General features: G+C 63.4%; 47 protein-coding genes and 2 tRNA genes (2 of these 49 running past the window's edge). 29 read left to right on the plus strand and 20 right to left on the minus strand.

The window, feature by feature from the left end:
• From Azoinq_RS12650 to Azoinq_RS12665, 4 genes are all read right to left on the minus strand, one after another.
• A protein-coding gene (locus Azoinq_RS12650) for an ABC transporter permease (RefSeq protein WP_232368486.1) crosses the window boundary here: on the minus strand, nt 1-450 show its beginning. It extends 738 nt beyond the left edge of the window; the window shows 450 of its 1,188 coding nt (coding positions 1-450); its start codon is at nt 448-450; its stop codon lies off the left edge, out of view.
• Nucleotides 451-563: 113 nt separating this feature from the next.
• Nucleotides 564-1,487: an ABC transporter ATP-binding protein gene (locus Azoinq_RS12655; RefSeq protein ID WP_216128551.1), complete on the minus strand. Its 924-nt coding sequence runs from the start codon at nt 1,485-1,487 to the stop codon at nt 564-566.
• Complete coding sequence (locus tag Azoinq_RS12660) at nt 1,484-2,476, minus strand: HlyD family secretion protein (RefSeq protein WP_216128549.1); 993 nt, start codon at nt 2,474-2,476, stop codon at nt 1,484-1,486. The genes Azoinq_RS12655 and Azoinq_RS12660 overlap by 4 nt, the downstream gene beginning before the upstream one ends.
• The gene (locus Azoinq_RS12665; protein WP_216128547.1) at nt 2,473-3,012 is read right to left on the minus strand and encodes a TetR/AcrR family transcriptional regulator; all 540 of its coding nucleotides are present in this window, start codon (nt 3,010-3,012) and stop codon (nt 2,473-2,475) included. The genes Azoinq_RS12660 and Azoinq_RS12665 overlap by 4 nt, the downstream gene beginning before the upstream one ends.
• 251 nt (nt 3,013-3,263) lie before the next feature.
• Here Azoinq_RS12665 and Azoinq_RS12670 point away from each other — a divergent pair, with 251 nt between their 5' ends.
• Together Azoinq_RS12670 and Azoinq_RS12675 are read left to right on the plus strand one after the other, a co-directional pair.
• Entirely contained in the window at nt 3,264-4,148 is an 885-nt protein-coding gene (locus Azoinq_RS12670; protein WP_216128545.1) for an HDOD domain-containing protein, read from the plus strand.
• An 81-nt stretch (nt 4,149-4,229) separates the two neighbouring features.
• The gene (locus Azoinq_RS12675) at nt 4,230-4,448 is read left to right on the plus strand and encodes an RNA-binding S4 domain-containing protein (RefSeq protein ID WP_216128543.1); all 219 of its coding nucleotides are present in this window, start codon (nt 4,230-4,232) and stop codon (nt 4,446-4,448) included.
• Between the two features lie 225 nt (nt 4,449-4,673).
• Here Azoinq_RS12675 and Azoinq_RS12680 read toward each other — a convergent pair whose 3' ends face one another.
• From Azoinq_RS12680 to hpnC, 4 genes are all read right to left on the minus strand, one after another.
• Nucleotides 4,674-6,017 (minus strand): EAL and HDOD domain-containing protein, encoded by a 1,344-nt coding sequence (locus tag Azoinq_RS12680; RefSeq protein WP_216128541.1) that lies wholly within the window; start codon nt 6,015-6,017, stop codon nt 4,674-4,676.
• 403 nt (nt 6,018-6,420) lie between these two features.
• Nucleotides 6,421-7,743, minus strand: coding sequence for a hydroxysqualene dehydroxylase HpnE (hpnE, locus tag Azoinq_RS12685; RefSeq protein WP_216128539.1), 1,323 nt, complete (start codon nt 7,741-7,743; stop codon nt 6,421-6,423).
• A gap of 28 nt (nt 7,744-7,771) precedes the next feature.
• A complete protein-coding gene (gene hpnD, locus Azoinq_RS12690; protein ID WP_216128537.1) occupies nt 7,772-8,605 on the minus strand; it encodes a presqualene diphosphate synthase HpnD in 834 nt (277 codons plus the stop codon).
• Complete coding sequence (gene hpnC / locus Azoinq_RS12695; RefSeq protein ID WP_216128535.1) at nt 8,602-9,429, minus strand: squalene synthase HpnC; 828 nt, start codon at nt 9,427-9,429, stop codon at nt 8,602-8,604. Before hpnC ends, hpnD begins: the two co-directional genes overlap by 4 nt.
• A 189-nt stretch (nt 9,430-9,618) precedes the next feature.
• Here hpnC and Azoinq_RS12700 point away from each other — a divergent pair.
• The 9 genes from Azoinq_RS12700 (at nt 9,619) to Azoinq_RS12740 (ending at nt 19,097) form a co-directional block, all read left to right on the plus strand.
• Nucleotides 9,619-9,703 (plus strand) — tRNA-Leu (locus tag Azoinq_RS12700).
• 46 nt (nt 9,704-9,749) lie between these two features.
• Nucleotides 9,750-11,054 carry a trigger factor gene (tig, locus tag Azoinq_RS12705; protein ID WP_216128533.1) on the plus strand — a complete coding sequence of 435 codons (1,305 nt, stop codon included), beginning with the start codon at nt 9,750-9,752 and terminating at the stop codon, nt 11,052-11,054.
• Nucleotides 11,055-11,106: 52 nt separating this feature from the next.
• Entirely contained in the window at nt 11,107-11,748 is a 642-nt protein-coding gene (clpP, locus tag Azoinq_RS12710) for an ATP-dependent Clp endopeptidase proteolytic subunit ClpP (RefSeq protein ID WP_216128531.1), read from the plus strand.
• Nucleotides 11,749-11,764: 16 nt separating this feature from the next.
• Nucleotides 11,765-13,039, plus strand: a complete 1,275-nt coding sequence (gene clpX / locus Azoinq_RS12715) for an ATP-dependent Clp protease ATP-binding subunit ClpX (RefSeq protein WP_216128530.1) — start codon at nt 11,765-11,767, stop codon at nt 13,037-13,039.
• A gap of 89 nt (nt 13,040-13,128) precedes the next feature.
• Nucleotides 13,129-15,546 carry an endopeptidase La gene (gene lon / locus Azoinq_RS12720; RefSeq protein WP_216128528.1) on the plus strand — a complete coding sequence of 806 codons (2,418 nt, stop codon included), beginning with the start codon at nt 13,129-13,131 and terminating at the stop codon, nt 15,544-15,546.
• Nucleotides 15,547-15,702: 156 nt separating this feature from the next.
• Complete coding sequence (locus Azoinq_RS12725) at nt 15,703-15,975, plus strand: HU family DNA-binding protein (protein WP_216128526.1); 273 nt, start codon at nt 15,703-15,705, stop codon at nt 15,973-15,975.
• Between the two features lie 37 nt (nt 15,976-16,012).
• Nucleotides 16,013-16,088: transfer RNA gene (locus Azoinq_RS12730), tRNA-Val, on the plus strand.
• Nucleotides 16,089-16,372: 284 nt separating this feature from the next.
• Nucleotides 16,373-18,283: a SurA N-terminal domain-containing protein gene (locus Azoinq_RS12735; RefSeq protein WP_216128524.1), complete on the plus strand. Its 1,911-nt coding sequence runs from the start codon at nt 16,373-16,375 to the stop codon at nt 18,281-18,283.
• 421 nt (nt 18,284-18,704) lie between these two features.
• A complete protein-coding gene (locus Azoinq_RS12740; RefSeq protein WP_216128522.1) occupies nt 18,705-19,097 on the plus strand; it encodes a hypothetical protein in 393 nt (130 codons plus the stop codon).
• Nucleotides 19,098-19,215: 118 nt separating this feature from the next.
• On the opposite strand, the gene Azoinq_RS12745 is transcribed toward Azoinq_RS12740, so the two are convergent.
• Nucleotides 19,216-19,698, minus strand: a complete 483-nt coding sequence (locus tag Azoinq_RS12745; RefSeq protein WP_232368487.1) for a WbuC family cupin fold metalloprotein — start codon at nt 19,696-19,698, stop codon at nt 19,216-19,218.
• A 298-nt stretch (nt 19,699-19,996) separates the two neighbouring features.
• Here Azoinq_RS12745 and Azoinq_RS12750 point away from each other — a divergent pair, with 298 nt between their 5' ends.
• From Azoinq_RS12750 to Azoinq_RS14975, 3 genes are all read left to right on the plus strand, one after another.
• On the plus strand, nt 19,997-23,638 hold the full coding sequence (locus Azoinq_RS12750; RefSeq protein WP_216128520.1) for an EAL domain-containing protein: 3,642 nt from the start codon (nt 19,997-19,999) through the stop codon (nt 23,636-23,638).
• 102 nt (nt 23,639-23,740) lie between these two features.
• Nucleotides 23,741-24,385, plus strand: coding sequence for an MBL fold metallo-hydrolase (locus Azoinq_RS12755; RefSeq protein ID WP_216128518.1), 645 nt, complete (start codon nt 23,741-23,743; stop codon nt 24,383-24,385).
• A gap of 261 nt (nt 24,386-24,646) precedes the next feature.
• Nucleotides 24,647-25,000, plus strand: coding sequence for a GIY-YIG nuclease family protein (locus Azoinq_RS14975; RefSeq protein ID WP_232368488.1), 354 nt, complete (start codon nt 24,647-24,649; stop codon nt 24,998-25,000).
• Nucleotides 25,001-25,065: 65 nt separating this feature from the next.
• Here Azoinq_RS14975 and Azoinq_RS12765 read toward each other — a convergent pair whose 3' ends face one another.
• The 9 genes from Azoinq_RS12765 to Azoinq_RS12805 all read right to left on the minus strand — a co-directional run bounded on the left by Azoinq_RS12765 (nt 25,066) and on the right by Azoinq_RS12805 (nt 37,589).
• A complete protein-coding gene (locus tag Azoinq_RS12765) occupies nt 25,066-27,600 on the minus strand; it encodes a putative bifunctional diguanylate cyclase/phosphodiesterase (protein WP_216128514.1) in 2,535 nt (844 codons plus the stop codon).
• 102 nt (nt 27,601-27,702) lie between these two features.
• The gene (locus tag Azoinq_RS12770; protein ID WP_216128512.1) at nt 27,703-28,905 is read right to left on the minus strand and encodes an EAL and HDOD domain-containing protein; all 1,203 of its coding nucleotides are present in this window, start codon (nt 28,903-28,905) and stop codon (nt 27,703-27,705) included.
• A 134-nt stretch (nt 28,906-29,039) separates the two neighbouring features.
• On the minus strand, nt 29,040-29,675 hold the full coding sequence (gene mobA, locus Azoinq_RS12775) for a molybdenum cofactor guanylyltransferase MobA (RefSeq protein ID WP_216128510.1): 636 nt from the start codon (nt 29,673-29,675) through the stop codon (nt 29,040-29,042).
• Nucleotides 29,676-29,758: 83 nt separating this feature from the next.
• The gene (gene mgtA / locus Azoinq_RS12780) at nt 29,759-32,518 is read right to left on the minus strand and encodes a magnesium-translocating P-type ATPase (protein ID WP_216128508.1); all 2,760 of its coding nucleotides are present in this window, start codon (nt 32,516-32,518) and stop codon (nt 29,759-29,761) included.
• Between the two features lie 792 nt (nt 32,519-33,310).
• Complete coding sequence (locus Azoinq_RS12785) at nt 33,311-33,811, minus strand: ferritin-like domain-containing protein (RefSeq protein WP_232368489.1); 501 nt, start codon at nt 33,809-33,811, stop codon at nt 33,311-33,313.
• A gap of 145 nt (nt 33,812-33,956) precedes the next feature.
• Nucleotides 33,957-34,259, minus strand: coding sequence for a ferredoxin family protein (locus Azoinq_RS12790; protein WP_216128506.1), 303 nt, complete (start codon nt 34,257-34,259; stop codon nt 33,957-33,959).
• Nucleotides 34,256-35,557 (minus strand): FAD-dependent oxidoreductase, encoded by a 1,302-nt coding sequence (locus tag Azoinq_RS12795; protein ID WP_216128504.1) that lies wholly within the window; start codon nt 35,555-35,557, stop codon nt 34,256-34,258. Before Azoinq_RS12795 ends, Azoinq_RS12790 begins: the two co-directional genes overlap by 4 nt.
• A complete protein-coding gene (locus tag Azoinq_RS12800) occupies nt 35,550-36,710 on the minus strand; it encodes an electron transfer flavoprotein subunit alpha/FixB family protein (RefSeq protein WP_216128502.1) in 1,161 nt (386 codons plus the stop codon). Before Azoinq_RS12800 ends, Azoinq_RS12795 begins: the two co-directional genes overlap by 8 nt.
• 24 nt (nt 36,711-36,734) lie before the next feature.
• Nucleotides 36,735-37,589 (minus strand): electron transfer flavoprotein subunit beta/FixA family protein, encoded by an 855-nt coding sequence (locus tag Azoinq_RS12805; RefSeq protein WP_216128500.1) that lies wholly within the window; start codon nt 37,587-37,589, stop codon nt 36,735-36,737.
• Nucleotides 37,590-37,815: 226 nt separating this feature from the next.
• On the opposite strand from Azoinq_RS12805, the gene Azoinq_RS12810 reads away from it, so the two are divergent.
• The 4 genes from Azoinq_RS12810 (at nt 37,816) to tilS (ending at nt 43,643) form a co-directional block, all read left to right on the plus strand.
• Nucleotides 37,816-39,003 carry an FIST signal transduction protein gene (locus tag Azoinq_RS12810; RefSeq protein WP_232368490.1) on the plus strand — a complete coding sequence of 396 codons (1,188 nt, stop codon included), beginning with the start codon at nt 37,816-37,818 and terminating at the stop codon, nt 39,001-39,003.
• A complete protein-coding gene (locus Azoinq_RS12815; RefSeq protein WP_216128499.1) occupies nt 38,988-41,180 on the plus strand; it encodes a putative bifunctional diguanylate cyclase/phosphodiesterase in 2,193 nt (730 codons plus the stop codon). Before Azoinq_RS12810 ends, Azoinq_RS12815 begins: the two co-directional genes overlap by 16 nt.
• Nucleotides 41,181-41,287: 107 nt before the next feature.
• A complete protein-coding gene (locus tag Azoinq_RS12820) occupies nt 41,288-42,256 on the plus strand; it encodes an acetyl-CoA carboxylase carboxyltransferase subunit alpha (protein WP_216132409.1) in 969 nt (322 codons plus the stop codon).
• Entirely contained in the window at nt 42,225-43,643 is a 1,419-nt protein-coding gene (gene tilS / locus Azoinq_RS12825) for a tRNA lysidine(34) synthetase TilS (RefSeq protein ID WP_216128497.1), read from the plus strand. Before Azoinq_RS12820 ends, tilS begins: the two co-directional genes overlap by 32 nt.
• Nucleotides 43,644-43,803: 160 nt before the next feature.
• Here the strand turns inward: tilS and Azoinq_RS12830 are convergent, their stop codons facing one another.
• On the minus strand, nt 43,804-44,397 hold the full coding sequence (locus Azoinq_RS12830; RefSeq protein WP_216128496.1) for a response regulator transcription factor: 594 nt from the start codon (nt 44,395-44,397) through the stop codon (nt 43,804-43,806).
• The gene (locus Azoinq_RS12835) at nt 44,394-46,310 is read right to left on the minus strand and encodes a PAS domain S-box protein (RefSeq protein WP_232368491.1); all 1,917 of its coding nucleotides are present in this window, start codon (nt 46,308-46,310) and stop codon (nt 44,394-44,396) included. The genes Azoinq_RS12830 and Azoinq_RS12835 overlap by 4 nt, the downstream gene beginning before the upstream one ends.
• 331 nt (nt 46,311-46,641) lie before the next feature.
• Here Azoinq_RS12835 and Azoinq_RS12840 point away from each other — a divergent pair, with 331 nt between their 5' ends.
• The 11 genes from Azoinq_RS12840 to der all read left to right on the plus strand — a co-directional run.
• Nucleotides 46,642-47,982 carry a dicarboxylate/amino acid:cation symporter gene (locus Azoinq_RS12840; protein WP_216128494.1) on the plus strand — a complete coding sequence of 447 codons (1,341 nt, stop codon included), beginning with the start codon at nt 46,642-46,644 and terminating at the stop codon, nt 47,980-47,982.
• 178 nt (nt 47,983-48,160) lie between these two features.
• Entirely contained in the window at nt 48,161-49,138 is a 978-nt protein-coding gene (locus Azoinq_RS12845; protein WP_408627120.1) for a TRAP transporter substrate-binding protein, read from the plus strand.
• A 206-nt stretch (nt 49,139-49,344) separates the two neighbouring features.
• Nucleotides 49,345-49,770 (plus strand): nucleoside-diphosphate kinase, encoded by a 426-nt coding sequence (gene ndk, locus Azoinq_RS12850; RefSeq protein WP_216128493.1) that lies wholly within the window; start codon nt 49,345-49,347, stop codon nt 49,768-49,770.
• 7 nt (nt 49,771-49,777) lie between these two features.
• Nucleotides 49,778-50,881, plus strand: coding sequence for a 23S rRNA (adenine(2503)-C(2))-methyltransferase RlmN (gene rlmN, locus Azoinq_RS12855; RefSeq protein WP_216128492.1), 1,104 nt, complete (start codon nt 49,778-49,780; stop codon nt 50,879-50,881).
• On the plus strand, nt 50,878-51,696 hold the full coding sequence (pilW, locus tag Azoinq_RS12860; protein ID WP_216128491.1) for a type IV pilus biogenesis/stability protein PilW: 819 nt from the start codon (nt 50,878-50,880) through the stop codon (nt 51,694-51,696). The genes rlmN and pilW overlap by 4 nt, the downstream gene beginning before the upstream one ends.
• Nucleotides 51,693-52,607, plus strand: a complete 915-nt coding sequence (locus Azoinq_RS12865; protein WP_216128490.1) for a helix-turn-helix domain-containing protein — start codon at nt 51,693-51,695, stop codon at nt 52,605-52,607. Before pilW ends, Azoinq_RS12865 begins: the two co-directional genes overlap by 4 nt.
• Nucleotides 52,608-52,610: 3 nt before the next feature.
• Nucleotides 52,611-53,849 (plus strand): flavodoxin-dependent (E)-4-hydroxy-3-methylbut-2-enyl-diphosphate synthase, encoded by a 1,239-nt coding sequence (gene ispG / locus Azoinq_RS12870; RefSeq protein ID WP_216128489.1) that lies wholly within the window; start codon nt 52,611-52,613, stop codon nt 53,847-53,849.
• A 55-nt stretch (nt 53,850-53,904) separates the two neighbouring features.
• Nucleotides 53,905-55,203 (plus strand): histidine--tRNA ligase, encoded by a 1,299-nt coding sequence (hisS, locus tag Azoinq_RS12875; protein ID WP_216128488.1) that lies wholly within the window; start codon nt 53,905-53,907, stop codon nt 55,201-55,203.
• On the plus strand, nt 55,203-55,880 hold the full coding sequence (locus Azoinq_RS12880) for a YfgM family protein (RefSeq protein WP_216128487.1): 678 nt from the start codon (nt 55,203-55,205) through the stop codon (nt 55,878-55,880). Before hisS ends, Azoinq_RS12880 begins: the two co-directional genes overlap by 1 nt.
• A complete protein-coding gene (gene bamB / locus Azoinq_RS12885) occupies nt 55,880-57,028 on the plus strand; it encodes an outer membrane protein assembly factor BamB (RefSeq protein ID WP_216128486.1) in 1,149 nt (382 codons plus the stop codon). Before Azoinq_RS12880 ends, bamB begins: the two co-directional genes overlap by 1 nt.
• 19 nt (nt 57,029-57,047) lie before the next feature.
• Nucleotides 57,048-57,296, plus strand: partial view of a ribosome biogenesis GTPase Der gene (gene der, locus Azoinq_RS12890; protein WP_216128485.1) — the 5' portion only. 1,134 nt of this gene lie beyond the right edge of the window; only the first 249 of its 1,383 coding nucleotides appear in the window; its start codon is at nt 57,048-57,050; its stop codon lies off the right edge, out of view.

Genomic DNA, 57,296 nt, shown 5'->3' on the forward strand with positions numbered 1-57,296 from the left:
GGCGCCGCTGGTGGCCATGGGGTCCGTGGCGTCCGCTTCCACCAACAGGGTGGGGGCGGTGCCTCGCACCAGATCCCGGTTGAAATTGGGGGGAAAGGTGACCACGAACTGGACATCCCCCCGGTCCAGCAGGGCTTCCGCCCCGGCGGCGTCCGTGGTGCCGAGCAGGGCGAAGTAGTCGCTGTGGCCCATGGCCGCCAGATAAGCCCGGGAAAAGGGCCCGGGATCGGCCATGACCACGGCGGTGGGCAGGTGTTTGGGGTCCGAATTAATGGCGTAGCCGAAGAGCAGGAGCTGGATCAGGGGAATGCCGATGACCATGCCGAAGGTGAGCCGGTCCCGCTTGAGTTGGATGAATTCCTTGATCAGGATGCCCAGCCAGCGGGAGAAGGAGAAGGCATGGGCGAGACGGGCCAGCCCCTTGGGTGAGGTAGAGGGGGCGGGGCTCATGGACGGGAGTCTCCGGAATAGGCTGCCCCAGGCCCATCAGGGCGGGGCGAAAAGGAAGAACCAAGCAGGACGCCCCTCTCCAGGGAGAAAAAAGCTGCCAGACGATCCATGATCTAGCCCGCCAGGGGGTCGGCCTGACCCGCCATGAGGTGGATGAAGGCGTCTTCCAGGGAGGGGGCCACCGGCTCGGCGGTGAGTCCCTGGGCCTTGGAGTAGGCCAGGAGTTCCGGACCCAGGCGCCCCCCGTCCCGACCGCTGACGTGGAGGGCGGTGCCAAAGCTGGCCACCTGTTCCGCCCCCGGCAGGCGGCGCAGCACTTCCCCGTGCCGGTTGAGCTGGGGACCGGTGACGGACCAGGTGACCAGGCCCTGGCCGGCCACCACTTCCGGGGCCGTGCCCGAGGCCAGCAGGCGGCCATAGGCGATGTAGGCCAGGCGGTGACAGCGTTCCGCTTCGTCCATGTAGTGGGTGGAAACCAGCACCGTAATACCGGCGGCGGAAAGCCGGTGGATTTCTTCCCAGAAGTCCCGCCGGGCCTGGGGATCCACCCCGGCGGTGGGTTCGTCCAGGAGCAGCAGGCGGGGCTGGTGCAGCAGGCAGGCGGCCAGGGCCAGACGCTGTTTCCAGCCCCCGGACAGGGTGCCCGCCAGCTGGCTGGCCCGACCGCTCAGGCCCAGGTCGGCCAGGGCCCGGGCCACCGCTTCCCGGCGCCGGGGCATGCCGAACATGCGGGCGACGAAATTCAGGTTTTCCGCCAGGGTCAGGTCTTCCCAGAGGGAAAAGCGCTGGGTCATGTAGCCCACCTGGCGCTTAATGGCGGCGCTGTCCCGCAGCACGTCCAGGCCCAGGCAGGTGCCCTGGCCGCTGTCCGGGGTGAGGAGGCCGCAGAGCATGCGGATGGAGGTGGTTTTGCCGCTGCCGTTGGGGCCGAGAAAGCCGAAAATTTCCCCTTCCTCCACCCGCAGGGAAAGGTCCTTGACCACGTGACGGGGGCCGAAATGCTTGTTCAGCCCGGTCACGTCGATGACGGAGCTCATGGCTTGGGTCCACCCGCCAGGGTCACGTCGATGGGCTGGCCCGGATGGAGCCCGGCGGCCTGATCCGGCGCCGGAGCAGCTTCCACCCGGAACACCAGCTTTTCCCGGCTGCCCTGGCTGTAGATTACGGGCGGGGTGTATTCGGCCTGGGCGGCGACGAAATCCACCACCCCGGTCACGGGTCGGGCGCAGCCGTCGCACCGGGCTTCCACCCGGGTGCCCGGGGTAAAGCGGGCCAGGGCGGTTTCCGGAACGAAAAAGCGCAGGCGGCGCCGGGTGTCCGGGAGCAGGGCGGCCACGGGCTGGCCCGCCCCCACCCATTCCCCGGGCCGGTAGTAGGTATCGCTGATTTCCCCCGTCACCGGGGCTTGGACGGTTTTCCGGTCCACGGCCCAGCGTTTCTGGGCCGCCTGGGCCGCCGCGGCTGCCCAATCCGCCTGGGCTCCCGCCAGTTCGGCCTGGCGTCCCAGGCTTTGCCGGTAATTGGCCAGTTGCTGCCGGGCCGCCTCCACTTGGGCCGTATCCCGGTCCCGGGCGGCGGTGGCCTCGTCCAGCCGGGCCTGGGAGACGAAGTGCTGGTGGGCCAGGGCCTGTTGCTGGGCGTACTGGGTGCGGGACAGGCGCAGATTGGCCTCCGCTGCCGCCAGCTGGGCTTCTAGGGAGGCGATTTCACTGGCCCGGCGGGGGGCCTGGAGATTGGCCAGCTTTTCCCGGGCCGCCCCGGTTTTGGCCTCCGCCTCCGCCAGGGCTTCCTTGTCCGGGTCCTGGGCAATGGCAAAGACCCGGGTGCCCGGCGTTACCCGGCGGCCCCGGGGAATGTCCAGGGTGGCCAGATAACCGGCCTGGGGCGCTGCCAGATAGAGGTAATCCCCTTCCACATAACCGCTGTAGGTGGCCGTGCCCTGGGGACTACAGGCGGTCAGGAGCAGGGCGCTGGCCAGGGCGGGAAGGGAAAAGGCCGCCGGGCGGAGGCAGAGGGTGGCAATCATGGCTGGAGGGGAGTGCTGAGAAGGGGGAGCAGGGTGCCCAGGGCGGTATCGATGTCCTGGCGGGACTGGTCGCTTTGCTGGGCCAGATTGAGGCAGGCCAGGCCCACCAGGGTGGCGTGGAGCAGCAGGACCCGGGCTGGGGCCGGGGGCTGGCCGTTACGGGAAAGGAGCCCGGTGAGGGTTTGGCGCAGGCGCTGGACAAAGAGGCCCAGGGCTTCCCGCAGGGCCGGGTCCTGGTCAGCGGCTACCATCAGGCCCAGCATCATGCGGATACGGGGCAGATAGGCCAGGGCCTGGCTAAAGTGTTCCAGGGTGGGGGGGAGGTTTTCCAGATGTTGCTGGCTCTGGGCCAGATCCTGGGCAATGGAGTGCTCCGCAATGGCCAGCAGCAACACATTGCGGGTGGGAAAGTAGTAGGTCAGGTGGCTTTGGCTGACCCCGGCCTGGCGGGCAATGCGGGGCTGGGTCAGGGCAGCGATGCCTTGCTCCCGGAGCAGGGTCACCCCCGCTTCGAGGAGCCGTTCTTTGACGGACATGGGGGAGGGCTTCCCGGTACCTGAAAAAAGAATTTGGTAAATCTACCAAATATTTTCCGGGGCCGGAAGGGGCATGGGGCCCCGGGGACGGGGAATGTGAGCAAAAGCTGATATGTCGCCAGGATTAGTGATGGTTTTGATCATTATCAAATCCCGAAAAACGCCTCCCTTTAGAATGGCGAACAAGCGCTAATTTCATGGCCCGATCCATCCCCCAGGGGCGCGGGCCCCACCGTCGGAGGCTTTCCACCATGTTTCAAGAACATCCCGTGGAAGAAATCGGGGCCGGCCAGGTGGCCGACCTGCTCAAAACCATTGCTATTCCCCCTTGTCCCAGTGTGCTCATGGCTCTGTTCTCTGAAGCCCGACAGGACGAGGTGGATTTCATCAAAATCAGCAGTCTCATCAGCGGGGACGTGGGGCTGGCCGCGGCCATGATGAAGACCGCCAATTCCCCCTATTTCGGGTTGCGCCAGAAGGTGCGCAGTGTGCAGCAGGCCACGGCAGTGCTGGGGCTGAAAAATATCCTCAGCGTGGTGTCCGGCCTTTCCCTGCAAAAGGCCCTGACCCCTCCCGGCTTCAATATGGACCGGTTCTGGGAACGCTCCAATCTCCACGCCGTGACCTGCTCCCGGCTGGCCCGGCGCCTGCCCGCCGTGGCGGCGGAAGACGCCTACACCTACGGGCTCTTCCACGATTGCGGCATTCCCCTGCTGATGCAGCGTTTCCCCGAGTACCGCCAGACCCTGGCCCAGGCCAACCAGTCTCCCCGGCCCCTGCCCGAGGTGGAAAACCAGGCCCATGGCACCAATCACGTGGTGGTGGGGGCCATGCTGGGGCACAACTGGCAATTGCCCGAATCCGTGGTCCAGGCCATCCAGTTTCACCATGATCCGGATGTGCTGGATGCCAAGGATGGCCCCTGGTCTCCCGTGGTGCGGCTGCTGGTGGCCCTGTCCCTCCTGGCGGATCACCAGGTGGCCCATTTTCTTGGCTATCCGGACGAAGCGGAATGGCTAGCCCACGGTGTTGCGGCCCTGGACTATCTGGGTTTCGACGAAGAGGAGCTGGACGAAATCCAGCAGGAAGTGGCGGACGACCTGGCGGAAATCCGGGGTTATCGGGGGGAAAACTAGGGCCCGGGCCCCTCTCCCGCCACCCTGGTCAGGGGCCCGGGGAGGGAGGACAATGGCGGCCTTTTTTGGGAGCCTAATGCCATGACGATTCGTTTCCCGGTGCGGGGGAATCACATCCAGCTGGATCAACTGCTGAAGGCCGCTGGCCTGTGCGATTCCGGCGGTGCCGCCCATGCGGCGGTGGAAGCGGGGGAAGTGCTGGTGGATGGGGCGCTGGAACGGCGCAAGCGGGCCAAACTCCATCCCGGTCAGCAGGTGGAATTCGGCGGGCAAACCGTGGAACTGGTGGCCGAAGCCTGAGGGGCCAACTTGGGGGGGCTTGAGCTAGTCCTCCGTTGGGCCCCATTTTTCTGGGGCTTTTAGGCCGGTGTTTTTGCGCCCCTGAGACTCTGGCTGTGTGGGGGCCGGGGATCATCCTGTTTCCTGTTGCTGGTAAGAGGGCTCTCACCTCTGCTAATCCGGCTTTTTCCCCTGGGAGTTTCTTCCCCAGGGCTACCGTCTTTTCTTCCTGCCTGAGCCTTAGATTTAGCCCAGTTGCAGGGCGCTTTCCGCCCAACTCAGGGCCGCCTGGTTCAGGGCATTCAGATCCCCCTCCAATCCCAATTTTTCCGCCCAGCTCCGGGCCTGGGGGCCGAGGCCCCGTTCCAGGGCTAAGGTCAGGGCCAGGTAGGGGGCGTAGGGGCCTTCGCTCCGGAGGAGTACGGACCGTACTTCTTCCGCCAGATGGAGCCGGGCCAGCACCTTGTCCATGGGCTGGTTGAGGAGCACGTCAAAGAGGGAGAGCAGGCCCACCAGGAACAGCTCCTCGCATTCCTGCCGGGGGCGGCGGCCTTCGTCCAAAGTTTCCATGAAACGGGCCCGGGTCAGGGCGATTTCCAGCAGGGCCTCATCCCGATCCCGGGTCTGGCCGGTGCGGAACATGGCCACGGTGAGCCAGCGGTAGAGCCGTTCCCGGCCCAGGACCAAGATGGCCTGCTCCAGGCTGGCTACCGGGGTAACCAGCCCGGCGGCGGGGGAATTGGCCAGGCGCAGCAAATGGAGGGCCACCCCCGGATCTTTCTTTGCCGCCTCCCCCAGGGCGGATAAATCCGCTTCCTGGCGCAGCTGGTTGAGCATTTCGATGAGCACCAGGCGGGATTCGTTGAGCCTTTCCCCCTTTTCTTCCTCATCCGGGGCCGTGGCGAAGGGGCCCAGGCAGTAGGTGAAGCCCAGGGCCCCGCAAAGCCGCCGTTCCGGCCAGGAGGGGACCCCACTGGCGATCAGGGTGAGGTGGGGATGGCGCTGGCCCAGTCCCCGGGCCAGGCGCTCGAACTGGGACAGGGTGTAATTCTCCAGGCTGAGCAGGGCGCCGAAGGCAGCATCCAGCAGGGGCGCCAGCTCCGGGTCCAGACTGAGGCCAGCTAGAGCCACCCGGCGCCCGGCTTCCTTAGCCTGGGTGAGGCTTTGCAGCAGCGCCTCCGGTAGGCGGCCGCTCTGGCGTAAATCCAGAAGATAGAGGGTGTGGGGGCCATCCAGAAGGGCCAGCCGTTCATCGGCCAGGAGGGCGGGGCTGACCGGCACCAGGGCCAAGCGGCGCTGGGCGAAGCCGGGGATGCCCCCATCCACCAGGGTCTGGATCAGATCCCCTGAGACCTCTTCCCCTCCTGCCGTGGTCCTGGCTTGGCTCCGGAAGAGGTAACCGCACAGCCGGTTTTTGCCATCCAGGATTTCTTCCCGGGTAAGCCATTGTTCGGCCTGCTGGCGGCGCACCAGGGCCTCCGGCAGGGGCGCCGGGACGGGCGTGGTTGGGGGCGCCGAAGGGGGCGGCGGAGAAATTTGGGGTGCAGAAGACTGTCCCAAAAAACGGGAAAACAGGGAGCTAAAACTCATGGCGGTCGTGGCGTAAGAACCCCGTCATTCAAAGATGACTTGTGGGGCAAAACTAATTATGACCTTTAGCCTACCCGTTCTCCGTCCCGGTGGACAAGGGATTGGTGCCTATTTTGTACATTTTTACGTCGGGCCCGGACCGGAGGTGGGGATAAACCGCCCTTATGCACATTTCCCTGGAGTAAAGCTGTGGAAAAACTTTGCATAAGTGGTGCAACGGTATGATTTTGTGCGGTGTTTTTTGTCTGCTTAAAAAATAGGCAGGGCGGGAGGCAAGGGGGAGAAAGCCTCGGGGAAAAACCGGCACCACAAGCGCCCCGATGGTGGGGAAAGCCCCCAGGCCCTCTGAACCTCTTGAGGCTACTGAGAAACCTGAGATGCTTGGGTCGCCCGCGCCCCAAACTCAGCCCAGGGCCGCCCGGGCGGCGGCTAGTCCGTTGCGCACCGCCCCTTCCAGGGTGGCCGGGTAGCCATTGTCCACATAGTCTCCGGCGAGGAAAAAGCCGGTCCAGGGCGTGGCGGTGCCAGGCCGTTCCAGGCCGGGGGTGCAGCTGAAGGTGGCCCGGGCTTCCCGCACCAGCTGGTGCCAGTGGGGGGGCGGCAGGGGACGGCCCAGGGCTGTCTGGATTTCCCCGTGGAGGGCGGTAGCCAGCGCCGAAGCGTTGCAGGCTTCCCAAGGGCCGTGGGCGCTGAGAACACAGGCCAGAAGGCCCGGGGTACCGGTCAGGCCCCGATCAAACACCCATTGACCCAGGGGGCCGGCCAGGGCCAGTAGGGGCCAGGGCAGGGCGGTATCCGGGGGATAGGCCAGATAACAGGTGGCGATGGGCTGATAGGTGAGGCCTTGAAGGCTGGCGAGCAGCCTGGTCTGGGCGGGGGAAGTGGTGGGGGCGGCCTGGGGCAGGAGCGGGGCCGCGTGTTGGGGCGCCACCGCTAGAATCACCCGGTCATGGCGTCGGCTTTGCCCCTCCGGTAACTGGAGTTGCCAGCCTTCCGCGACCGGATGAATGGCCTGGATGCGGCAGCCCAGGCGGACTTCCTGACCCCGTTGGCGGAGCCAGTCCAGGGCCGGGTCCGGCAACAGGGCCCCCAGATGGCGGGTGGCTAGCACTAGATCGGTGGCGGCCCGGCCGCCCCCTAGGCTGTCTTGCAGCACCCGGGCGAAGACCTGGGCCGAGGCTCGTTCCGCCGGGGTGTTGAGGGCTGCCAGACAAAGGGGCTGCCAGAAACTGGTTTGCAGGTGGGGAGGCTGGTGCTGCTGGTCCAGCAACTGGGTGACCGGCATATCCTGCTCCAGCCGGTAAGCCTGGCGTTGCAGGTGAGCCATGAAGGTGGCAGCGGCCAGCTTGTCCCGAATACCCAAGCCCCGGGCCGCCATCAGGCCCCAGGCCAGATGCAGAGGGGCGGGGAGGCGGGGCAGGGCGAGGCGGAAATGGGGGGGCTGGGCCAGGACCAGGGGGCGGCGCTCCAGGTGCCGGTCGCCCCCCACCCGGGCCAGCAGCTCCAGGGTTGCCGTGTAGGCCCCCAGCATCAGGTGGGAACCGTTGTCCAGCGCCAATCCCCGGATGTCTGCCCGGCGCGCCCGGCCGCCCGCCAGGGGGGCAGCCTCGTAAAGGCTTACCCTCTGTCCGGCTTGGGTTAATTCCAAGGCGGCGGCCAGACCGGACCAGCCGGCGCCGATAATGGCGACGCTTTTCCCGGCCCCCAGGCTGGGAGGGGCGGACATCGGGTTTGCCTCCATGGCCAGCCCGGGCCTAGCCCTGGAGCCAGGCCTTGAGGGCCAGCCACAGCTTGCGGGGAGGCGGCAGGGAAATGCGGTGGGTGAGCACCAGGCCCGGCTCCTCCGCCACCATCTCCAGCAACTCCCGGTAGATGGCCGCCATCATCAGGCCGGGGCGTTGATTGCGCCGGTCTTCCCCTGGCAGAGCGGCCAGGGCCTGGGCGTAATAGCCCCGGGCCCGGTCAATCTGGAAGGCCATGAGTTGGTCGAAATTTTCGGAACGGCGGGAATGGAGAATGTCCGCGGCGGGCACGTTAAAACGCTGTAGGTCTTCCATGGGCAGGTAGATACGGCCCCGCCGGGCATCATCCCCCACGTCCCGGATAATGTTGGTGAGCTGGAAGGCCAGGCCCAGATCGTGGGCGTACTGGCGAGTCTGGCGATTTTTATAGCCGAAAACTTCCGCCGCCAGCAGACCCACCACGCTGGCTACCCGGTAGCAGTAGAGCTGGAGGGCCTTGAAGTCCGGGTAGCGGGCCTGGTGCAGGTCCATGTCCATGCCGTCCACAATTTCCAACAGCAATTCCTTGGGGAGGGGAAAACGGGGCAGCAGGGCTTGCAGGGCCTGGGCGACCGGGTGCTGGGCTTCCCCGGCATAGAGCCGTTCCAGCTCCTGGCGCCACCAGGTGAGCTTGGCGGCGGCTACCTGGGGGTCCTGGCAGTCGTCCACCACATCGTCCACCTCCCGGCAGAAGGCGTAGAGGGCGGTCATGGCCCGGCGTTTATCCCGGGGCAGAATGCGGAAACTGGCGGTGAAGCTGGAGCCGCTGGCGGCGGTGCGGTCGCGGCAGTATTGATCAGGGGTCATGGGCGGTAAGGGCGCCAGCCCAGGAGGGCGGCGAGGGCAATGAGAAGCCAGTCCGGTAGGGCCAGGGTGGGGCGGTGGTGGAACACATCGCCTTGAACGCGGCGAATTTTACTCAGAATCCGCAGTCCGCCGTGGACCGTGAAGCGGATTTCCCAGCCGAAGCGGCCCGGCAGGCGGCGGCACAGGGCAGCGCCTGCCTCCATCAGTTCCCGGGCCCGGCTGACTTCAAAGTCCATGAGTTGGATGAAGGCTTGGTCTGTCAGCCCCTTGGCCAGGTGCTCCGGGGTCACGGCGTAGCGCTCCATGTCTTCCTGGGGGAGATAAATCCGGCCTTTTTCCCAATCCACTGCCACATCCTGCCAAAAATTGATGAGTTGGAGGGCGGTGCAGATTTTATCGCTGTCCGCCAGATTGGCCGGGGTGGCTCGACCGAACAGGTGGAGCAGGAGGCGGCCCACCGGGTTGGCGGAGCGGCGGCAGTAATCCAGCAGGTCGCTGTAGGTGGAGTAGCACTTCACCGTCACGTCCTGGGCGAAGGCGGAGAGTAAATCCCGGAAAAGGGCCAGGGGTAGGGCATGGACGGCGATGATGGGGGCCAGGGCTTGGAACAGGGGAGTCTGGGGCGTTTTTCCGGCTTCGATCAGGTCCAGTTCCGCCCCGTAGGCGGCCAGGGCCGCCAGACGGGCTTCCGGAGCTTGATCTCCTTCATCCGCCAGATCGTCCGCGCTACGGGCGAAGCGGTAGAGGATTTCCACCGGCTTACGCAGATGGGGGGGCAGCAGCAGGGAGGCGACGGGGAAATTTTCGTAATGATCGACGGGCATGGGGGCCGGAAAAAGCTGGCGCCTTCTGTTGGAAACCGCTTCCGGATAACGGTCCAGGCGCTTGTCATGAAATCAGGGTGGGGCGGGGGATGCCTCCCCCCGGGCCGGGAACCCTGCCAGGGGCTGGCCGGGAGAGGGCATCCGGAGGCTTACAGTATAGGGGCTTCTCGGGTAAAATGCGCCGTTTCAGCGAAAGTGGCGGAATTGGTAGACGCACTGGATTTAGGTTCCAGCGCCGCAAGGCGTGGGGGTTCGAGTCCCCCCTTTCGCACCACCATCGGGTAGCGGCATCCAGCCGCAGTCGTCACTAAGGAAAACGCATGCAAGAAAATACGCAAGCTTCCAGCGCGCTGGAACGCCGCCTGGATTTGTCCGTCGCCATCGCCGATCTGGATAAAGAAACTGACGTGCGCTTAAAGCGCATGTCCAAGAAGGTCAAAATGCCTGGCTTCCGTCCCGGCAAGGTGCCCTTCAACATCCTCAAGCAACAATACGGCGCTGAAGCCCGGCATGAAGCCCTGGCCGAAGCTCTGGACAAGGCCTTTGGCGAAGCCGTGACGGCGCAAAAGCTACGGGTGGCCGGTTATCCCAGCATCGAACCCAAGCAGGCTTCCAGCGAAACCCACATGGAGTTCTCCGCCGTGTTCGAGGTTTACCCGGAAATCACCCTGGGTGACGTGTCCGTCTCCGAAATCGAACGGCCCACCTATACCGTGGGTGCCGCCGAAGTGGACAAGACCCTGGATATTCTGCGCAAGCAACGGGTGAAGTTTGAAAAGGCCGACCGGGCTGCCGCCAAGGGCGACCGGGTGGTGATCGACTTCCTGGGTAAGAAGGACGGGGAAGCTTTCCAAGGCGGACAAGCCAACGATTACCCCTTCGTCCTGGGCGAAGGCATGATGCTGGCTGATTTCGAAACCAATGTGGAAGGCTTGAAGGCTGGCGAAGCCAAGACCTTCGACATGACTTTCCCCGCCGATTACTTCTCCAAGGATCTGGCCGGCCAAGCGGTGCAATTTGAAATCACCGTCAAGGAAGTGCAAGCCCCGGTGCTGCCCGAAGTCAATGAGGAATTCGCCAAGCTGATGGGCATTGGGGACGGTGACGTGGCCAAGATGCGGGCCGAAATCGAAACCAACCTGAGCCGGGAAGTGAAGAAGCGCCTGCAAGCCAAGACCAAGGACCAGGTCATGGAAGCCCTGCTCAAGGTTAATCCGGTGGAAGTGCCCAACGCTTTGGTCAGCGCCGAAGTGGAACGGCTGATGCAAGCTGCCAAGGCCGATATGGAAGCCCGGGGCTTCAAGGGCCAGGATCTGCCGGTGAAGCCCGAATGGTTCACCGAACAGGCCAAGCGCCGCGTGACCCTGGGTCTGGTTCTGTCCGAACTGGTGAAGAGCGAAAATCTCTACGCCACCAAGGAACAGATCAAGGTCCTGGTAGACGAAGCCGCCCAATCCTACGAGAATCCTGAAGAAGTGTCCCGCTGGTACTACGCTCAACCCCAACGCCTGGCCGAAGTGGAAGCCGTGGTGGTGGAAAATAATGTGGTGGATTGGGTGCTCGGCAAGGCGAAGGTGACGGATAAGACCGCCGACTTCGACGAACTGATGAGCCGTCGGGCCTAAAAGATAAAAGTCATTGTCCCAACCTTTTCCTTTTCCAACAGAGGGAGCAGGCATGAAGATTGAAAACGGAAGCCAATGGGCGCCCCAAGGCCTGGGGCTGGTTCCCATGGTGGTCGAACAAAGTGGTCGCGGCGAACGCGCCTACGACATCTATTCACGTCTGCTCAAGGAGCGGGTGGTTTTTCTCGTCGGTCCGGTGACCGACGAGACGGCCAATCTGGTGGTGGCCCAGCTCCTGTTCCTGGAAGCGGAAAATCCGGACAAGGATATTTATCTCTACATCAACTCCCCCGGGGGCGTGGTGACTGCGGGTATGTCCATCTACGACACCATGCAGTTCATCAAGCCAGACGTCTCCACCCTGTGTCTTGGGCAGGCGGCGTCCATGGGGGCGTTTTTGCTGAATGCGGGGGCCAAGGGCAAGCGGTTTGCCCTGCCCAACTCCCGCATCATGATTCACCAGCCTCTGGGCGGATTCCAGGGGCAGGCGTCGGACATTGAAATCCACGCCAAGGAAATCCTCTCCCTGCGGGCTAAGTTGAACAAGTTGATGGCTTTGCATTCCGGCCAATCCGTGGAAAACATCGAAAAGGATACGGACCGGGATAATTTTCTTTCCGCCGATGAGGCGGCAGAATATGGCCTGATCGACAAAGTGCTGTCCAGCCGCCAGGACGTGGCGGAGGCCAAATAAGCGGAGTGCCCCCGAGATGACGGAGAAGAAATCCGGAAGTAGCGAAAAACTGCTCTATTGCTCGTTTTGCGGCAAGAGCCAGCATGAGGTGAAAAAGCTGATTGCCGGTCCTTCCGTGTTCATCTGCGACGAATGCATTGAGCTGTGCAATGACATCATCCGCGACGAAATCGCTGCGGGTGAGGGTGGCCTGAAAGGCACCAAGGAAGACCTGCCCACCCCCAAGGAAATTTGCGCCATCCTGGACCAGTACGTGATCGGTCAGGAACCGGCGAAGAAAATTCTTTCCGTGGCGGTGTACAACCATTACAAGCGTCTGCGCCATCACGGCAAGAGTGATGATGTGGAGCTGGCCAAGAGCAACATTCTGCTCATCGGTCCCACCGGCTCGGGCAAGACCCTGCTGGCCCAGACCATGGCCCGTCTGCTTAACGTACCTTTTGTCATGGCCGATGCCACCACCCTCACCGAAGCCGGTTATGTGGGGGAGGATGTGGAAAACATCATTCAGAAGCTGTTGCAAAAGTGCGATTACGATGTGGAAAAGGCCCAGCAGGGCATTGTCTACATCGACGAAATCGACAAAATTTCTCGCAAGTCCGACAACCCGTCCATTACCCGGGATGTGTCCGGGGAAGGGGTGCAGCAGGCCCTGCTCAAGCTCATTGAGGGGACGGTGGCCTCCGTACCGCCCCAGGGCGGGCGCAAGCATCCCAACCAGGACTTCGTCCAGGTGGATACCACCAATATCCTGTTCGTCTGCGGCGGTGCCTTCGACGGTCTGGAAAAGGTCATCCGCAACCGTTCCCAAAAGGGTGGTATCGGTTTTGGCGCCCAGGTGAAGAGCCAGGACGACAAGAAGGACGTGGGACTGGTGCTGCGGGGGGTGGAGCCGGAAGATTTGATCAAATTCGGCCTCATTCCCGAATTCGTCGGTCGTCTGCCCGTGGTGGCGACCCTGGAAGAGCTGTCGGAAGCGGCCCTGGTGCAAATCCTGATCGAGCCCAAGAACGCCCTGATCAAGCAGTACCAAAAGCTCTTCGCCATGGAAGGAGTGGAACTGGAAGTCCGGCCTGCCGCCCTTTCCGCCATTGCCAAGAAGGCCCTGGAACGGAAGACGGGGGCCCGGGGCCTGCGTTCTATCCTGGAAGGGGTGCTTCTGGACACCATGTATGAACTGCCTGGGATGGAAAATGTCTCCAAGGTAGTGATCGACGAAAACACCATTGCCGGTGATGCCAAGCCGATTCTGATCTACGCTGATCAACCCAAGGTTTCTGGCTCCAACTGATCTGCATTCCCGGGCCGTTTTACGGCCCGGGCTTGAAGAATCCTCCTGCGTCCCCATTTACGGGGCACTGCACTCCTGAAGGCTTCGCCATGTCCCCTATTACCCTTTTGCCGTCCCAGCCGGTGGAATTGCCCCTGTTGCCTCTGCGCGACGTGGTGGTCTTCCCCCACATGGTTATTCCCCTGTTCGTGGGGCGTCCAAAATCCATCAAAGCTCTGGAAACCGCCATGGAAAGCGGCAAGAGCATTCTGCTGGTGGCCCAGAAGTCGGCCGCCAAGGATGATCCCTTGCCCGAGGATTTGTACGACATTGGCTGCATCGCCAATATCCTGCAAATGCTCAAGCTGCCCGACGGTACCGTGAAGGTGCTGGTGGAAGGCACCCAGCGGGCCCATCTGGATGGGGTGGATAACCAACCTGAGCAGTTTTTTGCCACCGCCACCCCGGTGGCCGGGGAAGATGCGCCCAACCACGAGGTGGAGGCCATGCGCCGGGCGGTCATTACCCAGTTTGACCAGTACGTCAAACTGAACAAGAAAATCCCCCCGGAAATCCTGACCTCCATCGCCGGTATCGAAGAAGCGGGCCGGCTGGCAGACACCATTGCCGCCCATCTGCCCCTCAAGTTGGAGCAGAAGCAGGACATTCTGGAAATGTTCGATGTGAAATCCCGCATCGAGCGCCTGCTCACCCAGCTGGAAGCGGAAATTGACATCCTGCAGGTGGAAAAGCGTATCCGTGGCCGGGTTAAACGGCAGATGGAAAAGAGCCAGCGGGAGTACTACCTGAACGAACAGGTCAAGGCTATCCAGAAGGAGCTGGGGGAAGGGGAGGAGTGGGCGGATCTGGAGGAAATGGAAGCCAAGATCAAGTCCGCCGGCCTGACCAAGGAAGCCGCGGCCAAGGTCCAGTCCGAGCTGAAAAAGCTCAAGCTCATGTCCCCCATGTCGGCGGAAGCCACGGTGGTGCGCAACTACATCGAAACCGTGCTGGGCCTGCCCTGGAAAAAGAAAACCCGGGTTTCCAAGGACCTGGCGGAAGCAGAAAAGACCCTGGATAAGGACCACTGGGGCCTGGAAAAGGTTAAGGAACGGATTATCGAATATCTGGCCGTGCAACAGCGGGTGGATAAGCTGAAGGCTCCCATCCTCTGCCTGGTGGGGCCTCCCGGGGTGGGCAAGACCTCCCTGGGCCAGTCCATTGCCAAGGCCACCAACCGCAAGTTCGTGCGCATGAGCCTGGGCGGGGTGCGGGACGAGGCTGAGGTGCGGGGGCACCGGCGCACCTATATCGGTTCCATGCCCGGCAAGATTCTCCAGAACATGACCAAGGTGGGGGTGAAGAATCCCCTGTTCCTCCTGGATGAAGTGGACAAGATGGGCCAGGACTTCCGGGGCGATCCTTCTTCTGCCCTGCTGGAAGTGCTGGACCCGGAACAGAATTCCACCTTTGTGGACCACTATGTGGAAGTGGAATTTGACCTGTCCGAGGTCATGTTCGTTGCTACGGCCAATACCCTGAATATCCCCGCTCCCCTGCTGGATCGGATGGAATTGATCCGTCTTTCCGGCTACACGGAGGATGAAAAGGTCAATATCGCCCAGCGTTATCTGCTCCCCAAGCAGATGAAAAACAACGGTCTGAAGAAGACCGAGCTGGCGGTGGCGGAAAGTGCCCTGCGGGACATCGTGCGCTACTACACCCGGGAAGCCGGGGTGCGGAGCCTGGAGCGGGAAATTTCCAAGATCTGCCGGAAGGTGGTGAAGACCCTGCTGCTGAAGAAAACTACCACCAAGGTGGCGGTTTCTTCCCGCAACCTGGACAAATATCTGGGGGTGCGGCGCTTTACCTACGGCATGGCGGAGAAAGAAAACCAGGTCGGCCAGGTGACCGGTCTGGCCTGGACCGAGGTGGGCGGCGAATTGCTCACCATCGAAACCGTGGCGTTGCCCGGCAAGGGCAAGACCATTACCACCGGTCAGCTGGGTGAGGTGATGCAGGAATCCATCCAGGCGGCCCTGTCCGTGGTGCGTAAGCGCTCCCATGCCCTGGGGATTGAGGACGACTTCTATCAAAAGAACGACATCCACATTCACTTGCCGGAAGGGGCTATTCCCAAGGATGGACCGTCCGCCGGTATCGCCATCAGCACCGCCCTGGTCTCCGTACTGACCGGCATTCCAGTGCGTTGCGACGTGGCCATGACCGGGGAAATCACCCTGCGGGGCGAAGTGCTGCCCATCGGTGGTTTGAAGGAAAAACTCCTGGCTGCGGTCCGGGGGGGCTTGCGCACGGCCTTGATTCCAGAGGAAAACGTTAAGGATTTGGCGGAAATTCCCGATAGCGTGAAAAATCGCATCGAAATAGTACCTGTTCGCTGGATTGATCAGGTGCTGGCCCGCGCCCTTGAACGCGCTCCGGAACCTCTGCCTGATGTGAAAGCAGAAGCAACCCCAGTTGCTCCTGTGGCGGAGGAAAATGCCGGATCGTCCCTGACCACCCATTGATGGGACTGGGGATGCCGGCACTAAACCGCCGGCATCCCCTCAGGCTTTGCCTGATGTTCCGTAAGCCCTTGAAAAACCGCTTGACACCGTAAAAAACCGCTTGCTATAAAAGTGCGTACAGGATTTCCTGTATCTACTTAATGTAAGGGGGCTTACGTGAATAAATCAGAACTGATCGATCAGATTGCCAAATCTGCCGATATTTCCAAAGCTGCGGCCGGGCGTGCGCTGGATGCCACTATCACGGCGGTGAAGGGAACTCTGAAAAAAGGGGGGCTGGTGACCCTGGTGGGCTTTGGTACTTTCTATGTGGGGAAACGGGCGGCCCGTACCGGGCGTAATCCCCGTACCGGCGCTTCCATCAAGATTAAATCTGCCAAGGTGCCTAAGTTCCGGGCTGGTAAAGCGCTGAAGGATGCGGTAAACTAGCCGACTCTTTCGGAGCTGGGTAAGACCCTCCGATGCCGGGTGCTTAGCTCAGTTGGTAGAGCGTCGCCCTTACAAGGCGAATGTCGGGGGTTCGAACCCCTCAGCACCCACCAAGACACGTGGGTTAAAAAGGGGCTTGGAGCGATCCAAGCCCCTTTTTGCATTTCTGCCTAGCCATACCCGTCCCAATTGTTTCCTCCGGGAAGTTTGTACCCCTCATTCCTTGACACCCATGGGGGAAACCCCGAGAATTTTCCAGTTTTACCGGACCGCCCGGGGAAAATTTGCTGGGATTCCTCCTGCATTTCCCCTCCGGCTCGGCTTTGCCCGGTTTTTTCGGGGCCGGTTTCCCGATCACTACGCCCGAACCCGTTTCCCTCTTCCAGAATAAATCATCATGTTTGATGCCGTTCGTAACAACAAAAGAATCGTCCAGGGATTCCTGGTCCTGATTACCCTGCCCTTTGCTTTTTGGGGGGTGGATTCCTATGTGCACAACACCGGGGCGGGGAACGACATCGCCAAGGTGGGCAGTGTGAAAATCACCCAGCAGCAGTATCAGGAAGCTTGGCGGGATCAGCAGCAGCGGCTGCGCCAGATGATGGGGGCCAGTTTTGACCCCGCCATGATGGATAGTCCGGAAGCCAAACAGGCGGTGCTCAATTCCCTCATTGACCGGAGCATCCTGTTGCAGGAAGCGGGCAAGAACCGCCTCTCCGCCAGCGATAACATGCTGCGGGATATCATCGCCAAGATTCCGGCGCTGCAAGAAAACGGCCAGTTTTCCATGGCCCGCTACGAGGCGGCCTTGAAGGCCCAGGGCCTGACCCAGGCCGGGTTTGAAGCCCAGATGCGCCAGGACATCACTTTGCAGCAGCTGGCCAGCGCCATCAGCGATACGGGCATGGTTTCGTCGTCCGTGGTGGATGCCCTACTGCGCATCCAGTCGGAAGAGCGGCTGGTGTCCGAGCTGCGTATTCCGGCGGCCCAGTTTGCTGACAAGGTAAAGCCCACGGATGGGGACCTGCAAAAGTACTACGACCAGCACAAGGCGGCCTTCAAGGTGCCGGAAGAACTGCGGGCCGAATACATTCAGCTTTCCCTGGATACCCTGCTGCCCCAGATCAGCGTCAAACCTGAGGATGTGAAGTCCTGGTACGACAGCCATAAGGATCGCTTCCAGCAGCCCGAAGAACGGCGTGCCAGCCATATTGTTATAACAGCGGACGCCAAAGCCTCTCCGGCGGATAAGGCCAAAGCTAAGGCTAAAGCGGAAGCAGTGCTGAAGGAAGTTCAGCAGAACCCGGGCAAGTTTGCCGATATTGCCAAACGGGAGTCCCAGGACCCGGGTTCTGCTGCCAAAGGGGGGGATCTGGGCTTCTTTGCTAAAGGTTCCATGGTTAAGCCCTTTGAAGACGCTGTATTTTCTATGAAAGAAGGCCAACTTTCCGGTCTAGTTCAGTCTGATTATGGTTACCACATCATCAAGCTGACCGGCATCAAGGCCGGCAAGGTGGCGTCCCTGGATGAGGTGAAGGGCCAGATTGAAAACGAACTGAAGAAACAGGAAGCTTCCCGCAAGTTTGCCGAAATGGCTGAGGCCTTCAGTAACACGGTCTATGAACAGGCAGACAGCCTCAAGCCCGCAGCGGACAAGTTCAAGCTCACCGTGCAGCAAAGCGGCTGGCTCACCCGTCAGGCCAACCCGGCCAACGGGGTACTGGGCAATGGCAAGCTCCTGGGGGCCCTGTTTGGTGACGACGCGGTAAAGAACAAGCGCAACACGGATGCGGTGGAAGTGGCCCCCAATACCCTGGTGGCTGCCCGGGTGGTGGAATACAAGCCCGCCTCCATGAAGACCTTCGAGTCCGTCAAGCCCCAGCTGCTGCAAGTGGTGAAAGCCCAGCAAATGGCCGATCTGGCGAAAAAGGCTGGGGAAGCCCAGCTGGCGGCCCTGGAAAAGGGGGAAGGGGCCAAGTCCGGCACCTGGACGCCAGCCCGGGCCATTTCCCGCCTGAACGGCAGCCAAATGGTGCCGCCCCCGGCGCTCCAGGCCATTTTCAAGGCCAAGGTGGCCAAGTTGCCCGCCTACGCTGGCGCCACTTTCCCCAACGGGGTGGGCTACGTGATCTATCGCATCGAAAAGGTTTCTCAGCCGGAAAAGCTGGACGAAACCAAGCGCCAGCAGCTGCATCAGGAATACGCCAATCTTTCTTCCCAGGAAGACTTCGGTGCCTACCTGTCCGCCCTGCGCAGCCGCTACAAGGTGGTGATCAACAAGTCCGCTCTGGACAACGCCAATCGGTGAGCTTCTTCCACCGAGGCCCGAAAAACCCTGCTGCGGCAGGGTTTTTTTATGGCCGGAAGGGGCGTTTTGAGGGGAATTGGGTATGACTTTGGCTAGATGAAATTCTCTTGCGACAGATCAAAATGGCGGAGCTTGGCTCCCGGTAAGGTGTTCCCCGAATTTCCCCGGTCGGGTAGATAAAAGGTGAATGGTGCGTTGCACAAAATCAGCCCGGCTTGTAGTACACTGATCCTCGCCACAATACTGTGGCGTATGGTCTTAGTGCTTCAGTTTGCAGCCTTAATTGCCTTTTGTTGCTTGGATTTAAGGCATGACAAAAGACGGTCCATGTAACCGTCGCCCGCTTTGGCGGGACCCGGCGCCGGATGGCCGGGTGTAGGGTGGAGACGTTGGGTTTGCGTCAAAACTAAGGAGTTTTACCATGCAAGCGTTTCGTTTTCCCAACGGCAGGGTCTTGCCGGTCGATGACAACCATCGCATTTCCACGGTGGTGGAGGTGGAACTGGCGGATTTGTTTGCCCAGTCCGCGCCCCAGGTGCGGGATTTGCTCGCCCAGCGGGCCACCGGTTCGGCCCTGGTGGAAGATGTGGAGTATCGGATTCTCTATGGCCAAGGCGGGGAGCTAGGCTTCCTGGTGGGGGGCAATGTGGCTTCCCTGGCCAAATCCGGGGTGCTCAAGCCGGTCAGCGTGCGGGTCAAGGTGGATTGCGCGACCGTGGGCGGCGTGGAAGAAGGGCTGACCAGCAAGCACGGGGAAGCCACCATGCACCAGCACATGGAGCATCTGGAAGACTTTTACGGCGACATGCTGTAACCGTCACCGGACGAAAAAACGGGGGAAAGCCTTCCCCCGGGATGAGGCGGCGTTTTCCCCAAACGCCGCTTTTTTTGTGCCCGGGTGTTAGGCCCGGGCAAGGGGGCGGCAAGCTGGCTTAAGCCCCCGGATAGCGGTCCCCCAGGGTCGCCTGGCCGTACCAGGCCTGAATGGCGGCCCGGGCTTCCGGAGCGGCTTCTGCTGCTGGGGACCAGGAAGCGTAGTCCGCTTCCGTGAGGGGGCGGTAGGGCCCGTGCTTGACCTCGAAAATAATGCAGCCCGGGTCCAGGGCAATGACTGCATGCCAGGCCCCTGCTTCGTTTTCCACCAGGGCGCAGTCCGTCCCCAGCACGGTGCGGCGCTGCACCGTACCCTGGGCGTCGAAATGGAGCACCAGAAAGCGTCCCCGCAGGGGCAGGAGCAATTCCCAGGTATGGGGGTGCCGGTGGGGGCGCACGTAGGTCCCCGGCTCCATGGCAATGGCTAGGCGCTGAATGGGGTCGTCCAAGGCATCGTGCACGTTCAGGTTGGCCCGCAGGCGGGGGGAAAGCATGGCCTGGTGGGTTAAAGCATCCAATTGTTCCGGATTGAAGGTTTTCAAGGCAAAGACTCCAAAAGAACGGCAAAAAATGAGCTTTCCATTATCTCCCGGGCTGGGGAATGGGGCCAAAGGGAAATATTTTTTTGTTTTTTTTCGGAGAGCCAGGCGTTAGTTGGGGCCAGGAAAAGGGGGAAATTTCCTTGGCATGAAAAAAATCTCACTGATTTATCAGGAAAATTAGTGATCTTTTTGCAAATTTAGGCATTTTGTCCCCTGTTTCACCCCCGCTATGGGCGAAAATGGCCCCGCTGATTAAAATTCACGCTTTACGCCCACTACCCACGAATCGCCATTTTTTATGTCCGAGCGCCTACTTTCTGACTTGATGACCTGGAACATTGTGGAGGTCGGTCTGGGGGCAACCCTGGCCCAGGCCGTGGAAGTAATGGCCTCGGCCCGCATCAGTTCCCTGGTGGTTATGGCCCAGGGCCGGGCGGCGGGGATTATTACGGAGCGGGACATTCTCCGGGCCCTGGGGGGAGCCGTGGCGCCGGACACCCCGGTGCGTCAGGTCATGAGCAGTCCGGTGGTTTCCCTGGACCAGGACACCCCCCTCCATGAGGCCTACCACGTCCTGGTGGAGCGGGGGGTACGCCACCTGCTGGTGACCGATCAGGCCGGGCAGGCCGTGGGCATTGTCTCCAACAGCGATTTCCGTTTCAGTCTGGGCCTGGATTTTTTCCGCCGCCTGCGGGACAACGTGCGGGCGGTGATGCAGGATCGGGTGCCGGTGCTGGCCTTTTCCGATTCCCTGCAACAGGCCCTGAACGCCATGGAGAAGCAGCATGCCTCCTGCGTCATCGCCCTGTCCGACCAGGTGCCCCAGGGCATTCTCACGGAGCGGGATGCGGTGCGCCTCTACCACCAGGGGGAGGTTTCCCTCCAGTTGCCCCTGTCCCAGGTCATGACCCGTTCCCTGGCCACCATCACCCAGGATGTGCCCCTCCATGAGGCGGTGGAACGGATGCACCAGGAGCGGGTGCGCCATCTGGTGGTGGTGGATGGGTCCGGACGCTTCCAGGGAGTGGTGTCGGAACAGGATGTGGTAGCCCAGCTGGAAAGCGAATACCTGGAGCGCACCCTGGCGGACGGTCGGGCGGCCTGGGGTCGCCTGCGGGTGGTGGAAGCCCAGCTCCATTCGGTTTTCCACCAGGCTAGCGAATACATGGGCATCCTGGCCCTGGACGGCACCCTGGAAAGCGCCAACGAAGCTGCCCTATCCCTGCTGGGGGTGCCCCAGGAGTCGGTGGTGGGGGCCCCCTTCTGGCAGACCCCCTGGTGGTCCCACTCTAAGGAGCAGCAGGCCCTGGTGCGCCTGGCCTTCCAGGCCGTCATTCAGGGGGAAAGCCGCAGCCTGGAAGCTACCCATCAGGATAAGGACGGTCAGCTTCACACGGTGGATTTTCACCTCAAGCCCATGCATAACGACCAGGGGCTGGTGACCCAGGTGCTGGCGGAAGGGCGGGACATTACGGCCCGCAAGCGCCAGGAGGAGAAGCTGCGCCAGCTGCAACGGGCCGTGGATCAAAGCCCGGTGGCCATTCTGGTGGCCACGGCGGCCTGGGAAGTGGAATACGTGAACCGGGCCTTCGAGGTACTCACCGGCTACAGCTTTGCCGACATGCTGCGGGTTACCCCCAACCGGCTCTGGTCCGGCAAGGATTTCCCCTTCGCTCCGGAAGATGTGCGGCGTCAGGTGGATGGGGGCAAGGAATGGGAAGGGGAGGTGCCCTGCCTGCGCCAGGATGGCCGCACGGTCTGGACCCGACTGCGGGTCTTCCCGGTGCAGGATGACAGCGGCCGGGTGACCCACCATCTCTCCATGCGGGAGGATATTTCCGAACGCAAACAGGCGGAGGAAGCCCGGCGGCTGGCGGCCAGCGTCTTTCACCATAGCCACGACGCCATCATCATTTCCGACCCCAAGGGGCTCATTCTGGACGTTAACCAGGCTTTCACCGAGCAGACCGGCTACAGCCGGGAAGAGGCTCTGGGTCAGCCAGCCAGCATGCTTAATTCCGGGCACCATGAGGCCCGCTTTTTCCGGGAACTGTTTGCCACCGTTGGCCGCCAGGGCTTCTGGCAGGGGGAGGTGTGGAACCGCTGCAAATCCGGCTCCCTCACCGTGGTGCTCATGTGCATCAGCGCCGTGCATAACGAGGCCGGGGTACTGACCCATTATGTGGGGGTGTTTTCCGACATTACCCAGAAAAAGATGAACGAGCAGCAGCTGGAGCGCTTGGCCCACTTTGATCCCCTCACCGGCTTGCCCAATCGGACCCTGATGGGGGACCGGCTGCATCTGGCCCTGGCCCAGGCCAGCCGGCGGGATACCCTGCTGGCCGTGTGCTACCTGGATCTGGACGGCTTCAAGGCCATTAACGACACCTGGGGCCACCCGGTGGGGGACCGGCTCCTGGTGGATGTGGCGGAGCGCCTGCAACGCTCCCTGCGGGCCGGGGACACGGCGGCCCGCCTGGGGGGGGACGAATTCATTCTCCTGCTCAACGACCTCTCCTCCCTGGCCGAGCTGGAGCATCTGTTGCAGCGCATTCTGGATTTTCTCTCCCGTCCCTTCCAGGTGGGGGAACGGCCCCTGACCATTTCCGCCAGCATGGGGGTGACCCTTTTTCCCCGGGACGAGGGGGATGCGGATACCCTGATCCGCCATGCGGACCAGGCCATGTACCAGGCCAAGCAGCGGGGCCGCAACCGCTACCAGCTCTTTGATACGGAACAGGACGCCCGGGCCCGGGCCCTGCGCCAGGCCATGGCCGAAGCCCGGCGGGCCCTGGAGCGGAACGAATTCGTCCTCTACTACCAGCCCCAGGTCAATCTCTGCTCCGGCCTGGTGGTGGGTTATGAAGCCCTGATCCGCTGGCATCACCCGGAGCGGGGCCTGGTCATGCCCGGGGATTTTCTCCCGGCCCTGGAACACACGGATCTGATCGTGGAGATTGGTGACTGGGTGCTGCGCCAGGCCTTAGCCCAGCTGCGGGAATGGGCTGCCCTGGGCTGGGATTATCCGGTGAGCGTCAATGTGGCGGCCCGGGATTTGCAACGGGGGGATTTCTTCTCCCGCCTGCAACAGGCCCTGGCCGACTATCCGGACATTTCCCCCGCCCTGCTGGAACTGGAAATCCTGGAAACCGCAGCCCTGGACGACCTTTCCCAGGTTAATGAAGTCATCCGGGCCTGCCAGGAGCTGGGGGTGAGTTTTGCCCTGGACGATTTCGGTACCGGCTATTCCTCCCTTTCTTATTTCAAGGCCCTGCCAGCCCAGACCTTGAAAATCGACCAGACCTTTGTGCGGGACATGCTCAGCGACCCGGAGGCCCTGGCCATTGTGGAAGGGGTGGTGGGCCTGACCACCGCCTTCCGCCGCAAGGTGGTGGCGGAAGGGGTGGAAACCCCGGAGCACGGGGCCATGCTGCTGCGCTTAGGCTGCGTTTTCGCCCAGGGCTATGCCATTGCCCGGCCCATGCCCGGGGGGGAGGTGCCCGCCTGGCTGCAAAGCTACGAGCCGGACCCGGCTTGGGAAACGGTGGCGGCCCAGCAGTGGCTGCGGGAGGACTTCCCCCTCATCGCCGCCGAGGTGGATCACCGGCGCTGGCTGTTGCAAACCCTGGAGGATTTGCAGAGTCCCCTTCCCCGTCCCCCGGTGGGCAACCAGAATTGTCGCTTCGGCCAATGGCTGCGCAGCCACGGCCGCAGCCATTACCAGAGCCTGCCCGGCTTTCCCGCCCTGGATGAGTGCCATCGCCTTATCCACGACCAGGCGGAGCGCTGCTTTGCCCTGCGGCAAGCGGGCGACGGCGCTGCCTTCCATGCCTCCCTGGCGTGTCTGGATGAGGGGGCCCAGGCCCTGGTCACCGCCCTGCGCGCGTTGCAGCAGGAGGTGGTGGCGGGACGCCAGGGCGGGCAGCGCAGCACGGCCTGAAGCTTCCTGCCACTGGGCCGGGGGGCTCCGGGTTACACTGGGGCCCTTTCTCTCACCCCTAGTTAACGGGGCGGCTCTGGCCGACCCGATGGATTACCAACCATGCAGATACGCATCCTGCCCGTCACCCCCTTTGAACAGAACTGCACCCTGCTGTGGGATGAAGAGAGCGGCATCGGGGCGGTGGTGGACCCGGGGGGCGATGTGCCCCGTATTCTGGCGGCCATCCAGGAGGAAGGCCTGCACATTGAAAAAATCCTCGTCACCCACGGCCATATCGACCATGCGGGGGGCGTGGCGGATCTGGCGGAAGCCCTCCAGGTGCCCGTGGAAGGGCCCCAGGAGGAAGATCGTTTCTGGCTGGAAGGCATGCCCTTGCAGGCGGAGCGCTTTGGCTTTCCCCCGGTACGCAGCTTCACCCCGGACCGCTGGTTGGCCCAGGGGGATCAGGTCCAGGTGGGGCCCCTGACCCTGGAGGTGCTCCACTGCCCGGGCCACACTCCGGGCCATGTGGTGTTTTTCCACCGGCCTTCCGCCCTGGCCCTGGTGGGGGACGTGCTGTTTGCCGGTTCCATCGGGCGCACGGATTTTCCCCGGGGTGACCTGAATACCCTGATCCACTCGATTCGGGATCGTCTCTTTCCCCTGGGGGATGAAGTGCGCTTCATCCCTGGTCACGGCCCAATGTCTACCCTCGGGGAGGAACGGCGCTACAACCCCTATGTGGGGGATGGGGCGGTGGTTTAAACCATGGGGCCGGGGAAGACTGGCGAGGATAGGGGGCTCCCGGTTCGGGAGGTCTCTGGCAAGGCCCTCCCCATTCCCGCCGGAACATCTGCCGGGGGCCGGGGCGGGCGGGAAGCCCCCACGGCAGCAGACCCGGTGCCTGCCGGGCTACCGGGTCACCGTCCGCCTCCTTTTTCTGATTGGCCGGTCGCCTGGCGCACCCTGGGGGAGGCGGCTTTCTGGCAGGAGGCGGGGGCCAGCCCGGAACCCGGTCCCGGGTCCGTGACCTATCAACTGTGGATTCGGGTATCCCAGCCCCTAAGCTTTGCCGCCGGGGCTTTAGGGCTACGCTCCTTGGCCCCTGGGGACTATTGCTACACCGGGTCGGCCCGGCGCAACTTGGCGGCCCGTTTGGCCCGCCATCTGGCCCGGGAAAAGCGCCTGCATTGGCATGTGGATTATCTCCTGGGCCAGCCCGGGGTGGCCGTGGTGGCCACCCGCTGTTTTACCGCTCCCGAATGCGCCGTCAATCAAGCCACTTCCGGGACCGTGCCCTGGCCCGGTTTCGGGGCCACGGATTGCCGCCGGGGCTGTGGCAGTCACCTTAAATATCTGGCTTGCCCGGACCCATCCTGAAGGACGCCCCCTGGCGCTGGGTTGCCCCTGACCCGCCCCTGGCCGGGGCTGGTCCGGTACCGGTTTCAGCCGGGCAGATGCTGCTGGTTGGTGGTTTCCAGCAGGCGGAGAAAATCTTCCGGGGGCAGGGCCGGGCTGAACAGGTAGCCCTGGATTTCATCGCAGCCCGCGTGGCGCAGGAAGGCCAGCTGTTCCGGACTTTCCACCCCTTCCGCAATGACCGTCAGACGCAGGTTTTTGGCCATGCTGATAATGGCCCGGGCAATGGCCGTGTCGTTGGGATCGGCGGGAATGCCCCGGACAAAGGACTGGTCGATTTTCAGGTTGTCGATGGGGAAACGCTTCAGGTAGGAGAGGGAGGAATAGCCGGTACCGAAATCGTCCAGGGCCAGGCGCACGCCGATTTTCTGGAAGTGGTGCATGAGTTCCAGGGTGGCCTCCGAGTGATGCATGAGCATGCCCTCGGTGATTTCGATTTCCAGGTGCCGGCCATCCAGGCCGTGGGCCCGGAGCTGCTCGGCAATGAAGGGGGGCAGATCGGGGCGGAATTGGCGGGGGGACACATTGACCGCGATGGTCAGATCGTCGTGGCCCTTGGCCCGCCAAGCCTGGCTTTGGGCGCAGGCGGCGCGGATCACCCATTCCCCGAGGCGGGAAATGAGCCCGGTTTCCTCCGCCAGGGGAATGAATTCCGCCGGAGACACCAGCCCCTGTTCCGGATGCTGCCAGCGGATCAGGGCTTCCGCCCCCACAATGCGGCCGCTGGCGATATCCACCTGGGGCTGGTAGTAGAGCTGGAACTGCTGCTTTTCCAGGGCCTGACGTAGGCTGTTTTCCAGCTTCAGGCGCTCGAAGGAGCGCAGATTCATTTCCTGGGAATAAAAGAGCTGGCCGCCACCGCTTTGCTTGGCCCGGTACATGGCCGTATCCGCATTGCGGATGAGGGATTCCGCATCCCGCCCGTCTTCCGGGAAAATGGCGATGCCGATGCTGGCCCGCAGGGAGATTTCATTGCGTTCCAGGGTGAAGGGGGCGTCCAGGGCATGGAGCAGCTTCTGGGCCACCACCAGGGCGTCTTCCCGGCGCACGATGTCGAACAGGGCGATGACGAATTCGTCTCCCCCCAGGCGGGCCACCATGTCCTCGTCCCGCAGGGCGGAAGACAGGCGGCGGCCCACTTCCTTCAGCAGGGAGTCGGCCAAGCTGTGGCCGAAGGAATCGTTAATGGCTTTGAACCGGTCCAGGTCGAGGAAAAGGACGGCGCCGAATTCCTTACGCCGGTGGGCCTCCGCCAGGGACTGTTCGAGCAGGGAATAGAGCAGGGCCCGGTTGGGCAGGCCGGTGAGAGCGTCGTAATAGGCCAGACGGTGGATTTGCCGCTCCGCCTCCTTGCGCTCCGAAATGTCGGAAAAGACCAGGAAATAGTGGCTCAATTCTCCCTGGCCATTGTCCACGGCGCTGATGGACACCCAGGCCGGATAGGTCTCCCCGTTGGCCCGCTGGTCCCGCAATTCCCCGTGCCAGCAGCCTTCCGCTGCCAGGGCCCGGGCGATTTCCCCGACGCTTTCCGGGTCTTCCTCCGCCAGCCGCCAGGGGCCGGGAATCTGGCCCCGGACCTGATCTTCCGTGAAACCGGTGATGCGGGTGAAGGCCCGGTTGGCGGAGAGCACCCGGTGTTCCCGGTCCGTGACCAGCACCGCCTCGCTGTTTTGTTCAAAAATCTTGGCCTGGAGCCGGAGTTTTTCTTCCGCCGCCAGCTGATCCGTAATATCCACCAGATAGCCGATCAGGCCCACCGGGGTGCCGCTTTCGTCCCGGGACAGGGAAAGGGTGATGCTGGCCCAGAATATTTCCCCGGACTTCTTGCGCCGCCGCACCTCAAAGGAGCGGCTGCCGTTTTCCATGAAGGCGTTGTAGAACAGGTCGTCCTCCGCCTCCAGGGTTTTGGTTTCCTCATCCGCGTAGAGGAAGAGGATGTGCCGCCCCACCGCTTCTTCCCCGGTGTAGCCGAACAGGCTTTCCGCTCCCCGGTTCCAGCTGGTGATATAGCCCGCCAGATCCATGGTGATGACCGAATCGTGGATGCGGTCCAGGATTTCCTGCTGCTGGCGCATTTTGCGGGCCGCATTGGTCAGGTCCCCCTGGCGCTGGCGCAGGGTTTCCCGCACGTGCAGGCTGCCTGCCAGAAGGGCGGCCAGATCGCCAAAGCGGCGCTGATCGAAGTCCGAATAGCCCCCGGGTTTGCCCGCCACCGCCAGGATGCCCAGAAGCCGGTCCTGGTAGCGTAGAGGCGCCACCAGATGGTCCGCCGCCAGCAGGGGGGTGGGCCGTTGGCGCACCTCGGTGAGCCGGGCGGCCCACCATTCCCGCCGTTCCGGGGCTAAATCCGCCAGGGGATGGTCCAGGGCCGGGTCGCCACTGAAGGCCAGGAGAAAACCCTCCTGGCTGGCCAGGGTGGAACGGCAGAGTTGGTTGATCCGGGCCAGGGGCAGGGGGGTGTCCCCCAGTAGCAGGGCGTGGCAGAGCTGGGTGGCCAGTTCAAAATCCGTTGCCCCCCCTTCCCAGGGAGGGGCCAGGACTTGATCGCGTTCGGGGGCCATGGGTGGGTGAATGTCAGGACAGGGGAAAAAGGGCCCGTCCCGGACCCTGGCATGGAGCGGCGGGGCGGGGGAGGGAGGAGGGAGAACGGGACATGGAGCGGCTTAGGCCAAGGCTACCTGCCCGGCCCAGGCCAAGGCATCGATTTGCAGGGCGCCGAAGACCGTGGGGGAAATGCCTTCCGTTTCCAGCAGGGGTACGGCCAGGGCGAATTCTCCCCGGTCCCCATGTTCCAGAATGGCGAGCAGATGGCCCAGCTGGCCGGCGTGGGCGGCCAGGGCGCCCTGGACCTCGTCGGTGAGGGGCAGGGCGGCGAGAATGTCGCTCATGGATAGGTGCAGGAGAATGTTGAGCAGGGAGAAGGCCCCCACCATGTAGGCGCAGTCCCGGAAATCCCGGTCCTCCGCCTTATCCGGGGCGGCAGCCATGGCCAGCCGCTCCATCAGGGCGCCCCGCAGGGCGGCCTGTTGCATGAGGGGGTTGGGCTGTTGCTCTTCGCTGAACTGGTGGGCGTAGATGAGCAGTTGCAGCCAGCGTTGCAGCTGGCGCCGGCCCAGGAGGGTGATGGCCTGGCCGAAGCTGGAAATGCGGGTGGTTACCCCCAGGGAAACGGAATTCACCAGACGCAGCAGGTTGTAGGAAAGCTTGGCTTCCTGCTTGAACAGTTCTTCCAGTTCCCGGGTATCCGCGTCCTGGACGATGAGGGAGAGAATTTTCAGGAGCCGCAGCTTGGCCGGGTCCGGCACCGTGCCGTCCACCTCGTCCGGACGGAAGAGAAATTCGTTGCTGACCAGGTTGAAGCCCCGGGCACCGCACCAGGCCAGCAGATCGTTGTTGCGCACCTGACGGGCCACCAGCACCAGCCCCGCTTCCTTGGCCCGGGCCAGTTCCAGGGGGGAGACCTGGTCACGGGCCTGGCGGGCGTCCAGCACGGCCCAGTCCGCCTTGCGCTGGATCAGGTGATTCAGGGTGGCGTTGCTGTCCGCCTGGGCGGCGATACGGAAACCCGGATGGCGGAGAAAGCTCAGATCCTGGTCCAGATCCCCGTCCGGCAGGGTGAGGATGAGCTGTTCCACCGGCAGTTGGGTGGCGATGGAATTGCGGGCGTAGATTTCCCGATCCCCGGGCATCAGCCAGGGCAGGGTGAGGGGGTGGGGCAGGCTGCGATTGTGTTGGGCCAGGTGGGTGATGCCCGTGGCGGCCAGTTCCCCATCGGGGAAATCTTCAGGAAAAAGCGCCAGGTCCACGCCGGCCCAGGCCAGATTCACGTTCAGCAAAGGACGCAGAAAAGGGTAGGGAACGATCATGGCCGTAAGTTCTAATACTAAGAGCTAGGATTGTAGCCGTTTCCCGGACGGGTGCCAGCCTTTATGCTTATGCTGGGCCAATTTCCGGGGCCCGGGGGCCTGATGGCGGGCTTCCTGGCTATGCCGTTAGGCTTTTACTGCCCCTTGCCCAGGTCCGCAGCCGCCAGGTCCGCCGGGGTATTCAGATTGCGGAAATTCTCCGGGTCGGGAAATTCCACCCAGCGGGTAGCCCGGCTGGCCAGCCAGGCCAACACCCGCTGGCCCCCCCCATCCAGATAGGCCCCCAGGGGGGCGGCCAGGGTGGTGGAGCAGAGGCAGCAGAGGGGATGCTCCCGGCCGCCGCTGCGGACCGCCGCCACCTCTCCCGGGTTTTCCGCCAAGGCCTGGGCCAGACGGGCCACCAGATCCGGAGGCAGAAAGGGGGTGTCGCAGGGGGCGGCGGCCACCCAGGGGTAGGGGGAGCGGCCCAGGGCTTCCAGCAGTCCGGCCAGGGGGCCGGGATAATCCGGGCGCTGGTCGCCAAAAACCGGGTAGCCCCAGGCCCCGTAGATGTCCGGATGCCGGTTGGCGTTGATGGCCAGGGCGCTGACCTGAGGCGCCAGGGTTAGGGCCACCCGCCGGGCCAGGGGCACACCCCCCAGACATTGGAGTCCCTTGTCCGCCCCGCCGTAACGACGCCCCAGGCCTCCGGCCAGGACCACGCCCCAGATCGGTTGGTTTAGGGGGGCAGGGGGAAAGGGGGGAGCTGGCGGGGAAGCGGGGGCGGTCATGGGGCTAGTAGGCCTGAAGCGGCTGCCCTTGGCAAGCCGCCACCCCGCGCCTGGGGGGAGCGGGGCGGCGGGACGCTATGGGTTTATTGCCAGCCGTAGCGGCGGCTGTAGAAGCCTTTCATCCACTGGGTGAGGCCCATATAGCCCAGCAAAATGGCGGCCAGGGCGCCGAAGTAGGCCAGGGGCAGGGCTTCCAGCTTGAAGTAGTGGGCATAGGGGCCCATGACCATGACAATGCCCAGGATCATGATGGCCAGGGTGGCCAACAGCAGGGGCCAGCCCGCCCGGCTTTGCAGGAAGGGAATGCGCCGGGTGCGGATCATGTGCACGATCAGGGTTTGGGAGAGGAGGCCTTCCACGAACCAGCCGGATTGGAACAGGCTTTGGTGTTCCGGCCCGTTGGCGCCGAAGGCGAACCACATGAGGGCAAAGGTGAGAATGTCGAACACCGAGCTCACCGGCCCGAAAAAGGCCATGAAGCGGCCCAGGTCCGTGGGGTTCCAGTGCTGGGGCCGGGCCACCTGTTCCGGGTCCACATTGTCGAAGGGAATGGCCACCTGGGAGAAGTCATAGAGCAGGTTCTGCACCAGGAGCTGGAGGGGCAGCATGGGCAGGAAGGGCAGGAAGGCGCTGGCCACCAGGACGGAAAAGACGTTGCCGAAGTTGGAACTGGCGGTCATCTTGATGTACTTGAGCATATTGGCGAAGGTCTTGCGCCCTTCCACCACCCCTTCTTCCAGGACCATCAGGCTCTTTTCCAGGAGAATGATGTCCGCCGCTTCCTTGGCGATATCCACCGCCGTATCCACGGAAATGCCGATGTCCGCCGCCCGCAGGGCCGGGGCGTCGTTGATGCCGTCTCCCATGAAGCCCACCACGTGGCCCCGTTGGCGCAGGGCCCGGACAATGCGTTCCTTGTGGGCCGGGGTGAGTTTGGCGAAAACATTGGCTTGCTCCGCCCGCAGGCCCAGGGCCTGGTCATCCAGGTCTTCCACTTCGGCCCCCAGGAGAATGCCGGTAATGGGCATATCCACTTCCCGGCAGATTTTGCTGGTGACCAGCTCGTTGTCCCCGGTGAGCACCTTGACCGCTACCCCGTGGTCGTTCAGGGCGGTGATGGCAGGGGCGGTGGTTTCCTTGGGGGGGTCCAGGAAGGCGATGTATCCCAGGAGTTCCAGCTCCTTTTCATCCGCCACCCCGTAGGTGTCCTGGGTGGGGGGCAGTTCTCGACCGGCCACGGCCACCACCCGCAGGCCGTCCTCGTTCAGGTCGGCGGTGACGGCCCGGAGCTGGGCCAGGAGTTCCGGGGTCAGGGTTTCCGTTTCCTCCCCGTGGCGCACCCGGCTGCAAACGGAAAGAATTTCCTCCACCGCCCCCTTGCAGATGAGCAGATGGTGTTCATCGTGTTCCGCCACCACCACGGACATGCGGCGCCGGGAGAAATCGAAGGGGATTTCATCCACCTTGCGGTAGGTGCCGGAAACGTTCAATTCCCGATGCACTTCCACATGGTCCAGCACCGCCACGTCCAGGAGGTTTTTCAGGCCGGTTTGGTAATAGCTGTTCAGGTAGGCGTATTCCAGCACCGCGTCCGATTCCTGGCCGAAGGCGTCCGTATGGCGCTCCAGGAAAATGTGGTCCTGGGTCAGGGTGCCGGTTTTATCCGTGCAGAGAATGTCCATGGCGCCAAAGTTCTGGATGGCGTCCAGGCGTTTGACGATGACCTTTTTCCGGGACAGGAGCACCGCCCCCTTGGCCAGGGTGGAGGTGACGATCATGGGTAGCATTTCCGGGGTCAGGCCCACGGCGATGGACAGGGAGAAGAGGAAGGCTTCCAGCCAGTCTCCCTTGGTGAATCCGTTAATGAGCAGCACCAGGGGGGTCATCACCAGCATGAAGCGCACCAGCAGCCAGCTCACCTTGTTCACCCCGGCCTGGAAGGCGGTCACCGTGTGATCCTGGGCCGTGACCCGCTCCGCCAGGGCGCCGAAATAGGTCCGGTTGCCGGTGGTGATGACCACCGCCAGGGCGGAGCCGCTCACCACGTTGGTACCCATGAAGAGAATATTGTCCAGTTCCACCGGGTTGGTGCTGGCCCGCTTGGCCTCGGCGAATTTTTCCACCGGCAGGGATTCCCCGGTCATGGCCGCCTGGCTGACGAACAAATCCTTGGCGGAGAGCACCCGCAGGTCCGCCGGGATCATGTCCCCGGCGGAGAGGAGCACCACGTCCCCGGGCACCAGTTCCCGGATCGGCAATTCCCGGCGATGGGCGGGTTTGGCCTGGAGATGGACGCCGTAATACTGGTTGAAGAGGGGAGCGGCCTCTTCCGACAAATCCCGGCGCAGCACCGTGGCCGTGTTGCTGACCATTTCCTTGAGCTTGTCCGCCGCCTTGTTGGAGCGGAATTCCTGGATGAAGCGGATGACCACGGAAAGGCTCACCATGAGGGAAATGACCACGGTGGCCTTCATGTCCTCTGTGTAATAGGAAATGGCGGCCAGCAGGGTGAGCAGGAGATTGAAGGGGTTCTGGTAGCAGTGCCAGAGATGGCGCCACCAGGGCAGGGGCTTTTCTTGCTGGACCGCGTTGGGGCCGAACCGATCCCGCAGGGCTTCCGCCTGCACATCGGTGAGCCCGTCCATGGCCGTGTGCAGGTCGGCCAGCAGGCCTTCCACCGATTCCTGGGACGCCCACACCAGGGTCTGGGCCAGGGAAGGGGGCACTTCCTTGGAAACGGTGGGGCTGCGGAAAGCGTCAAAAATGGTTAGGCGGCGGAAATGGCGGCCCAGGTTAGGGCTGCGCAGTACGCCTGCCAGTTGCTTGAGAATCTGGATCTGCATGGGAGTCTCCCGTTTTTTCCCTGCGTCAGGCGCCCAAGGGGCCCGGGGCCATTATGGCGGCCCGGGCCGGTCATCTGCCTGACGCTCACACGCGGCGCCGGGTCCGACCGTTGCCTGTGGGGCACAAGGGGTCGGGCAAAGGGCCGCAGCCTAGCGGTCAATTGCTACGATTGGATGAATCGGGGAAAACGGAAGGTCGATCCGCGAGAACCGTGGATCGGGGATGCCGTTTTCCGCCTCCCGGCGGAAAACGGACGGTCCTGCGTGTCAGTTCGCCGGGCAAGGTCCGGCCTGAGGCCGGCTGCTACTCGGATAAGAATCACTGTCCACGAAGGACGCTCCTGGGTAATGAAACGGGGCGCAAGATAGCCCCTCGGCGGTGGAAAGTAAAAGCTTTTTTTGTGTCAGTTTGTTTCCTTTCCGCCCCTCGCCGGCGGGGCGGCGGGATGCTCCCCTGGGGAGGCGGTTTCGGGGATGGGAAAATCAGGGCTGGAGGTGTACCGGCGGGTTTTAGGACGGGGCCTAACCGGAGGGGACCGGTGAAAGGGCTTGGGTCGGGGTGCTGGGCGGAAGGGACGGGCCGATGGGGGCGAGGCAGAAGCTCGAGAGAATGCCGCCCGAGGTATGGCCGGGAGCGAAGCTAAAGGAGGTGTAGTGGCCAGGGAAAGGGGGCAGGGGGGCGTTGGGTGGGGTGGCCGATCTCCCGTCCGGGGTTACTTCCTGGCGTTGTCAGCCCGGAGGCCGGGCTATCCCTCCCGCGTCCCGAGCCGGAGCGTTTTCCTTATCCGCCGCTTAGCCCAGCAGCCGGGCTAGCTTTTCTTCCAGCAGGCGCACGTGTTCCGCTTCTTCCGCGGCGAATTCTTCGGCCCAGGCCCGAATCTTGGCGTTGTCCGTGGTTTGGGCGATCTGGGCGTAGAAGCGTTGGCCCCGGTTTTCGCTTTCCAGGGCCAGATCCAGGGCCGCGTCTACTCCCATGAGGCCGTCCACCCCGTGCCAGCCCACCCGTTCCGGGCTGGCCCCGTCGGGCCATTCCCATTCCATGGGGCCCAGTTCCGGCAGGGGGCGGGCCCCCACCCGGGCCCGGGCCTGGGCCAGGTGACGCCGGGAGAATTCGGCCATGCGCCGAAAAAATTCCGCCGCATCCGGATTGCCCAGGGTGTCCATGGCATCCGCCAGTTCGCTGAAACCGGCGGCGGCTTCCTCTTCCAGGCGCACGGCGTGGGCGAGAAAAATGAAAGGATCGTGAAGGACTTTATTGAGGGTCTGGGGCATGGTGTTTTCCATGAATGCCATGGGCAGGCGCCGGTCCGGGAAAAGGGACCGGCGCCTGCCGTTTTGTCTGAAGGGGTGGGGCGTTCCAGGGGCTCCGGGGCGGTATTCCGCCACCGGGGAGGGCTGGCTTGCCCCGGACAGCTTCCCGACGGGGCCGGGAAGGGGCTTAACCGAACTTGAAAAGTATACCGAATCCGCCCCGGGGGTAGTTCCAGTCCACATTCTTGGGGGCGCAGACCACCCGGCAGGTGCCGCATTCCAGGCAGCCGTCCGTGACCAGGTCCACCTTGCCGTTTTCCAGGCGCCAGCAGCCCGCCGGGCAGCACCAGACGCAGGACTGGGTGTCGCAGGTAGCGCAGGTGGCGGCGTTCTTGATGTGAATGTGGGGGCGGCCGCTATCCACCCGGTAACGGTTTTGGAACAGCTTTTCTTCCACATTCACCGTGGGGGTCAGGGTTTCCGTGGTCATTTGAAGGCCCTCCAGAATTTGTAGGCATCCCCGATCAGGCCCCAGAAGGAACGTTTTTCCTTGAAGCTTTGCCAGATCTGCCGTTGCTTTTCCTGTTTGCTGTCCCCGTCCACCGTGAGTAGGGTCTTGGCCGCCCGGTCGAGCAGGCCCGGATACACCCCGAGGAACTGGGGATTGGCCAGGAGCATGTCCGGGGCGTCCTTGTATTTGTTCATGTCGGCCATGACGAAGCTGGCATCCACGGCCTCCTTGTAGGCGGCCAGATTGGCGGCGCTCATGGGCTTACCCGCCCCCTTCAGGGCGATGAGGGTTTCGGCGGCCAGACGGCCGGTGGTCATGGCCAGATTGGACCCTTCCCGGTGGATGGCGTTCACGAAGCCCGCCGAATCCCCCACCATCAGCCAGCCGGCCCCATAGAGCTGGGGCAGGGCCTTGCTGCCCCCTTCCGGGATCATGTGGGCGGCGTATTCCTTCATTTCCGCTCCGGCGATCAGGGGCCGTACCGCCGGATGCTGCTTCAGCCGCTCCAGCAGCACATAGGGCGGCAGCTGGCGGGTGCGTAGGTCGGAGAGAATGCAGCCGATGCCGATGGAGATGGAATCCTTGTTGGTGTAAAGGAAACCGGTGCCCAACATGCCTTCCGTAATGCTGCCGGCGATTTCCGTTACCACCCCCTGGCCCGGGCCGATGTTGAAGCGGGCCTCGATCTGCTCCTTGGGCAGGAACAGGGTTTCCTTGACCGCCAGGGCGGCGTGTTCCGGGGCAATGTCCCGGCGCAGGCCCGCGTTCTGGGCGAGGAGGGAATTGACCCCGTCCGCCAGCACCACCGCGTCGGCATAGATGTCCCCGTCTTCCCGTTCCGTGCGTACCCCGATGACCTGGCCGCTAGGGTCCCGCAGCAGTTCCTTGACCGTGGTTTCGCAGATGAGCAGGGCGCCTGCTTCCTGGACCTTGGCGGAGAACCATTTGTCGAACTTGGCCCGCAGTATGGTGTAGCGGCCTGGCTGATCGGCAAAGTCCTCATTGCGGTAGGTGGCTCCCAGGTAGGACTTTCCTTCGTCCATGAGCCACATGCGCTGTTCCACCACGGGCCGTTCCAGGGGGGCGGATTCCCGGAAATCCGGGATAATTTTTTCCAGGGCGTGGCTGTAAAGAATGGCCCCCTGAACGTTCTTGGAGCCCGGGTATTCGCCCCGCTCCAGTTGCAGGACGGAAAGTCCGGCCTTGGCCAGGGTGTAGGCGGCGGCGTTGCCCGCCGGGCCCGCCCCCACCACGATGACGTCAAATTGTTCACGCATGGGTGCTATCTCCCTCCCCGGTCTTGGCCGGGCGCTCTGTGGCGGCGGCCTGGCGGGCCGCCCGCAGCTGGGCGAGTTTTTTCTGGAAGGCCCGCTCCAGGGCGGGCAGCAGTTCCAGGGCATTGCCCACCAGACCGTAATTGGCGATCTGGAAAATGGGGGCCAGGGGATCGGTGTTGATGGCCAGCACCAGGTCTGAGCCTTCCATGCCCACCCGGTGCTGAACGGCGCCGGAAATGCCGGCGGCGATATAGAGCTTGGGACGCACCGTCTTTCCTGACTGGCCCACCTGGCGTTCCGGTTCGGCCCAGCCCGCGTGGACGGCGGCCCGGGAGGCCCCCACCTCGGCGCCGATGGTGCGGGCCAGGGCGGTGAGCTGGGCGAAATTGTCCGCCGAACCCAGGCCCCGGCCCCCGGCTACGATGAAATCGGCAAAGGCCAGCTGGGGCTGATTGCGGTCCTGATCCGGGATAAATTCCACCAGCTTGGTGGCGATCTGGTCCTCGGTGAGGCCCAGGGCGCTCACCTCCACCGGACCCTCCCGGCCTTCCCGGTGTTCCGGCATGGGCATGACCCGGGGGCGCACGGTGGCCATCTGGGGCCGGGTCTTGTGATTGACGATGGTGCACATCAGACTGCCGCCGAAGGTGGGGCGGGAGGAGAGCAGGGTGCGGCCTTCCAGATCCACTTCCAGGCGGGTGCAGTCGGCGGTGAGGCCCGTTTCCAGGGTGGTGGCCACGGACCCGGCCAGATCCCGGCCCTGGGTGGTGGCGCCCAGCAGCAGGATTTCCGGCTTGTGGCTGCGCACCAGTTCGGTCAGGGCGTGGGTGTAGGGCTGGTTGCGGTAGTCCGCCAGGAGGGGATCGGCCACCAGACGGCAGCGGTCGGCGCCGTAGGCGAAGGCTTCCCGGCAAAAGCCCTGGGTCACTTCCCCCGGGGGGGCGATGAGGATGGCGGTCAGTTCCACCTCCAGGGCGTCGGCCAGCTTGCGGCCCTGGCCCATGAGTTCCCAGGAGACGGGATGGACCTGGCCCCGTTCATGTTCCACCAGCACCCAGACGCCCCGGTTATCGGCGTACTTGGGATCGAGAGCGGCCCGGCGCTTCTTGGCGGCGGGCGCGGCGGGGGCAGCCCCCGGTGCGGTTGCGCTCATAACGTTGTTTCCAGATTTTAGGGGTTAGGGGGCGGGGTGGGCGTCGAGCCGTTCCAGCATGGCATCCCCCAATTCGGGATGCTGGCTGAACAGGCGCTCCACAAAGGCTTCCGCCCGGCTGTCCGGGGTTTCCCCCGGGAACTGTTCCGGTTCCACCGCCTTGGGGGGCGGGGCGAAGACCTGATTCACCACCGTGGGAGAACCTTTCAGGCCCACCTTGGTGACGTCTTCAATGCCCGCATCGGCCCGGCTCATGAGGGGCACGTCGTAGCGGGCGGCCCGGAACATGTCGGGCATTTTGGCGAAACGCAGTTCGTTGCTGCCTTCCAGCATGGTGACCACGCAGGGCAGGGGGGCGGTGAGCACCTGTACCCCCCCTTCGGCCCGCCGTTCCACGGTGAGGGTGCGTTGGGCCGGGGCAAAGTCCCGGATGCGGGAAACGTAGGTGAGGAGCTGGGCACCCAGGCGGATGGAGAGGCCCGGACCCACCTGGGCCGTGTCCCCGTCGATGGTCTGTTTGCCGGTGAATACCAGATCCACCGGTTCCGTCTCACCCAGCTTGCGGATGGCGGCCCCCAGGGCGTAGGAGGTGGCCAGGGTGTCCGCCCCGGCAAAGGCCTTGTCGGTGAGCAGCACCGCCTGGTCAGCTCCGTAGGACAGGGCTTTTTTCAACGCCCCGGCGGCCTGGGGCGGTCCCATGGAAATCACCGTGACCTTGGCGCCCCACCGGTCTTTGAGGCCCAGGGCCTCTTCCAGGGCAAAGAGATCATAGGGATTGATGATGGCAGGGACGCCCTGGCGCATGATGGTGTTGGTCACCGGGTGGATGCGGATCTGGGCGCTGTCGGGTACTTCCTTAATACAGACGACGATGTGCATGGGCGACTAGGACGGTGAAATTTAGGGAAAATTATAAAGAACCCTCTGGTTGTCCGGGGCTCCTGGGCTCATATTAGCAAACTCTGAAGTCCGCCCTTTAACGTAGATCAAATCTTATCCCGCCGCAGGGGGCGGGCAGGGGAAGCAGGGCACCGGGAAATGATCTGGCGCCCCGTCCTTGGGCCGCCGGGGCTTGTCCCGGGGGTGGGGCTTCGGCAACAATGGCATGAAGCTGGAATATGAGGTAATTGGGGAAGGGGTAAAAAAGATGCGGGATGGGGTCTATCTGGAACAACTGAGTGAGGCCTCGGTGCTGGCTGCCCTGGCCGCCTGGGGCGGCGGGGTGGCCGGGGATTTCCATGTGCTGGCCTTGGTGCCGGAAGGGGAGCGGGAACGGGTGCCCCTGCTCCAGGAGGCCTGCCGCCAGGCCGGGGTGGTGCTGGCGGGGGGCGTGTTTCCCCAGCTATTGGTGGATCGGGAATTGGTGGGCCAAGGGGTGGTGCTGCTGCGCATCCAGGGGGCGCCCGCCCCCCTGCTGGTGGAGCAGGTTTCCCGGACTGAGGCGGTGGAACCCCTGGCGGCCCGGCTGGCCGATTATGTGGAGTCCGGGCTGGGCGAAGAGGAGGAGGGGGCCCTGTTTTGTATCTTCGACGGCCTGGTGCCCAATATTTCCACCCATCTGGATGCCTGGTACCTGGCCCTGGCGGACCGGGTGCGCTATTTCGGGGTCAATGGGGGCAGCGAAAGCTTTACCCCCATGCCCTGCCTGTTCGACGGGGAACGCTGCCTGGCGGACGGGGTGCTGCTACAACTCCTGCCCCGCCATCCGGGGGCCTTCCTGGAACATTGTTACGGGGTGCCGGAGCAGGTCATTACGGCCACCTCGGCCCAGGGCAATCGGATTGTCCAGATCGACTGGCAACCGGCCCTGGAGCGTTACCGGGAAATCATGGCCCGGCAATACGGGGTGGCCATCGACCGGGATAATTTCTACCAGCACGCGGTTCATTTTCCCTTCGGTATTCTGCGGGCGGACGGGGAGGTGCTGGTGCGCATTCCCGTGGGCCTGGACGACAAGGGGGCTATTGTCTGCGTCGGGGAAATTCCCCCCTATGCGGTGCTGACCCTGCTGGATGCCCGCCAATGTGGGGATGCGGCCGCCGCCCTGGCCCGGGATCTGGCCCAGGAGCCGGGTATGGCGGCGGAGCCCTTGGTGCTCTTTTACTGCGCCGGGCGGCGCATGCACCTGGGCTCGGCGGCCATGGCCGAGGAAATCGGGGAGGTGGCCCAGTTGACCGGCCATCGCCGTCTCCTGGGGGCCCTCAGCCTGGGGGAAATCGGCGCCTCCGCCCGGGGCGGCTATCCCCTGTTCCATAACGCCACTTTAGTGGGGGTGCCGTGCCTCCAGCCCTAAGCGACCAGCAGGCCCTGGCCATTCTCTACGACCTGGCCCTGACCCTGGGCAGCCAGGTGAGCGTGAACGGCCTGCTTACCAAGACCGTGCAGCGCCTTCTTTTCCATACCGGTTTTCCCCTGGGCCTTTGCCTCTCTGATCTGGAGCCGGTGGGGGAGGAGTGGGTGGCCGCCCGGGTGGAGGTGGTGATCGGGGACTATGCCCTGGCCCGGAAGAAGGAGGAGCCCCTGCGTCTGCCCGCTGCCCTGGCTATCGGGGCCGCTAGCCTGGAGGAGGCACCGGAACTCCTGGCCCGCTTGCCCACCCGGCGACCCCAGCGGGTTTTTCTGCGCCTGCCGGTGGAGGGGCTGGGGGTGATTTTGCTGCTCGGCCCCCAGCAGCCCGATACCCGCCTTTCCCTGGCTGAACTCTTTACCCCCATTCTTGCCCGTCTGCCCACCGCCATTGCCCTGTGCCGCTCCTACGAGCGGGAGGTGCAGCACCAGGTGGAGCAGGTGGCCTATTACGATCCCCTCACCGGCCTGCCCAACAGCATTCTCTTTTCCTCCACCCTGCGTCAGGCCGTGGCCCGGGTGCGGCACCAGGGGGGCTGGCTGGCGGTGGTTTATCTGGATGTGGATGATTTCCGCAATATCAACGCCCGCTACGGGGAACTGCTCGGGGACCGGCTCCTGGTGGCCCTGGGCAAACGCCTGAGCGGCCATCTGCAAACCGGGGAAATGGTGGGCTATCTGGGAGGGGACGAATTCGCCCTGATTCTCCCAGACCTGGGGGGCTGGGACGACGTGGATGAGCGCATTGTGCGCATCCTCCAGTCCAACCGCAGTCCCCTGGTGCTGGACGGGGACAGCTACGATCTTTCCTATTCGGCGGGCATCGCCGTCCTGCCTGTGGATGCGGATGACGCGGATGCCCTGCTGCGCCACGCCCAGGAGGCCCTGCACCAGGCCAAGCAGGAATCCCGGGGCTATTTCCGCCTGTTTGACGGGGAACAGGACAAAAAGCGCCACCTGCGCCGGGAAATGCTCCATAGCCTGGAAAGCGCCCTGGAACGCCGGGAACTGGTGCTTTACTACCAGCCCAAGGTGGATCTGCGCCAGGGCACGGTGGTGGGTTTCGAAGCCCTGGTGCGCTGGCGTCATCCCCAGCGGGGCTTGTTGCTACCGGGCCAGTTCCTGCCCCCGGTGGAAAATAGCGATTTCATGATCGCCCTGGGGGAATGGGCCATGCGGGAAGCCCTGGACCAGTCCCTACGCTGGGAAACCCTGGGGCTGAAAACCCGGGTCAGCGTCAATATCGCCGGGCGCCACCTGCTTCTGCCCGACTTTGCCGACCGGGTCGCCCTGGTGCTGGGGGAGGTGCCCCAGGCCCGGCCCGACGCCCTGGACATCGAAATCCTGGAATCTTCCACCTTTCAGGATTACGACCGGGTGCGCCAGACCATGGACCGGTGCCGGGCCCTGGGGGTGAGCTTTTCCCTGGATGACTTTGGCACCGGTTATTCCTCCCTGGCCTATCTCAGCCAGCTGCCCGTTTCCACCATCAAAATCGACCAGATGTTCGTGCGTCGCCTGTTTGACCAGCGGGAAGATCCGGCCATCATCCAGGCGGTGGACCAGATCGCCACGGTTTTTGGCCGGGAGGTGGTGGCGGAGGGGGTGGAAACCCGGGAACACGGCATGTTGCTGGTGAGCATGGGGTGCAGCCTGGGTCAGGGCTTCGGCATTGGCCGTCCCATGGCCGGAGAGGCGGTGCCCGAGTGGGTGGCCGCCTATCGGCTGCCGGAAGAATGGCGGGCGGCGGCCGGTCTGGCCTGGCGTTCCAGCCTCTACGATATTTTCCGCGCCCGCCATTGCCACCATTTGTGGCAGGACCGGATGGTGGAATGTGTGCAGCGCCAGGAAGCCTTTCCGGTGGATGGGCCGGTCTGCGAGCTGGTGGCCCGGGTGGGGGAATTGCGAGGGGAACAGCCGGAAGACCCATCCCTGGCCGCCCTGCAACAGGCCCTGTGGTCCGTGGAAAGCCTGGGGGCCCGGCTGCTGGCCGATGGCCAACGGGGGGCCTGGGAGGCGGCCCGGGCCGGGCTGTCCGAATTTCTCCAGGCCTCCGCCGCCGTTTTGGCCGGGTTGGACCGTCTGGCCGGGTTGCCGGAAAGGGGGCCGGAAGTCTCCGAATAGGCGCCTTTAAAGGGGCGATGGGGGCCGTTGGGAGCCAAAACGGGCCGTCAGGGCAGGCCGGATGGTTTGAGGTAAAATGGGGGTCTGCCAACAAATCCTGCTTTTTGATGAAGACCAATTTTCTCGAGTTCGAACAGCCCATTGCAGAGCTGGAAAGCAAGATCGATGAACTGCGTTACGTGCAGGATGACTCGGCGGTGGACATCTCGGAAGAGATCGAGCGCCTGGAAAAGAAAAGCCAGGGCCTGACCAAGGACATTTACGCCAAGCTCACTCCCTGGCAGGTGGCCCAGGTGGCCCGTCATCCCCAGCGCCCCTATACCCTGGATTACGTTTCCCGGGTTTTCACCGATTTTCAGGAACTGCACGGCGATCGTTCCTTTGCCGACGACAAGGCCATCGTGGGCGGCCTGGCCCGCTTCAACGGCCAGTCCTGCATGGTGATCGGCCATCAGAAGGGCCGGGATACCAAGGAAAAAATTTTCCGCAATTTCGGTATGCCCCGTCCCGAGGGCTACCGCAAGGCGGAACGGCTGATGAAGCTGGCGGAAAAATTCCAGATTCCCGTCTTCACCTTTGTGGATACTCCGGGAGCCTACCCGGGCATTGACGCGGAAGAACGGGGCCAGTCCGAAGCCATTGGCCGCAATCTCTACGTCATGGCCGAATTGAAAACCCCCATCGTGGTGACCATCATCGGTGAAGGGGGCTCGGGCGGGGCCCTGGCCATTGCGGTGGGGGATGTGGTGCAGATGCTCCAGTACAGCACCTATTCGGTTATTTCCCCGGAAGGCTGCGCCTCCATTCTCTGGAAGAGCGCCAGCAAGGCCAATGAGGCGGCGGAAACCATGGGCATTACGGCTCACCGCCTGAAAACCCTGGGGCTCATCGACAAAATCGTCAGCGAACCCACCGGGGGCGCCCATCGGGACCATGACACCATGGCCCGCAATCTGAAAAAGTCCCTCCACGACGCCGTCAAGCATCTCTCCGGCCTCTCCACCGGGGAACTGCTGCAACAGCGCTACGACCGGCTCATGGCCTATGGCCGCTTCAAGGAACAGGATCTGCACTGATCCTGCCCTGGGCTTCCCGGCCCGGCTCCAAGCCCTGCTGGGGGCCGGCTTTCCCCCAGGGGGCCGGCTCTGGGTGGGGCTTTCCGGCGGGCGGGACTCGGTCCTGCAGCTGGCCCTGCTCAGGGAAGCCGCTCCCCTTCTGGGTTTCTCCCTTTCCGCCATTCACGTCCATCACGGGCTGTCCCCCCGGGCCGACGCCTGGGCGGATTTCTGCGTCCGGCTGTGCCGGGACTGGGAGCTGCCCCTGGAGGTGGTCCGGGTCCAGGTAGCGCCTCAAGGGGGGGAAGGGCTGGAGGCCGCCGCCCGGCGGGCCCGCTACGCCGCTTACCAGGCCCTGGACGGCGACGCCCTGGCCCTGGCCCATCATCAGGACGATCAGGCGGAAACTCTGCTCCTCAATCTGCTGCGGGGGGCCGGGGTGGCGGGTCTGGCCGCCATGCCCCCCCGGCGCCCCCTGCTCCGGCCGGGGCGCACGCCCCTGGTCCTCCTCCGGCCCCTGCTGGATTACCCCCGGGCCTGGATCGAAGACCAGTTGGCCCGCCGGGGCCTGGACTGGGTGGAGGACGAGAGCAATGGGGATGCCCGCTTTTCCCGTAATTTCCTGCGTCGGGACGTGTTGCCCCTGCTGGAACAACGTTTTTCCGCCCGCACCAGTCTGGCCCGGGCCGCAGCCTGGGCCGGGGAGGCGGAAACCCTGCTGGAGGAACTGGCGGCGGAGGATGGGGCCCGGGGGGCCAGTCCGGATTTCCCCGGAACCCTGTCCTTGGCGGCCTTGCAAGGGTTGAGCGGCCCCCGGCGGCGTAATCTGCTGCGCCACTGGCTGCACCGTCAGGGGGGGCCGAGGCCCGAGGCCCGGACCCTGGCCGAACTGGAAGCCCAGGTGCTGGCCTATCGCCCGGACGGGCAGATGGCCTGGCGCTGTGGCCAGTGGGTGGCCCGGGGCTGGCGTGGGGCCTTGTTTCTGGAGCACGATCCCCTGGCAACCCCGTCTTTGCCCGAATCTGCGCCATGGGAAGGCGAGATGCCCGTGCCTTGGGGTTCTGGGACCATTTTTTCAGCCCGGGCCACGGGACAGGGGCTGAACGCTGCGGCCTTGGAAGCAGGCCCGGCCCAATTCCGTCCCCGCCAGGGGGGGGAAAGCTTCCAACTGGCCGGGCGGCCCCACCGGCCCTTGAAAAAGCTGCTCCAGGAAAGCGCCGTGCCGCCCTGGCAGCGGGAGCGCCTGCCCCTGCTGTGGCTGGGGGAAACCCTGGCCTGGGTGCCCGGGATCGGCATGGGGGCGGCCCTGATCTGCCCGCCGGAGGAGGAAGGCTGGCGTCTCACCTGGGAACCGGGAACGGGGCAAACTGCCGCGCTGGGCGCCCAGGACGGTGGGCGGAACGACTAGGCCCGCGCCCAAAAAAGTTCCTGCTGCTTTGTCTTTGGGAAATCGGGGCGGCGAAAAGGTGGGGTAAGGCGGGAAAGTCGGTTGGGAGACGGGGGTAACACGGGGAGAAACCAGTCAGGTGGGTGGCTAGGGAGGCGTCATCGCCCCTCCGCGACTTACCTCAGCGCTTGAGCAGCTGGGCCAGTTCCACCGCCGTACGCACCCCCATTTTTTCAAACAGGTGGGCCCGGTGCACTTCCACGGTGCGCATGCTGATTTGCAGCTCGTCGGCGATCACCTTGTTGAACTTGCCCGCCAGCACCAGTTCCATAATTTGCTTTTCCCGGGCGGTGAGGGTGGCCAGGCGGGCGTTGATGCTGGCGTCGTCGGCCTGGGAGGCCCGGTTGCGGGCGTCCTGGTCCAGGGCTTCGATGACCCGATTCACCAATTCATTGTCGTTGAAGGGCTTTTCCACGAAGTCGAAAGCCCCTTTTTTCAGGGCGCTCACCGCCATGGGCACGTCCCCGTGGCCGGTGAGAAAAATCACCGGCAGGGTGAGGCCCTTGCCCCGCAGATGGTCGAACAACTCCAGGCCGCTCATGCCCCCCATGCGGATGTCCAGCAGCAGACAGCCCGCCATGTCCGGCGCCCAGGCGGCGAGGAATTCCTCCGCTGAGCCCCAGGTCTGGCAGCCCACGCCCCGGGACTGGAGTAGCCAGCTTAAGGCGTCCCGAATGGCTTCGTCGTCGTCGACCAGATAGACCGTGGCAGTCATGTCCCCTCCAGGGGCAGGGTGAATATGAAGACGGTGCCGCCTTCCGCTCCGGCTTCGAACCAGAGGCGGCCCCCGTGGAATTCTATGACGGATCGGCAGATGTTGAGGCCCATGCCCATGCCTTCAGTCTTGGTGGTGAAGAAGGGGGTGAAGATTTTTTCCGCCACTTCCGGGGGAATGCCGCAGCCCCGGTCGCCCACGCAGACTTCCAGCTGTTGATTGCGGCATTCCGCTTCCACCACCAGCTGGCGCCGGTCCGAGGCCGTGGCGGTCATGGCGTCGATGCCGTTGCGCATGAGATTGATGAGCACCTGACCCAGTAGCACCGGGTCCCCGTGAATGATGGGCAGGCGGGCGGGCAGCAGGTGGAGGATGGTGACCCGCTGTTTGCGGGCCAGGGGCTCGATGAGGGTGATGCTGTCCTCGATCACGTCCAGCAGGGAGCAATCCACCAGCTGGGGCTCCCGCTTGCGCACGAAGTCATGGACCTGGCGGATGATGCGTCCGGCCCGCTGGGCCTGTTGCACCACCTTGCCCAGGGCGATGATCAGTTCGGCGGTGGTGTAGTGGCCGCTCTCCAGCTTATTGAGACAGCCCGTGCCGTAGCTGGCGATGGCGGAGAGGGGCTGGTTCAGCTCGTGGGCCAGGGTGGAGGCCATTTCCCCCATGGTGACCAGGCGCGCCGTCTGTTCTAGCTTTTCCTGCTGCTGCCGTTGCAGGGCCTCGGCCCGTTTCTTTTCCGTGATATCCACCACGGAGCTGATCCAGCCCGTCTGGCGGCCTTCCCCATTGATCAGGGGAGTGGCGTACACCATGGTGTTCACGATGTGGCCATCCTTGTGCCGGATGCGGGATTCAAAGCCTTCGTGGGGGGCTTCCCCGGCCAGCACCCGGTCGCTCTGCTCTTCGTGCTGGTCTAGGTGATCCGTGTCCCAGTAGGGCAGGGGGGGGGCGTGGCCGATGATTTCTTCCGACGTATAACCGCTCATGCGGCAAAAGGCCGGATTCACGTAGGTGATGCGGCCTTCCATGTCCCGGGCCCGCATACCGATGGTCATGGAATCTTCCATAGCTTTACGGAAGGCATGTTCTTCCCGCAGGGCCTGTTCCGCCGCCAAACGGCGCTGGATGTGGCTGCGCAGGGCCCAGAGGCTCCAGAACACGGCGGCAGCCAGGAGCACGATGGCGGCGGCCAGCACCAGTTGGGCCGGATTGCCCGCATTGCGGTAGGCCTGGGCCTGAAGCACCAGGCCGTTGCCCGGGGGGTCGAAGGGAATGGTGTAGTCCAGTCCCGGTTCCCCGCCGATATTGGATTTGCTGGCCAGGACCGCGCCCCCGTCGTCCCGGATGCGGAGCAGGTATTTTTCCGCAAACCACCAGGGGACCACGTTGCCCAGCAGGGCGTCGAAGGAATACACGGCCACCACCATGCCGACGAAATCCCCGTGGCGGTAGATGGGGATGAGCAGATTCATCTGGGCCGGGCGGTGGGCCAGGGTGTAGGGGGCGGTATAGGCGGGTTTGGCCAGCTTGGCGGCGTAGTTGAAGGCGTCCGAATCCGCCAGGGGGCCCAGGGCGTCCAGTTCGGGCCGGCTGCCCGTGGGGGAGGGGTAGGCGGAGCGTACCTGGCCTTTGCCATCCACCCAGAGCATCTGGGTGATATCCGGCACCGTGCCCATGAGGTGGCGGGATTCCACCTGGAAAATCCGCTCTCCGTCCCGGTCCGAGCCCATGTCGGCGGCCATCTGGACCAGGCGCTCTTCGTTGCCGTTGAGGTGAAAGCGCAGGTTTTGCTCGATCCACAGCATGTCGCCGATGAGGGTCTGGCGCTGCTCTTCCACTTCGTTCCGTTGCAGGAGCCAAAGTAGGGCGATCAGGGACACCACCAGTAGGCCCACGGCCAGCTTGGGCATGAGCAGCGTCCAACGCGGCCAGGAGGGCAGGGCGCGGGGCAGACGGGGCGGGGTCTTTGGCATGGGCCGAATGGTACCTTATTGGGCTCGGACCATTGGCATCACTTGCATTACCGGGCCTACGGATATCCACAATAGTGGGGAGGGGGCCGGGGGGCTGACAATGGCGCCCGTTAAAGGAAGGCGGGCTGCATCCAGCACCTTTTCGGAAAGCGGCGCCGGCCCCGGTGGATTGGGGGCGGGCGGTGGATTCCGGGAAATAGGCCCCTCCCAGCCAGGGAGGTCAGAGCGGGATCCGCCTAATTATGAATTACTAATAACAGGAGGAGCGATGCCTCATCGGCCGATTTACAAGCGTCTTTACTTCCAGGTGCTGTTTGCCATTGCCCTGGGGGTCTGTCTCGGAACCTTCTACCCGGATGCGGGCACCGCCATGAAACCCCTGGGGGACGCCTTCATCAAGCTGATCAAGATGATGATCGCCCCGATCATTTTCGCCACCGTGGTGGTGGGCATTGCCAAGATGGGGGATATGCGGGAAGTGGGCCGGGTGGGTCTGAAAGCTCTGGTTTACTTTGAAACCGTGACCACCGTGGCCCTGGCCATCGGTCTGGTGGTGGTGAATGTGCTCAAACCCGGTGCCGGCATGAACGTGGATCCCCATACCCTGGACACCAAGGGCATCGCCCACTACACGGAAGCCGCCGCCCATCAGAGCACGGTGGATTTCTTCATGAACATTATCCCCAACAGCGTGGTGGACGCCTTCGCCAAGGGGGAAATTATCCAGGTGCTGCTGTTCTCCGTGCTCTTCGGTCTGGCCCTGTCCCATCTGGGGGAAAAGACCAAGCCCCTGGTGAAGATCCTGGATGAGTTCTGTCACGGCCTTTTCGGCGTGATTAACATGATCATGCACTTTGCCCCCCTCGGCGCTTTCGGCGCCATGGCTTTCACCATCGGCAAGTACGGTCTGGGCTCCCTGTCCCACCTGGGCTTCCTGATGCTGAATGTGTACATCACCTGCATCCTGTTTGTCTTCGTGGTGCTGGGGCTGATCGCCCACTTTACGGGCTTCTCCCTGTGGAAGTTCCTGGTCTACGTGAAGGAAGAAATCCTCATTGTGCTGGGGACCTCTTCCTCCGAGTCCGCGCTGCCCCGGATGATGACCAAGCTGGAAAACCTGGGCTGTAGCAAGCCCGTGGTGGGCATGGTGATTCCCACCGGCTATTCCTTCAATCTGGACGGCACCTCCATTTACCTCACCATGGCCGCCATTTTTATCGCCCAGGCCACCAATGTGGATCTGTCCCTGGGTGAAGAACTGACCATCCTGGGGGTACTGCTGCTCACTTCCAAGGGGGCTGCGGCGGTGACTGGGGGCGGCTTCATTACCCTGGCCGCTACCCTGTCCACCATGGGCGGCAAGCTGCCGGTGGAAGGTCTGGCCCTGCTCCTGGGGGTGGACCGATTCATGTCTGAAGCCCGGGCTATTACCAACCTGATCGGCAACGGCGTGGCCACCATCGTGGTGTCCAAGTGGGAAAACGCCCTGGACAAAAAGCGCCTGGGTCAGGTGCTGAACGGGGAAAGTGAAGATCAGGCGGACGAACCGGAAGATGTTTCCGACGGTGAACTGGTGCCGGCGGACATTCCGGACATGAAGTCCCGCTAAGTCTGGCTAAGCCCAGTCCCACGGCTAGGTCGCCAAGGCCGGTTCCCCAGGGAGCCGGCCTTTTTTGTGCCTAGGGATATCCACAGTTTTCCCGGATCTATTCCTTTTGGCAGAATGAAGCCCAATTAATCCGGGGTCGGAAGCGATGATGGGGTGGATGGGAAAAATCCTGTGGGGAATGCTGCTGTGCCTGGGAAGCCTGGGGGCTACGGCCTGGGGGCAGCCCCAGATCATTATTAAATTCAGCCATGTGGTGGCGCCGGACACCCCCAAGGGCAAGGCGGCGGAATACTTTAAGTGGCGGGCGGAAACCCTGACCCGGGGCCGGGTACGGGTGGATGTGTATCCCAACAGCCAGCTTTACAAGGACAAGGAAGAACTGGAAGCCCTCCAGCTGGGGGCGGTGCAGATGCTGGCTCCCTCCCTGGCCAAATTCGGGCCCCTGGGTATCCGGGAATTCGAGGTCTTTGACTTGCCCTATATTTTCGATAACTACGACATGCTGCACCGGATTACCCAGGGGTCCGTGGGGCGGGAACTGCTGGATAAGCTGGACGCCAAGGGCATCAAAGGCTTGGCTTTCTGGGACAACGGTTTCAAGTCCTTTTCCGCCAATACCCCCATCCATCTGCCCGGGGACCTGAAGGGCAAGCGCCTGCGCATCCAATCTTCCAAGGTGCTGGATGAGGAAATCCGGGCTCTGGGGGGGCGTCCCCAGGTGATGCCGTTTTCCGAGGTTTACCCGGCCCTCAAGGCCGGGGTGATCGACGGGACGGAAAACCCAGTTTCCAATTTCTACACCCAGAAAATGTATCTGGTGCAGCCCTATCTGTCCCTCACCGACCACGGCTATCTGGGCTATGCGGTGATCGTGAACAAGCGCTTTTGGGATGAATTGCCCGCTGATGTGCGCAGCGCCCTGGAACAGGCGGTGCGGGATTCCACTCTCTACGCCAACCGGATCGCCAAGGAAGAAAACGACCGGGCCCTGGAGGCGGTGCGGCGCAGCGGCAAGACCCACATCTATCAGCCCAACGCCCGGGAGCGGGCCGCTTTCAAACAGGCCCTGATTCCGGTACATGCCCGCATGGCTGCCCGGATCGGGCCGGACCTGATTCGGGCCATTTATCGGGAGACCGGCTTCAAGGCCAATTAACGCTTCTCCCTTAAAAGTTGCCGCCTGCGCTCACTGGACGCGCACCGGGTTATTCACCGGTGCGCGTTTTTTTATGGCCGGGTGCTGGGCTGGCGGGCTTCCCCGGCCCCTGGCCCGGCCCAGGACAAGCGGATAGCCTGCGGCTTTCCATGAAGGTCTGGTAAAATATAAAGTTATTCTCAAACCCAGCTATTGACGGAGTAAAAATGGCTATCGAACGCACCCTTTCCATCATCAAACCCGACGCCGTTGCCAAGAACGTGATCGGCCAAATCTATTCCCGTTTTGAAGGCGCTGGTCTGAAGGTCATCGCCGCCAAGATGGCTTGGCTGTCCGCCGAAGAAGCTGGCAAGTTTTACGCCGTGCACAAAGAACGTCCCTTCTTCAAGGATCTGGTTTCCTTCATGATCTCCGGCCCGGTGATGATCCAGGTGCTGGAAGGGGAAGGCGCCATTGCCAAGAATCGGGAACTGATGGGCGCCACCGATCCGAAGAAGGCCGATGCGGGTACCATCCGCGCTGATTTCGCCGAATCCATCGACGCCAATGCGGTGCACGGTTCCGATGCCCCGGAAACCGCCAAGGTGGAAATCTCCTTCTTCTTCCCCGAAATGAACGTCTACTCCCGCTAAGCCGTCCATGACCGTCAATCTGCTCGATTTCGATCCCCAGGGCTTGGAAGCCTGGTTCGCCTCCCGAGGGGAAAAGCCCTTCCGGGCGCGCCAGGTGCTGCGCTGGATGCATCGTTTCGGGCAGAGTGACTTTGACGCCATGACCGATCTGGCCAAGAGTCTGCGGGAAAAACTCAAGGCCGAAGCGGAAGTGCGTCCCCCCGCCGTCCGCAGCGACAAGCTGTCGGACGACGGCACCCGCAAATTTCTGTTTGACGTGGGCAACGGTAACGCGGTGGAAACCGTGTTTATCCCGGAAGATGACCGGGGCACCCTGTGCGTATCCACCCAGGCGGGTTGCGCCCTGGACTGCGCTTTTTGCTCCACGGGCAAGCAAGGCTTCAACCGCAATCTGGAAGTGTCGGAAATCATCGGCCAGCTCTGGCAGGCCAATCGGGCTCTGGGCGGCTTCGCCCCGGACGCCAAGGACGAGCGGAAAATCAGCAATGTGGTGCTCATGGGCATGGGGGAACCCCTGGCCAATTTTGAGCACACCGTGGCGGCCCTGCGCCTGATGCTGGATGATAACGCCTACGGCCTGTCCCGGCGCCGGGTTACCGTCTCCACCTCCGGGGTGGTGCCGGCCATGGACCGGCTGCGGGAAGAATGCCCGGTGGCCCTGGCGGTTTCCCTCCATGCGCCCAACGATGAATTACGGGATCGGCTGGTGCCGATCAATCAGAAATACCCCCTGGTGGAACTGATGGCGGCCTGTCGTCGTTATCTGGAAAAAGCCCCCCGGGATTTCATTACCTTCGAATACGTCATGCTGGACGGGATCAATGATTCCGATCAGCATGCCCGGCAACTGTTGGACTTGACGTGCAAGGTGCCGTGCAAGTTCAATCTCATCCCATTCAACCCCTTTCCGGGATCTCCTTTCCGCCGCTCTCCCGCGCCCCGTATCCGCCGCTTTGCCGATATTTTGATTCAGGCCGGAATTGTCACCACTACCCGGAAAACCCGGGGCGACGATATCGATGCGGCCTGCGGTCAACTGGCCGGGCAGGTCAAGGATAAGACGCGACGGACGGCGGGGCGGCTGATTCCCATCGCCGAGGTTCGTCCATGAAACGCTTTGCGCTGTTCCTGTTCGCTGCTTTTGGCGTCTTCTGGCTGGGCGGTTGCGGTAGCACTCCCCTGGCCCAGGCTGCTTCCCTGATTCCTGCGGTAACGTCCGATGGGGCTAGCCCCACGCCGGGGCCTTCGGTGGGAGAACCGGCCAAACGGGCCAAGGTGCATACGGAACTGGCGGCCCTCTACTTCCAGGACGGCAACATGGCGGTGGCCCTGGATGAACTGAACAAGGCGACCCAGGCCGATTCCGGCTACGCGCCCGCCTACAACATGCTGGGCTTGGTGCATATGGATCTCCACGAAAACGGGGAAGCGGAACAGAATTTCCGCCGGGCCCTGTCTTTGACCCCCAATGCGCCGGAAGTGAATAACAATTTCGGCTGGTTTCTTTGCCAGAACGGCCGGGAGAAAGAATCCATCGCCTATTTCCTGGCGGCGGTAAAAGACCCCTTGTACCGCACACCGGACCTAGCCCTGGTCAATGCGGGCAAGTGCCTGGACCGGGTGGGGGACGCCGCTGGGGCGGAAAATTATTTCCAGAAGGCCCTGCGCTACTCCCGCAATAATCCCCAGGCCCTCCTGGGACTGGCCAATCTCTATTTCAAGCAAGGCTCCCTGGGCCAGGCCCAGCATCAGCTGAATGCCTTCAATCAGGTTTCCGACCCCACCCCCCAGTCCCTGGATTTATCCATACAGCTGGCCCGCAAAAGCGGGGACCGGGAAGGGGAGGCCAGTTACATTTCCCAATTGCGTCGTCGTTTTCCCGACTCCAAGGAGGCCTTGTCCTTGCTGAGAGGTGATAGTGAATGAGTGAAGAAAAGCTGGAAGCTGCCGCCGTTCCCCAGGCCGAGACGACGCCGGAGCAAGCCCCCATCGGGGCGGAATTGCGCCGGGCCCGGGAAAGTCGGCAGCTCTCTGTCAATGAAGTGGCCAATGCCCTGAAAATCAGTGTGCGCCAGGTTGAAGCCCTGGAGGCGGACCAGTGGGAACGCCTTCCGGGACGGACCTTCGTCCGGGGCTTTGTGCGCAATTACGCCCGTTATCTCCATCTGGACGGGGAGGCCATGTTGGTTCGTCTGGCGGTTAATGAAACGCCGGAAGCCCCCCGTATCGAAGTACCCCACCAGGTGGAAGCCGAGCTGCCCCAGCCGGGCCGGGGTCACCGTCGGGATATGTTTGCCATGGGCGTGGCCGTGGGCATGGTAGGGCTGGCCATTGCCGCCTATTTCCTGGTTCCCGAGGATTTCTGGCAGCCTTCCCCGGCGCCGGTCAAGGTGGCCGAAGAGCCGGGGATGCCTCCGGCAGATTCCACCGCGACCAGTACCGCTCCTTCGGCAGCACAGGCCAGTGCTGCTCCTGCCCCGGCCGCTGCGAGTACTGCTCCGGCCGAGACTTCCGCCGCTCCCGCCCCATCTCCCGCTAGCGCCGCGCCGGCTGCTTCGACGGCAACGCCCGGGGCGGCCCCTGCAACGCCGGCGGCGGGAACCAGCCGTCTCCACTTCCAGTTTGACCAGCCCTCCTGGGTGGAAATCAAAGACAGCACGGGTAAGGTGCTGGTTTCCCAATTGAACGGGGCTGGCAGCTCCCGGGATGTGGACGGCGTGCCGCCCTTCACCCTGGTGGTGGGCAATGCGGCCCACGTCAAGCTTCAATACAAGGGCAAGGACGTCCCCATGGAACAGCGTTCCAAGGATGACGTGGCCCGTTTCAATCTCGACTGATTCATGACCGATCCCCAAGCAATTAAACGCCGCCCGACCCGGGCGGTGCGGGTGGGCAATGTGGTAGTGGGGGGCGCGGCCCCCGTGGTGGTCCAGTCCATGACCAATACGGACACCGCCGATTATCTGAGCACAGCCCTACAGGTGGTGGAACTGGCCCGGGCCGGTTCCGAGCTGGTGCGCATTACGGTGAATACGGAAGCCGCTGCCGCTGCCGTGCCCCGCATCCGGGAGCATCTGGAGCGGATGGGGGTAACGGTGCCCCTGATCGGCGATTTCCACTTTAACGGCCACCGGCTGTTGGCGGATTTTCCCGACTGCGCCCAAGCCCTGGCCAAGTACCGGATCAACCCGGGCAATGTGGGCCACGGTAAAAAGCGGGACGAACAATTCGCCCAGATGATCGAATTGGCCTGCCGCTACGAAAAGCCGGTGCGTATCGGGGTGAATTGGGGCAGTCTGGACCAGGATCTGCTGGCCCGCATGATGGATGAAAACGCCAAAGCACCGGCCCCCCTGGGCACGGAAGCCCTGATGCGTCAGGCCATGGTGGCCTCGGCGTTGGAGTCTGCCGCCCGGGCGGAAGCCCTGGGCCTGCCTGGGGATCGGATTATTCTTTCCTGCAAGGTCTCCGGGGTCCAGGATTTGATTGCCCTGTATCGGGACCTTTCCGGCCGTTGCGACTATCCCCTCCATCTGGGACTTACCGAAGCGGGCATGGGGAGTAAGGGCATTGTGGCTTCCACTGCCGCCCTGGCCGTATTGCTGCAAAGCGGTATCGGCGACACCATCCGGGTGTCCCTGACCCCGGAACCGGGGGCCAGCCGCAGCCAGGAAGTGGTGGTGGCCCAGGAAATTCTCCAGACCATGGGGCTGCGGGCCTTTACCCCCATGGTGGCGGCCTGTCCGGGCTGCGGGCGCACCACCAGCACCCTGTTCCAGGAACTGGCGGCCTCTATCCAGGATTATGTGCGGGGCAAGATGCCCGACTGGCGCGGCGAATATGAGGGGGTGGAAAATCTTACCCTGGCGGTTATGGGCTGCGTGGTCAATGGCCCGGGGGAAAGCAAGCACGCCAATATCGGCATTTCCCTGCCGGGCACGGGGGAGGCCCCGTCCGCCCCAGTGTTTGAAGACGGCCAGAAGACGGTCACCCTGCGGGGCGACCATATTGCCGCGGAATTTCAGGCCATTGTGGATCGCTACGTGGCCAGCCACTATCGGCGCAAACTGGCCCAGTGAGGCCCTTGAATAACGGCGCTGGGCTTGGTCCGGCGCCCCGAAGGAAAAGGTGGTTATGAGTCAGAAAGTGTTGCAGGCCATCCGGGGAATGAACGACATTCTTCCCGAAGAGGCGGAACAGTGGGAAAACTTTGAAGAAGTGATCCGCTCCTGGTTGCGCAGTTACGGCTATCGCCCGGTGCGCATGCCCATCGTGGAGCCTACCCCCCTGTTCAAGCGGGCCATCGGGGAAGTGACCGATATTGTGGAAAAGGAGATGTATTCCTTTGAGGATTCCCTCAACGGGGAAGCCCTGACCCTGCGGCCGGAAGGCACGGCAGGTTGCGTGCGGGCGGTGATCCAGCACGGTCTGGCCAACCAGCAGCCCCAGCGTCTCTATTACCTGGGGCCCATGTTCCGTCACGAACGGCCCCAGAAGGGGCGTTATCGCCAGTTCCACCAGGTGGGTATTGAGTCCTTCGGCTTTGCCGGTCCGGACATCGACGCGGAGCAGATTCTCATGGGCGCCCGCCTTTGGGACGACTTGGGCTTGGAAGGCATTCGCCTGCAACTTAACAGCCTGGGCCAGCCGGATGAGCGGGCCCGGCACCGGGCGGACCTGATTGCCTATTTCGAGGCCCATGCCGAGCAGTTGGATGAGGACGCCAAGCGGCGCCTCCACACCAATCCCCTGCGTATTCTGGATACCAAGAATCCGGACATGCAGGAACTGTGCGCCCAGGCTCCCAAGCTCATCGACTATCTGGGGGAAGCCTCCCTGGCCCACTTTGAAGGGGTGCAGCAAATCCTCAAGGACGCCGGGGTGCCTTTCACTATCAATCCCCGCCTGGTACGGGGGCTGGACTACTACAACCTCACCGTGTTCGAGTGGGTGACCGAGCAGCTGGGCGCCCAGGGCACGGTCTGCGCCGGTGGCCGTTACGACAGCCTGGTGGAACAGCTGGGAGGCAAAGCCACCCCGGCCTGCGGTTTTGCCATGGGGGTGGAACGGTTGGTGGCCCTGTTGCAGGACCAGAACCTCATGGGCCAGCCCACTGGTGTAGACGTCTATGTGGTGCATCAGGGGGAACAGGCCGGTCGGCTGGCTCCCCGGGTGGCGGAAGGGCTGCGGGATGCCGGTATGTCCGTGGTACTCCATTGCGGCGGCGGCAGTTTCAAGTCCCAGATGAAAAAGGCGGATGGCAGTGGGGCGGCCTACGCGGTTATTATCGGCGACGACGAGGCGGCGGCTGGGGAAGTGACCCTCAAGGTTTTGCGCAGCGTGGGCGAGGAAAAACCGGAACAGTTGCGGGTTAAGGTGGATGACTTGGCCCAAACCCTTATGGATTCGATTATCGATTGGGATGAAGAATAATGGCTGTCTACGATCTGGAAGAACAGGAACAACTGGCGGAAATGAAGGCCTGGTGGCGTCTGCACGGTAACCGGGTGACCAGCGTCCTGCTGGTGGCGGCTTTGGCCGCCCTGGGCTGGCAGGGCTGGAACTGGTATCAGAACAAGCAGACCGCCCAGGCCTCCTATGTCTTCACCGTGCTGGAAAAATCCCTGGAAGAGCGAAACGGCCAGCAGATCAAGGCGGCTGGCGGGGAACTCCTGGAAAAATTCGGCGGTACCGCCTACGCGCCCCTGGGGGCTCTGATGATGGCTAAGGCCGCCGTGGAAGAAGGGGACCTGAAGACCGCCAAGCTCCAGCTCAACTGGGTGGTGGATCACGGCAAGGGGGAAATTCAGGATATCGCCCGGTTGCGCCTGGCCGCCCTGTTGCTGGACGACAAGGCCGCCGATCAGGCCATGCGGCTCCTGGAAACCAAGCCTTCGCCTGCCTTTGCTGCCCGTTACGCTGACGCTCGGGGCGATGCCCTGCTGGCCCAAGGCAAGCAAGGGGAAGCCAAGGCTGCCTACAAGGAAGCCCTGGCCGCCCTGGATGGGGCGGATAAGGCCAACAAGGAACAGGGCGGGCAGGAAGCCCGGATGAACGCCCCCTATAAGCAAATTCTGCAACAAAAGATTGATTCCCTCGGGGACGCCTGATGAAACTCCGCCGCCTTTTCCCCCTGCTGCCCCTGGTGGCCGCTCTGGCCGGTTGCAGCATGATGGATGCGATCAACCCCTTTTCCAGCTCGGCCAAGGTCAAGATGGCGGATCTGCCCACCTTCAAGGCCACGGCAGAAATCCGCCCTCTCTGGCAGATGAAGGCGGGTAAGGCGGACGGTCACGTCTTCACTCCCGCCGTGGTGGATGGCACGGTCTATACCGCCTCCGGGGACGGCACCCTGACCCGTTTTGAAGACGGCAAGCAGGTGTGGCGCATTGCCGTGGGCAAGCCCCTTTCCGCCGGGGTGGGCGCCAACAACCGTCTGGTGGTGGTGGGAACGGCCAAGGGGGATGTGCTGGCGTTCTCCGCCGCTGATGGCAAGCCCCTCTGGTCCGCCCAGGTGAATAGCGAAATTCTGGCCGCTCCCGCCGTGGGGGATGGCATTGTGGTGGTGCGCAGCGGTGACAACCGGCTGTTTGGCTTTGACAGCAGCGACGGCACCCGCAAGTGGATTTATACGCGCAACAATCCGCCCCTGTCCCTGCGCAATGCGGCGCCCCCGGTCATTTCCGACCGCTATGTGTTCGCTGGTTTCCCCGGCGGCAAGCTGGTGGCCGTGGCCCTGCAAAACGGGGCCCTGGCTTGGGAAGGCACAGTCGCCCTGCCCAAGGGCACCACGGAACTGGATCGGGTGGCGGACATTACCAGCACCCCGGTATTTGACGGCCCCCTGGTGTGCGCCGTGGCCTACCAGGGTCGGGTCGCCTGTTTTGACCTGAGCAACGGTTCCCTGGCCTGGGCCCGGGAAATCTCCAGCGCCGCCGGTCTGGCCATGGACTCCCGCAATGTCTATGTGACCGACGACAAGGGAGCGGTGCATGCTTACGAGCGCACCCGGGGTACTTCCGTGTGGAAACAGGACAAACTCTTCCTGCGCCAGCTTACCGCCCCTGCCGTCCAGCGGGGCCTAGTGGCCGTGGGGGATGTGCAAGGTCAGGTGCATTTTCTCAACCGGGAAGACGGCTCTTTCGCCGCCCGCTACAGCACGGATGGCACTCCCATCCTGGCTGCGCCCCAGGTTTACGCCAACGGCTGGCTGGTGCAGACCAGCGGCGGCTCGGTGCAAGCCCTGGAACCCCGGTAATTTTCAAGGAAAGTCATAAGTGAAGCCCACGCTGGTTTTGGTCGGACGTCCCAACGTGGGCAAGTCCACCCTCTTCAATCGCCTGACCAAAAGTCGGGACGCCCTGGTGGCCGATCTTCCTGGCCTGACCCGGGATCGCCATTACGGTCACGGCAAGCTGGGCAGCAAGCCCTTCCTGGTGGTGGATACGGGGGGCTTTGAGCCCCTGGCCAAGGACGGCATCATGCACGAAATGGCCCGCCAGACCGAGCAGGCCATTGCGGAAGCC

Source organism: Azospira inquinata, assembly GCF_018905915.1.
GTDB lineage: Bacteria > Pseudomonadota > Gammaproteobacteria > Burkholderiales > Rhodocyclaceae > Azospira > Azospira inquinata.

Bases quoted from the DNA above. Each gene is read 5' to 3' on its own strand.
- Azoinq_RS12655 (WP_216128551.1), bottom strand. From the start codon at position 1,487: ATGAGCTCCGTCATCGACGTGACCGGGCTGAACAAGCATTTCGGCCCC.
- Azoinq_RS12660 (WP_216128549.1), bottom strand. From the start codon at position 2,476: ATGATTGCCACCCTCTGCCTCCGCCCGGCGGCCTTTTCCCTTCCCGCC.
- Azoinq_RS12665 (WP_216128547.1), bottom strand. From the start codon at position 3,012: ATGTCCGTCAAAGAACGGCTCCTCGAAGCGGGGGTGACCCTGCTCCGG.
- Azoinq_RS12670 (WP_216128545.1), top strand. From the start codon at position 3,264: ATGTTTCAAGAACATCCCGTGGAAGAAATCGGGGCCGGCCAGGTGGCC.
- Azoinq_RS12675 (WP_216128543.1), top strand. From the start codon at position 4,230: ATGACGATTCGTTTCCCGGTGCGGGGGAATCACATCCAGCTGGATCAA.
- Azoinq_RS12680 (WP_216128541.1), bottom strand. From the start codon at position 6,017: ATGAGTTTTAGCTCCCTGTTTTCCCGTTTTTTGGGACAGTCTTCTGCA.
- hpnE (WP_216128539.1), bottom strand. From the start codon at position 7,743: ATGTCCGCCCCTCCCAGCCTGGGGGCCGGGAAAAGCGTCGCCATTATC.
- hpnD (WP_216128537.1), bottom strand. From the start codon at position 8,605: ATGACCCCTGATCAATACTGCCGCGACCGCACCGCCGCCAGCGGCTCC.
- hpnC (WP_216128535.1), bottom strand. From the start codon at position 9,429: ATGCCCGTCGATCATTACGAAAATTTCCCCGTCGCCTCCCTGCTGCTG.
- tig (WP_216128533.1), top strand. From the start codon at position 9,750: ATGCAAGAAAATACGCAAGCTTCCAGCGCGCTGGAACGCCGCCTGGAT.
- clpP (WP_216128531.1), top strand. From the start codon at position 11,107: ATGAAGATTGAAAACGGAAGCCAATGGGCGCCCCAAGGCCTGGGGCTG.
- clpX (WP_216128530.1), top strand. From the start codon at position 11,765: ATGACGGAGAAGAAATCCGGAAGTAGCGAAAAACTGCTCTATTGCTCG.
- lon (WP_216128528.1), top strand. From the start codon at position 13,129: ATGTCCCCTATTACCCTTTTGCCGTCCCAGCCGGTGGAATTGCCCCTG.
- Azoinq_RS12735 (WP_216128524.1), top strand. From the start codon at position 16,373: ATGTTTGATGCCGTTCGTAACAACAAAAGAATCGTCCAGGGATTCCTG.
- Azoinq_RS12740 (WP_216128522.1), top strand. From the start codon at position 18,705: ATGCAAGCGTTTCGTTTTCCCAACGGCAGGGTCTTGCCGGTCGATGAC.
- Azoinq_RS12750 (WP_216128520.1), top strand. From the start codon at position 19,997: ATGTCCGAGCGCCTACTTTCTGACTTGATGACCTGGAACATTGTGGAG.
- Azoinq_RS12755 (WP_216128518.1), top strand. From the start codon at position 23,741: ATGCAGATACGCATCCTGCCCGTCACCCCCTTTGAACAGAACTGCACC.
- Azoinq_RS12765 (WP_216128514.1), bottom strand. From the start codon at position 27,600: ATGGCCCCCGAACGCGATCAAGTCCTGGCCCCTCCCTGGGAAGGGGGG.
- Azoinq_RS12770 (WP_216128512.1), bottom strand. From the start codon at position 28,905: ATGATCGTTCCCTACCCTTTTCTGCGTCCTTTGCTGAACGTGAATCTG.
- mobA (WP_216128510.1), bottom strand. From the start codon at position 29,675: ATGACCGCCCCCGCTTCCCCGCCAGCTCCCCCCTTTCCCCCTGCCCCC.
- mgtA (WP_216128508.1), bottom strand. From the start codon at position 32,518: ATGCAGATCCAGATTCTCAAGCAACTGGCAGGCGTACTGCGCAGCCCT.
- Azoinq_RS12785 (WP_232368489.1), bottom strand. From the start codon at position 33,811: ATGGCATTCATGGAAAACACCATGCCCCAGACCCTCAATAAAGTCCTT.
- Azoinq_RS12790 (WP_216128506.1), bottom strand. From the start codon at position 34,259: ATGACCACGGAAACCCTGACCCCCACGGTGAATGTGGAAGAAAAGCTG.
- Azoinq_RS12795 (WP_216128504.1), bottom strand. From the start codon at position 35,557: ATGCGTGAACAATTTGACGTCATCGTGGTGGGGGCGGGCCCGGCGGGC.
- Azoinq_RS12800 (WP_216128502.1), bottom strand. From the start codon at position 36,710: ATGAGCGCAACCGCACCGGGGGCTGCCCCCGCCGCGCCCGCCGCCAAG.
- Azoinq_RS12805 (WP_216128500.1), bottom strand. From the start codon at position 37,589: ATGCACATCGTCGTCTGTATTAAGGAAGTACCCGACAGCGCCCAGATC.
- Azoinq_RS12810 (WP_232368490.1), top strand. From the start codon at position 37,816: ATGAAGCTGGAATATGAGGTAATTGGGGAAGGGGTAAAAAAGATGCGG.
- Azoinq_RS12820 (WP_216132409.1), top strand. From the start codon at position 41,288: ATGAAGACCAATTTTCTCGAGTTCGAACAGCCCATTGCAGAGCTGGAA.
- tilS (WP_216128497.1), top strand. From the start codon at position 42,225: ATGGCCGCTTCAAGGAACAGGATCTGCACTGATCCTGCCCTGGGCTTC.
- Azoinq_RS12830 (WP_216128496.1), bottom strand. From the start codon at position 44,397: ATGACTGCCACGGTCTATCTGGTCGACGACGACGAAGCCATTCGGGAC.
- Azoinq_RS12835 (WP_232368491.1), bottom strand. From the start codon at position 46,310: ATGCCCAAGCTGGCCGTGGGCCTACTGGTGGTGTCCCTGATCGCCCTA.
- Azoinq_RS12840 (WP_216128494.1), top strand. From the start codon at position 46,642: ATGCCTCATCGGCCGATTTACAAGCGTCTTTACTTCCAGGTGCTGTTT.
- Azoinq_RS12845 (WP_408627120.1), top strand. From the start codon at position 48,161: ATGCTGCTGTGCCTGGGAAGCCTGGGGGCTACGGCCTGGGGGCAGCCC.
- ndk (WP_216128493.1), top strand. From the start codon at position 49,345: ATGGCTATCGAACGCACCCTTTCCATCATCAAACCCGACGCCGTTGCC.
- rlmN (WP_216128492.1), top strand. From the start codon at position 49,778: ATGACCGTCAATCTGCTCGATTTCGATCCCCAGGGCTTGGAAGCCTGG.
- pilW (WP_216128491.1), top strand. From the start codon at position 50,878: ATGAAACGCTTTGCGCTGTTCCTGTTCGCTGCTTTTGGCGTCTTCTGG.
- Azoinq_RS12865 (WP_216128490.1), top strand. From the start codon at position 51,693: ATGAGTGAAGAAAAGCTGGAAGCTGCCGCCGTTCCCCAGGCCGAGACG.
- ispG (WP_216128489.1), top strand. From the start codon at position 52,611: ATGACCGATCCCCAAGCAATTAAACGCCGCCCGACCCGGGCGGTGCGG.
- hisS (WP_216128488.1), top strand. From the start codon at position 53,905: ATGAGTCAGAAAGTGTTGCAGGCCATCCGGGGAATGAACGACATTCTT.
- Azoinq_RS12880 (WP_216128487.1), top strand. From the start codon at position 55,203: ATGGCTGTCTACGATCTGGAAGAACAGGAACAACTGGCGGAAATGAAG.
- bamB (WP_216128486.1), top strand. From the start codon at position 55,880: ATGAAACTCCGCCGCCTTTTCCCCCTGCTGCCCCTGGTGGCCGCTCTG.